General features: G+C 42.4%; 51 protein-coding genes (2 of these 51 running past the window's edge). 13 read left to right on the forward strand and 38 right to left on the reverse strand.

All coding sequences use genetic code 11. The features are described 5' to 3' along the window. The 18 genes from NSQ70_RS08985 to NSQ70_RS09070 form a co-directional block, all read right to left on the reverse strand. Window positions 1–1,042 carry the 5' portion of a HAMP domain-containing sensor histidine kinase gene (locus NSQ70_RS08985; protein WP_251210688.1) on the reverse strand. It extends 362 nt beyond the left edge of the window, so only the first 1,042 of its 1,404 coding nucleotides appear in the window; its start codon is at window positions 1,040–1,042; its stop codon lies beyond the left edge, outside the window. A 2-nt stretch (window positions 1,043–1,044) separates the two neighbouring features. Further along, the gene (locus NSQ70_RS08990) at window positions 1,045–1,752 is read right to left on the reverse strand and encodes a response regulator transcription factor (RefSeq protein ID WP_008343743.1); all 708 of its coding nucleotides are present in this window, start codon (window positions 1,750–1,752) and stop codon (window positions 1,045–1,047) included. A gap of 131 nt (window positions 1,753–1,883) precedes the next feature. After that, on the reverse strand, window positions 1,884–3,149 hold the full coding sequence (locus NSQ70_RS08995; RefSeq protein ID WP_024719061.1) for a glycoside hydrolase family 30 beta sandwich domain-containing protein: 1,266 nt from the start codon (window positions 3,147–3,149) through the stop codon (window positions 1,884–1,886). Window positions 3,150–3,190: 41 nt separating this feature from the next. Beyond that, entirely contained in the window at window positions 3,191–4,735 is a 1,545-nt protein-coding gene (locus NSQ70_RS09000) for a glycoside hydrolase family 43 protein (RefSeq protein ID WP_277518459.1), read from the reverse strand. 223 nt (window positions 4,736–4,958) lie between these two features. After that, a complete protein-coding gene (locus tag NSQ70_RS09005) occupies window positions 4,959–6,419 on the reverse strand; it encodes a CoA-acylating methylmalonate-semialdehyde dehydrogenase (RefSeq protein ID WP_342502569.1) in 1,461 nt (486 codons plus the stop codon). A 374-nt stretch (window positions 6,420–6,793) separates the two neighbouring features. After that, entirely contained in the window at window positions 6,794–8,125 is a 1,332-nt protein-coding gene (locus NSQ70_RS09010; protein ID WP_007499268.1) for an alpha-glucosidase/alpha-galactosidase, read from the reverse strand. 31 nt (window positions 8,126–8,156) lie between these two features. Then, window positions 8,157–8,987 carry a carbohydrate ABC transporter permease gene (locus NSQ70_RS09015; protein WP_045034788.1) on the reverse strand — a complete coding sequence of 277 codons (831 nt, stop codon included), beginning with the start codon at window positions 8,985–8,987 and terminating at the stop codon, window positions 8,157–8,159. Next, window positions 8,987–9,919, reverse strand: a complete 933-nt coding sequence (locus NSQ70_RS09020) for a sugar ABC transporter permease (protein WP_039167807.1) — start codon at window positions 9,917–9,919, stop codon at window positions 8,987–8,989. The genes NSQ70_RS09015 and NSQ70_RS09020 overlap by 1 nt, the downstream gene beginning before the upstream one ends. 30 nt (window positions 9,920–9,949) lie before the next feature. Continuing rightward, window positions 9,950–11,206, reverse strand: a complete 1,257-nt coding sequence (locus NSQ70_RS09025) for an ABC transporter substrate-binding protein (protein ID WP_159145718.1) — start codon at window positions 11,204–11,206, stop codon at window positions 9,950–9,952. A gap of 217 nt (window positions 11,207–11,423) precedes the next feature. After that, window positions 11,424–12,464 (reverse strand): LacI family DNA-binding transcriptional regulator, encoded by a 1,041-nt coding sequence (locus NSQ70_RS09030; RefSeq protein ID WP_041507192.1) that lies wholly within the window; start codon window positions 12,462–12,464, stop codon window positions 11,424–11,426. 184 nt (window positions 12,465–12,648) lie between these two features. Then, the gene (gene alsE / locus NSQ70_RS09035) at window positions 12,649–13,341 is read right to left on the reverse strand and encodes a D-allulose 6-phosphate 3-epimerase (protein ID WP_039167812.1); all 693 of its coding nucleotides are present in this window, start codon (window positions 13,339–13,341) and stop codon (window positions 12,649–12,651) included. A gap of 17 nt (window positions 13,342–13,358) precedes the next feature. Continuing rightward, window positions 13,359–14,621 carry a PTS ascorbate transporter subunit IIC gene (locus NSQ70_RS09040; RefSeq protein ID WP_342502570.1) on the reverse strand — a complete coding sequence of 421 codons (1,263 nt, stop codon included), beginning with the start codon at window positions 14,619–14,621 and terminating at the stop codon, window positions 13,359–13,361. Between the two features lie 26 nt (window positions 14,622–14,647). Then, on the reverse strand, window positions 14,648–14,914 hold the full coding sequence (locus NSQ70_RS09045) for a PTS sugar transporter subunit IIB (protein ID WP_017359544.1): 267 nt from the start codon (window positions 14,912–14,914) through the stop codon (window positions 14,648–14,650). Window positions 14,915–14,929: 15 nt separating this feature from the next. Continuing rightward, window positions 14,930–17,002 (reverse strand): BglG family transcription antiterminator, encoded by a 2,073-nt coding sequence (locus tag NSQ70_RS09050; RefSeq protein ID WP_338705093.1) that lies wholly within the window; start codon window positions 17,000–17,002, stop codon window positions 14,930–14,932. A 400-nt stretch (window positions 17,003–17,402) separates the two neighbouring features. Next, complete coding sequence (locus NSQ70_RS09055; RefSeq protein ID WP_160757623.1) at window positions 17,403–17,702, reverse strand: contact-dependent growth inhibition system immunity protein; 300 nt, start codon at window positions 17,700–17,702, stop codon at window positions 17,403–17,405. 160 nt (window positions 17,703–17,862) lie between these two features. Then, window positions 17,863–18,318: a hypothetical protein gene (locus NSQ70_RS09060; RefSeq protein ID WP_024719050.1), complete on the reverse strand. Its 456-nt coding sequence runs from the start codon at window positions 18,316–18,318 to the stop codon at window positions 17,863–17,865. Window positions 18,319–18,332: 14 nt separating this feature from the next. Then, window positions 18,333–19,928: a T7SS effector LXG polymorphic toxin gene (locus NSQ70_RS09065; RefSeq protein ID WP_342502588.1), complete on the reverse strand. Its 1,596-nt coding sequence runs from the start codon at window positions 19,926–19,928 to the stop codon at window positions 18,333–18,335. 168 nt (window positions 19,929–20,096) lie between these two features. Further along, window positions 20,097–20,516 carry a MarR family transcriptional regulator gene (locus NSQ70_RS09070; RefSeq protein ID WP_234879716.1) on the reverse strand — a complete coding sequence of 140 codons (420 nt, stop codon included), beginning with the start codon at window positions 20,514–20,516 and terminating at the stop codon, window positions 20,097–20,099. Between the two features lie 170 nt (window positions 20,517–20,686). On the opposite strand from NSQ70_RS09070, the gene NSQ70_RS09075 reads away from it, so the two are divergent. Next, window positions 20,687–22,210: an MDR family MFS transporter gene (locus NSQ70_RS09075; protein ID WP_251210681.1), complete on the forward strand. Its 1,524-nt coding sequence runs from the start codon at window positions 20,687–20,689 to the stop codon at window positions 22,208–22,210. A 41-nt stretch (window positions 22,211–22,251) separates the two neighbouring features. On the opposite strand, the gene NSQ70_RS09080 is transcribed toward NSQ70_RS09075, so the two are convergent. From NSQ70_RS09080 to NSQ70_RS09100, 5 genes are all read right to left on the reverse strand, one after another. Beyond that, entirely contained in the window at window positions 22,252–23,121 is an 870-nt protein-coding gene (locus tag NSQ70_RS09080; RefSeq protein WP_041092770.1) for a class II fructose-bisphosphate aldolase, read from the reverse strand. Between the two features lie 2 nt (window positions 23,122–23,123). Beyond that, a complete protein-coding gene (locus NSQ70_RS09085) occupies window positions 23,124–23,582 on the reverse strand; it encodes a fructose PTS transporter subunit IIA (protein ID WP_327862017.1) in 459 nt (152 codons plus the stop codon). Between the two features lie 15 nt (window positions 23,583–23,597). Next, a complete protein-coding gene (locus tag NSQ70_RS09090; RefSeq protein ID WP_024718281.1) occupies window positions 23,598–25,013 on the reverse strand; it encodes a PTS fructose transporter subunit IIBC in 1,416 nt (471 codons plus the stop codon). Between the two features lie 12 nt (window positions 25,014–25,025). Further along, complete coding sequence (gene pfkB / locus NSQ70_RS09095) at window positions 25,026–25,940, reverse strand: 1-phosphofructokinase (protein ID WP_342502571.1); 915 nt, start codon at window positions 25,938–25,940, stop codon at window positions 25,026–25,028. A 130-nt stretch (window positions 25,941–26,070) separates the two neighbouring features. Next, window positions 26,071–26,847 carry a MurR/RpiR family transcriptional regulator gene (locus tag NSQ70_RS09100; RefSeq protein ID WP_326242472.1) on the reverse strand — a complete coding sequence of 259 codons (777 nt, stop codon included), beginning with the start codon at window positions 26,845–26,847 and terminating at the stop codon, window positions 26,071–26,073. A 161-nt stretch (window positions 26,848–27,008) separates the two neighbouring features. Between NSQ70_RS09100 and NSQ70_RS09105 the strand changes: the two genes are divergently transcribed. Then, a complete protein-coding gene (locus tag NSQ70_RS09105; protein ID WP_041507183.1) occupies window positions 27,009–28,415 on the forward strand; it encodes a phospholipase D family protein in 1,407 nt (468 codons plus the stop codon). Window positions 28,416–28,427: 12 nt separating this feature from the next. Here the strand turns inward: NSQ70_RS09105 and NSQ70_RS09110 are convergent, their stop codons facing one another. From NSQ70_RS09110 to NSQ70_RS09120, 3 genes are read right to left on the reverse strand one after another with little or no spacing between them, the layout of a single operon-like run. Continuing rightward, on the reverse strand, window positions 28,428–28,913 hold the full coding sequence (locus NSQ70_RS09110; RefSeq protein ID WP_024718278.1) for a DMT family transporter: 486 nt from the start codon (window positions 28,911–28,913) through the stop codon (window positions 28,428–28,430). A 21-nt stretch (window positions 28,914–28,934) separates the two neighbouring features. Next, complete coding sequence (locus NSQ70_RS09115; protein ID WP_041092782.1) at window positions 28,935–29,621, reverse strand: Crp/Fnr family transcriptional regulator; 687 nt, start codon at window positions 29,619–29,621, stop codon at window positions 28,935–28,937. 13 nt (window positions 29,622–29,634) lie between these two features. Then, entirely contained in the window at window positions 29,635–30,060 is a 426-nt protein-coding gene (locus NSQ70_RS09120) for a DMT family transporter (RefSeq protein WP_008343684.1), read from the reverse strand. Window positions 30,061–30,272: 212 nt separating this feature from the next. On the opposite strand from NSQ70_RS09120, the gene NSQ70_RS09125 reads away from it, so the two are divergent. The 3 genes from NSQ70_RS09125 to cysI all read left to right on the forward strand — a co-directional run bounded on the left by NSQ70_RS09125 (window position 30,273) and on the right by cysI (window position 35,477). Continuing rightward, on the forward strand, window positions 30,273–31,700 hold the full coding sequence (locus tag NSQ70_RS09125; RefSeq protein WP_135008810.1) for an aldehyde dehydrogenase family protein: 1,428 nt from the start codon (window positions 30,273–30,275) through the stop codon (window positions 31,698–31,700). A gap of 213 nt (window positions 31,701–31,913) precedes the next feature. Beyond that, window positions 31,914–33,725 (forward strand): assimilatory sulfite reductase (NADPH) flavoprotein subunit, encoded by a 1,812-nt coding sequence (locus tag NSQ70_RS09130; protein WP_342502572.1) that lies wholly within the window; start codon window positions 31,914–31,916, stop codon window positions 33,723–33,725. Between the two features lie 33 nt (window positions 33,726–33,758). After that, window positions 33,759–35,477: an assimilatory sulfite reductase (NADPH) hemoprotein subunit gene (gene cysI / locus NSQ70_RS09135; RefSeq protein ID WP_039167852.1), complete on the forward strand. Its 1,719-nt coding sequence runs from the start codon at window positions 33,759–33,761 to the stop codon at window positions 35,475–35,477. A 29-nt stretch (window positions 35,478–35,506) separates the two neighbouring features. Here the strand turns inward: cysI and NSQ70_RS09140 are convergent, their stop codons facing one another. From NSQ70_RS09140 to NSQ70_RS09185, 10 genes are all read right to left on the reverse strand, one after another. Continuing rightward, on the reverse strand, window positions 35,507–37,441 hold the full coding sequence (locus NSQ70_RS09140) for an AMP-binding protein (protein WP_342502573.1): 1,935 nt from the start codon (window positions 37,439–37,441) through the stop codon (window positions 35,507–35,509). A gap of 14 nt (window positions 37,442–37,455) precedes the next feature. Beyond that, window positions 37,456–38,979 (reverse strand): acyl-CoA carboxylase subunit beta, encoded by a 1,524-nt coding sequence (locus NSQ70_RS09145; RefSeq protein ID WP_342502574.1) that lies wholly within the window; start codon window positions 38,977–38,979, stop codon window positions 37,456–37,458. 18 nt (window positions 38,980–38,997) lie between these two features. Beyond that, window positions 38,998–39,780, reverse strand: a complete 783-nt coding sequence (locus NSQ70_RS09150; RefSeq protein WP_045034775.1) for an enoyl-CoA hydratase — start codon at window positions 39,778–39,780, stop codon at window positions 38,998–39,000. Window positions 39,781–39,795: 15 nt separating this feature from the next. Next, complete coding sequence (locus tag NSQ70_RS09155; protein WP_058337175.1) at window positions 39,796–40,701, reverse strand: hydroxymethylglutaryl-CoA lyase; 906 nt, start codon at window positions 40,699–40,701, stop codon at window positions 39,796–39,798. Window positions 40,702–40,713: 12 nt separating this feature from the next. Continuing rightward, on the reverse strand, window positions 40,714–40,929 hold the full coding sequence (locus NSQ70_RS09160) for an acetyl-CoA carboxylase biotin carboxyl carrier protein subunit (RefSeq protein WP_017367387.1): 216 nt from the start codon (window positions 40,927–40,929) through the stop codon (window positions 40,714–40,716). After that, the gene (locus NSQ70_RS09165; protein WP_041507175.1) at window positions 40,926–42,275 is read right to left on the reverse strand and encodes an acetyl-CoA carboxylase biotin carboxylase subunit; all 1,350 of its coding nucleotides are present in this window, start codon (window positions 42,273–42,275) and stop codon (window positions 40,926–40,928) included. The genes NSQ70_RS09160 and NSQ70_RS09165 overlap by 4 nt, the downstream gene beginning before the upstream one ends. 8 nt (window positions 42,276–42,283) lie before the next feature. Continuing rightward, window positions 42,284–43,921: an AMP-binding protein gene (locus tag NSQ70_RS09170; RefSeq protein WP_342502575.1), complete on the reverse strand. Its 1,638-nt coding sequence runs from the start codon at window positions 43,919–43,921 to the stop codon at window positions 42,284–42,286. A 42-nt stretch (window positions 43,922–43,963) separates the two neighbouring features. Then, window positions 43,964–45,106 carry an acyl-CoA dehydrogenase family protein gene (locus tag NSQ70_RS09175; RefSeq protein ID WP_039167867.1) on the reverse strand — a complete coding sequence of 381 codons (1,143 nt, stop codon included), beginning with the start codon at window positions 45,104–45,106 and terminating at the stop codon, window positions 43,964–43,966. Between the two features lie 159 nt (window positions 45,107–45,265). Continuing rightward, window positions 45,266–46,801 (reverse strand): family 10 glycosylhydrolase, encoded by a 1,536-nt coding sequence (locus NSQ70_RS09180; RefSeq protein ID WP_342502576.1) that lies wholly within the window; start codon window positions 46,799–46,801, stop codon window positions 45,266–45,268. A gap of 24 nt (window positions 46,802–46,825) precedes the next feature. Then, window positions 46,826–47,713, reverse strand: coding sequence for a tyrosine-protein phosphatase (locus NSQ70_RS09185; RefSeq protein ID WP_039167874.1), 888 nt, complete (start codon window positions 47,711–47,713; stop codon window positions 46,826–46,828). A 90-nt stretch (window positions 47,714–47,803) separates the two neighbouring features. Here NSQ70_RS09185 and NSQ70_RS09190 point away from each other — a divergent pair, with 90 nt between their 5' ends. Further along, window positions 47,804–48,556: a DeoR/GlpR family DNA-binding transcription regulator gene (locus tag NSQ70_RS09190; protein WP_017359514.1), complete on the forward strand. Its 753-nt coding sequence runs from the start codon at window positions 47,804–47,806 to the stop codon at window positions 48,554–48,556. A 121-nt stretch (window positions 48,557–48,677) separates the two neighbouring features. Beyond that, a complete protein-coding gene (locus NSQ70_RS09195; RefSeq protein WP_342502577.1) occupies window positions 48,678–49,067 on the forward strand; it encodes a tautomerase family protein in 390 nt (129 codons plus the stop codon). Window positions 49,068–49,100: 33 nt separating this feature from the next. Here NSQ70_RS09195 and NSQ70_RS09200 read toward each other — a convergent pair whose 3' ends face one another. Continuing rightward, window positions 49,101–49,655: a branched-chain amino acid aminotransferase gene (locus NSQ70_RS09200; RefSeq protein WP_342502578.1), complete on the reverse strand. Its 555-nt coding sequence runs from the start codon at window positions 49,653–49,655 to the stop codon at window positions 49,101–49,103. A 125-nt stretch (window positions 49,656–49,780) separates the two neighbouring features. Between NSQ70_RS09200 and NSQ70_RS09205 the strand changes: the two genes are divergently transcribed. From NSQ70_RS09205 to NSQ70_RS09230, 6 genes are all read left to right on the forward strand, one after another. Further along, window positions 49,781–50,914 carry a sugar diacid recognition domain-containing protein gene (locus NSQ70_RS09205; protein WP_008346629.1) on the forward strand — a complete coding sequence of 378 codons (1,134 nt, stop codon included), beginning with the start codon at window positions 49,781–49,783 and terminating at the stop codon, window positions 50,912–50,914. Between the two features lie 77 nt (window positions 50,915–50,991). Continuing rightward, complete coding sequence (gene glcD / locus NSQ70_RS09210; RefSeq protein WP_058337182.1) at window positions 50,992–52,401, forward strand: glycolate oxidase subunit GlcD; 1,410 nt, start codon at window positions 50,992–50,994, stop codon at window positions 52,399–52,401. Then, on the forward strand, window positions 52,398–53,738 hold the full coding sequence (locus tag NSQ70_RS09215) for a (Fe-S)-binding protein (protein WP_058337183.1): 1,341 nt from the start codon (window positions 52,398–52,400) through the stop codon (window positions 53,736–53,738). Before glcD ends, NSQ70_RS09215 begins: the two co-directional genes overlap by 4 nt. A 78-nt stretch (window positions 53,739–53,816) precedes the next feature. Continuing rightward, window positions 53,817–55,304 (forward strand): spore germination protein, encoded by a 1,488-nt coding sequence (locus tag NSQ70_RS09220; RefSeq protein WP_342502579.1) that lies wholly within the window; start codon window positions 53,817–53,819, stop codon window positions 55,302–55,304. A 12-nt stretch (window positions 55,305–55,316) separates the two neighbouring features. Next, window positions 55,317–56,417, forward strand: coding sequence for a GerAB/ArcD/ProY family transporter (locus NSQ70_RS09225; protein WP_144626609.1), 1,101 nt, complete (start codon window positions 55,317–55,319; stop codon window positions 56,415–56,417). After that, window positions 56,414–57,514 carry a Ger(x)C family spore germination protein gene (locus NSQ70_RS09230; RefSeq protein WP_326116689.1) on the forward strand — a complete coding sequence of 367 codons (1,101 nt, stop codon included), beginning with the start codon at window positions 56,414–56,416 and terminating at the stop codon, window positions 57,512–57,514. The genes NSQ70_RS09225 and NSQ70_RS09230 overlap by 4 nt, the downstream gene beginning before the upstream one ends. Before the next feature lie 43 nt (window positions 57,515–57,557). Here the strand turns inward: NSQ70_RS09230 and NSQ70_RS09235 are convergent, their stop codons facing one another. Beyond that, window positions 57,558–57,671: the 3' portion of an excisionase family DNA-binding protein gene (locus NSQ70_RS09235; protein ID WP_008346618.1), read on the reverse strand. It continues 117 nt past the right edge of the window; only the last 114 of its 231 coding nucleotides appear in the window; the start codon falls outside the window, past its right edge — the gene reads right to left on this strand; the stop codon is at window positions 57,558–57,560.

The raw sequence follows: 57,671 nt of genomic DNA on the forward strand, positions 1-57,671 counted from the left end.
GCTCAATGGTCTGATCTGCATATCTCGAATCGTTGAGGATATCAATTAACGTTTCACGCAGCAATGGCACAATGTTCACAAGCTCTTTATGCAGCATCACGTCGTTATTTTTCAGCCTTGTTGTTAAATTGAGATCCTCCATCACATCTTTGATGTACAGTGATTTATTCTCAATGATGTCAGCGTAATGTCTGATATCTTGTTCTGAAAGAGGATAATTTGGATCTTTCATGATTTCTGCATAGCCTTGAATAGAGGATAATGGTGTTTTAATATCATGAGAAATATGACTGATCCACTCTTCCCGCATTTGCTCTAATTTGTCTTTTTCTTTTTGGCTTGAAGCGAGCTGCTCGGATAAGTGATTGACATTATAGAACACATCTTTATATATCCCCTTAGTTGGCAGATTTGTCGTATAATCTCCGTTTGCGAGCCGCTGGATGCCATAAATGGCACGGCCGAGCGGTTTGATGAGTTGCCGGCTGAATAAGTATCCAATGAATAAGGCAATGATGGCATCAATCGATAATAAAATCATCGTCCCGATATTGAATTGCGATATTAATTCTTTCGTATCAAAAGAAAATAAATATTTTCCGATGGAAGGGTCCTTAAATCCGATGAAGTAGCTGTATTCCTTACCCTTTCCATTTTTCCCGCCAGCATAGATCGTCGACATCAACTGCTTATCTTTATATTTATGTAAGTTTACAATTTCTATAGGTGTGTATTTGCTCTTTAAGCCTTTAGGTGCTAGTGCATGATAGACGTCTTGTCCATTTTCGTCTAATATTTGAATCCACGCATTTTGTTGTTTTAAGGCTTGCTGTCCTTCTTTACTCACAGTGATATTTTGATCAGACAAGGTGATGTATTGTTCAAATGTTCTTGTGAAGGTTTCCGGCGTATTTTCTTCGTTTTGCTGACTGCTTGCTTGTAGTACAAGCCATATCATGAATCCAAATAAGTTAATAAAGACCGTGATAATGGTCACGATAATGACAGAGACCATGTATCTGCCTGTTAATCGCCATTTCATCTTTACGCATCCTTTACAACAAATTTATAGCCAAGCCCTTTGACCGTCACGAGAAATTCTGGTGTAGATGGGGAATGTTCTATTTTTTCCCGCAGTCTTCGTATATGAACCATTACGGTATTATCAGAACCGAAGAAATCCTCTCCCCAAACCGTTTGATAAAGCGTTTCTTTACTGATTACGCGATTCGGATGCTGCAAGAAATAAGTCATCAACATAAGTTCTTTCGGAGTGAGCTCAATCGCCGCTCCGTTTTTCGTCAGTTCGGCTTGCTGCTCGTTTAACTCAAATGGGCCTTTTTTGATCACGGGCTCCGCTTGAGAAGGCTGTAAGTAGGATGACCGTCTTAGCTGGGCTTTTACACGGTAGGCGACTTCTTTTGGACTGAACGGCTTTGTAATATAATCATCACCGCCAATGGCAAGTCCTACAATTTTGTCTGATTCCTCTCCCTTTGCTGATAAAAAAATAATCGGAACATGCGAAACATCTCTGATTTGTTTGCAAATATCGTAGCCTTCTCCGTCTGGCAGCATAATATCCAATATGACGAGATCTGGTTGTTCTTGATGAAATTGCGTGAGCCCATCACGGGCAGTTGAAGCTGTTAACACCTGGTCAATGCCTTCTCTTGTTAATACGGTATGGATTAATTCTAAAATTTCTTTTTCGTCATCTATAATCAATACTTTGCTTTGAACCTTTGGCATGATGATCACTCTCCTGAAGTCATTGTTATTATTATACCCAAAGTGTTGACGTCGTGAAAAATCAACTTTCTATTTACACAGAAAAAAGCCAATTTTCTTTTTTAATGAGAAAATTGGCTTTTCGTGTTTCTTTAGCGTTTGACCACAAATGTTGTCACACTTTGAGCCGGGAGATGAGCCCAAAATTGATTTCCTGATATGTTTAAGTCAGTTCCAGGCTGAAGGTTGCTGCTGCCGCTCGTCACCCATCTAGACGCCTGAGAAACAGAGCCATTTTGCACGACGAAGTGTTGATTGACCCCTGCATTGTTTTTATTAATCGCGACAATGACGACCTGATTGTTTCCTTTGTAGGCTGAGACGAAAACATTCGGTTCAGGGCTTTTCGTTGCATCAATCCTGACGTACCCTGGTCGCACAAACTTGGAGAAATGCGCCATGTTGTATCCACGTTTGCTAATCATTCCATCTTCTTTCATAGGACCGTATGATCTCCGGATGTACCACCACACATACGCCTGAAAGTCCCCTTCCACCATTGAATGGTGAATATGCTCTGATACCCCTAATGCCTCAGGCCAGCGGTCCGCTGAATTGTTATCACTATTCGGATAGTAGACCTCTGTCATCCATAGCTCTTTCCCTGCCCCTTTTTGTTTGAAAAGAGGGTACGGAAGCTGGCTAATTTGGGTTCCGTATAGATGAGCGCCGAGAATGTCCATATTCCTAAGCGCCTGTGGATCGTTTAAGATAGGATCTGAGATATTCTTAAGGTATTGAAACGATTCTGGTGCAATCACACGTGCATTAATGGAGCCGGCATTTTCTCTCATGAATCGCAGGATTTCCTGAGGTGTCCACCATGTCCATTCGTGTGCATAATCGGGCTCGTTTTGAACAGAAATCGCATAAAGATTGACTCCGTTGTTTTTCATGTAAGTGACAAAATCATTCAGATGCTGAGCATATGCTGCGTATTGATTGTATTTAAGCCGCTTGGCAGGTGATCCATTCCGGTTGAATGTTTCAACCATACTGCTTGGAGGATTCCAAGGGGAAGCAATGACTAGAGCACCATGCTCGATCGCTCGTTTGGCCGTCGCGACTTCTCTGCTCCAATTGTTTCTGTTTTCGTCTACATAAATTCTAAGAATGGAAAACCCTAACTGATTTTGTCCATTGCCAAAGGCGGTTTCCCTTTGTGGTGCTGTCAAATCACCAATCCAAGCTGGATGGTTCATTCCGCCAAAACCACGAATCACTTGTCTTTCTGCGTTGAGGTTAATGTTTGCGTCAGCTGCTGATACTTCAGCTACTCCGGGGCCTATGAACATGACAGATAGCATGGTGAAACACACCAATAAAGCAAGCATTGGTTTTTTTATACATGACATCAAATTTCCCACTCCTCTATCAAACATTTAAGCACCTTTATTCGCTACCTTTGAGTAAACTGCCAAGAATCAAATTGGAATAGATTTCCCCCGCCTGTTCCGGTAAAGACAAAAAATACGTTGTGCACTCCGGATGCGCCGTTAATCGATGTTTCTATTTCCCGCCAGTTTTGTGTTCCACCGGTGGAAGGGACATTCAGTGTACCGACCAGTCTGCCGTTCGCGCTGCCAAGGCGTACTTCTATTTTCCCGCCTACTGTCGATGCGACATTGGCTTTAAATGTTCTAGCGCCATTTGAACCAAAGTCTACATTCCCTAAAGCGACCCAATCGCCATTTTGAATATTGGTGACATGCTGGTTATTCACTGGTCCTCCTGGTGCTGACGAGGCTTCTGTCAAAATGCGTCCATTCCAAGCGAATGTTTCAGCTTCAACACGTTGATATGGATTCAGATTAGATAGCTGTTTCACTCCTTCATAATTGGCTGCTACTTCTCGAAGGGAGCCATCTGCATTATGAACCAGCTTGTTAATATGTGGAGAGCGATAGCCTTTGCCGCTTCCGTATAATGCAGAGCTAACGGTTTGCGTATGATACACCACATACCACTCATTTTTAAAATTGAACACCGCATGATGGTTGTTACCGCCGCCACCAAAAAAAGCACCCGGATTTTTCAGAAAGTGTCCTTTATACGTGAAGGGTCCCATCGGACTTGAGCTCGTCATATAGCCGATTTCACCAGGTGGTTTATCAGCAGGATGTGAGCCGCCAAAATTGATGCAATAGGAATAGTAGTAGGTTCCGTTATACTTATGCATCCCTGAGTCTTCAAACATAAAAGGAGCATCAATGGTGGATGCGCTACTGGCCACACTTGTCATATCAGCACCTAGCTTCAAGACTCTTGCTGTTTTTGGATTTGCCCATTGTCCCTGCGTTGGATTGGAACCGCCTGGAACGCCTCCGCCGGCATATAGATAGCCAGTGCCGTCATCATCTACAAATACGGCCGGATCAAAAAGCCATACAACTCCGGACATGCCAGGTGTACTTGGCGTAACGAGTGGTTTTCCAATCGGATCAGTCCATGGGCCGATCGGGCTGTCTGCTGTAAGGACACCTATCCCTCCGCCGCTGTTAGCGAAATAAAGGAAAAATTTATCCTTTCCGTTGATCTTCTTTACCGCTGCTGATGGGGCCCATGATGCGCCTGCCCATTTGGCAATGCCTCTGCCGCCGTTTGCCCCATTTGCCCCCGCTACTGGAATCGCTCCGTGATCGGTCCAGTTGACCATATCCGCCGAAGAGATGACGAATACTCTATTCAGATTTGCAAATGAATTGTCCTTAATCGTTCCGTTGCTTTGATATTCATAGTCATCACTCGACATATAAAGGTACACTCTTCCGTTATAGGTAAGCGCAAACGGATCTGCTCCTAAGTGATGGTCAATGAGCGGGTTTGCATTTCCTACTTGCTTGGCAATAGGAGTGCTTGCCGCATTCGCTTCATATACCGGCAAACAACTCAGTACCAAAGTGAAAATCAATGAACAAACGCTGCACTTCATCCTCGTCCTCATCGTGTCATTTCCTCCTGTTTTCATCTTCCTGATATTGGGGTTTAGGCCCAATTTCAAATTATGTTGATGTTTCGTGATGAAGAATGAATACAAAGAATGATTTCTCCCTGTGAAACCCTGTAAAGAGTGCGATGAAAACCCTTACTTTTTAACTAGAAGACAACAAAAAAATGCAGTCTCCATTTTGGAGCTGCATTCTTCCTCAATGTTCAATAAATGTAGGCTACATATACCGAGCGGTCACCATTTTCTTTCTCGTGTAAAACTCTACTCCGTCTGTTCCATTGGCGTGTAAGTCTCCGTAGAAGGAATCTTTCCAGCCGGAAAATGGGAAGAAAGCCATTGGAGCAGGAACACCAATGTTAATGCCTAACATGCCGGCTTCGATGTTTTCACGAAATTCTCTTATGCTTGAAGCGCTGTCTGTGTATAGGCAGGCACCGTTTGCGAATTTTGATTGATTGGACAGGTCGATTGCTTCTGCGAGTGATGAGACACGGACAATGGATAAGACTGGGGCAAAAATCTCGTCCTGCCAGATTTTCATTTGATTTGTGACATGATCAAAGATCGTTGGTCCGACAAAATACCCTTCTCCATTTGTTTCGTTATCTTGTCTGCCATCACGAATCAGGCTTGCGCCTTCTTCAATTCCTGATTGGATATATTGAAGAGTTCGTTCTTTATGCTCTTTCCGAATGACTGGTCCGAGAAAGACATCTTCATTTATTCCGTTTCCGATGACAAGCTGGTTGGATTCATCGACCAATTGTTGAATCAAGTCGTCCGCCACGTCTTCTTCCACTGCGACAACGGCTGCTGCCATGCAGCGTTCACCTGCTGATCCAAAAGCAGCTCCAATGATTTGTTTTGTGGCTGATTCTAAATCAGCATCTTTCAAGACGATGGAGTGATTTTTTGCACCGGCAAGTGCTTGGACACGTTTACCATGTGATGTCCCTTTTTTATAGACGTATTCTGCGACTGGCTGAGAGCCGACAAACGAAATGGCTTTTACCTTTTCATGTTCAAGCAGACCGTTTACTATATCGTGAGCGCCATTGACAATGTTGAGCACACCTTTTGGAAGTCCCGCTTCTTCAAATAGTTCTGCTAACCGTGCAGCAAGGATTGGCGTCCGTTCTGAAGGCTTTAAAACAAATGTATTTCCGCAAGCGATGGCAAGCGGGAACATCCAGCATGGGACCATCATCGGAAAGTTAAACGGGGTAATGCCGCCGATGACGCCAATTGGGTAGCGGTACATGCCAGACTCTAGACCAGTCGCAATATCAGGCAGTTGTTTCCCCATCATTAAGGTTGGTGCACCAGCGGCAAATTCCACACATTCAATTCCTCGCTGCACCTCTCCTTTTGCTTCTGTTACACTTTTTCCGTTTTCCAGCGTGACGAGTTCAGCCAACTCATCCCATTTCTCAACGAGTAACTGTTGGTATTTAAATAAAATACGTGCCCGCCGGGGAACAGCTGTTTTAGACCAAGTGGTGAACGCTTCCTGTGCTGCTTGGACTGCATGTTCTACATCCGTTTTTGTTGAAAGCGGTACTTCTGCGATGACTTCGCCAGTAGCTGGATTATAAACAGCTTCCGTTTGGTTCGTTTCGGCGTCCACCCATTGTCCGCCAATATAATTTTTCAACGTTTGTACATCTGTTTTGGTCATGTTCCCTCTCTCCTCTTTGTTTGGATTGTGATGCAATCGTGTGTTGATTTATCGTCATTGTCTCATCTAAGGGGCCTTCATCTGTATACACTCTTTGTCAAATGAAACCACAGTTTTGCTTTACGTTCTGATAAAACATGTGAAGTCTATCGCTTTCAGCTCTTTTGGTTCCGCAGATCTGTCCCCCCTTTTAGGTCGTTTTATCTGTGTGTCATGTGCCATGATCATGTTAACTAATTGATGATGTATTTTTGGTTAACTGTTGGTTAACTTTAGAAAAATCATAATATTAAAAACGCTTTCAGTCAATGATCAGTTTGTTGATCTAAAAAAACCTGATGCCAAGTGCATCAGGCTAAGACTGTTTATGTTAGTTATTTAGAAGAAATTGCGTATTGACTCGGCTCTGTATAAGCCGGGAGCATCTCCCCGTGTGCTTCAATTAATTCATTACATAGTTTAATGGTGTCATCAATTGATAATTCAGCACTTGTATGCGGGTCTAATAATGCCGCTTGGTAAATGTGTTCTTTTTTGCCGCTGATTGCAGCTTCAATCGTCATGAGCTGTGAGCTGATATTGGTCCGGTTGAGTCCAGCCAATTGTTCAGGTATCTCTCCGATATAACATGGCATGATACCGCTCCGGTCTGCAACACATGGCACTTCCACACAGGCTTTTTCAGGAAGGTTGTGAATGAGTCCTCCTGTGTTCAGTACATTTCCACCAAATTTAAAGGGAACGTTCGTTTCAATCGCTTCAATGATACGTGAACCATATTCTTTAGAGCGCGTATGCGTGATTTGTGTGTTTCCCACAAGGTCATGTTTCATCGTATTCCAATTGTTGATTTGTTCCTCGCAGCGTCTTGGATATTCATCGAGCGGAATGTTAAACTGTCCAATCAGTTCTGGATAACGAGATTTGATAAAATACGGATGATATTCTGCATTGTGCTCTGAGGATTCGGTGACATAGTAGCCGAATTTATCCATTAGTTCAAAACGAACCATATCTGGATGCCGCGTTTTTTGTTTTTCTTTTGCTCTTGCTTTGATTTCTGGATACAAGTCTTGACCGTCCCGTTTCACTTCTAATAACCATGCCATGTGATTAATGCCGGCAATTTTTTCTTCAATGCCTTCATGGTCCATTTCAAGTGATTGAAATAAATCTTTCGTACACACCTGTACGCTATGGCAAAGACCAACCGTTTGAACCCGAGTATAACGTAGCATAGCGCCAGTCAGTGTGGCCATTGGATTCGTGTAATTTAATAATAAAGCGTGTGGACATACTTCTTCCATATCCTTTGCGAAGTCCAGCATCACGGGAATGGTTCGAAGTGAACGGAAAATACCGCCGATGCCAACCGTATCCGCAATCGTTTGTCTTAATCCATATTTTTTTGGAATCTCAAAATCAATAACAGTGCTTGGCTGATAGCCTCCTACCTGGATGGCATTGATGACATATTTCGCATTCTTTAAGGCTTCTTTCCGGTTGTGATACGACTGAATGGTCACATGTGCACCGTAGTTCTCTTTTAAGTGACGTAGCATCGTTTCTGATTCTTTCAGCCGGTTATGGTCGATATCATATAACGCAAATTCAAAGCCGGCAAGTGCGGGAACGAACAGACAATCTCCTAATATATTTTTAGCAAAAACGGTACTTCCTGCACCGATAAATGTAATTTTAGACATAGACGACACTCCTTTTTACATCAAGGTTGGATTACCCTTTAACAGAGCCTTGAGACAGCCCTGCGATAAAGTATTTTTGCAACAGTAAAAACATCGTGACCATTGGCAGCATCGCAATAAGAGCAGCGGCGCCAACTAGCTGGAGCTGGTGTTGATTTTGACCAAAGAAATTGGATAAGGCGACTGTCAGTGTATGCATCTCTTTATCTTGCAAGAAGAAGATGGCAAATTGATAGTCGTTCCAAATATACACACAGGCAATGATTAAAACAGAAGCGGTAATCGGCTTCAGCAGCGGAAAAACGACGGTGAAAAAGACTCTAAGTGTTCCCGCGCCATCAATACGAGCGGCTTCTTCAAGCTCCTTGGGAATCGTCGACCGGATAAAACCGGCATATAGAAAAATCGTCAGTGGCAAAAAAGCAGCAACATTGTTTAAAATAGCGATTTGATAAGTATTCATCATGCCAATTTGTACAACCATTTTGTATAGCGGGACAAGGGCGGTGAGCGGCGGTATGACCATAATGGCAATGAATAAGAGATACACCGCTTGATTCAGCTTTGTTCCTCTTCTTGCGAGTGGATAGGCGGCAAGTGATCCAAAGATGATGAGTAGGGCAGCCGAGCTGAACGTAATGATCACTGTATTCAAAAAGGACTGGCCAAGCTGAGCATCTGTCCATGCTATCAGAAAGTTTTCAAAATGAAGCGTTGATGGGAACAGCCATTTTGAGCTAAAATCTCCTATCCCCTTTAGAGAGGTCGTGACTAAAATATAAAATGGAATCAGGTGCAGCAATGTTATCAAAAGGGCGAGTAAGGAGTACCATCTTTTCTTTCGTTTATAGGCGTTATCCATCACACCTCGGTCTCCTTTCGTTTGAAATAAATGAGCGCTGCGACACTAACGACAAGGATGATGACAGCCATAAAGACACCTTGCGTCGCTGCATAGCCTGCATCCTGCCGTTTGAAATAAAGATCATACATAAAGGTCGACATCGATTGCGAGGAATCTCCGGGTCCTCCGCCAGTGAGCGCGACAATGACATCAAATAATTTAAGTCCACCGATGACATTGAGCACAACATTGATGGTGATAGATGGCATTAAAAGTGGTAATGTGATGCGCCAAAATTGCTGAAGACCTGAAGCTCCGTCGAGTTGTGCTGCTTCATAATAATCTTTAGGAATGCTTTGGAGTCCTGCTAAATAAATGATCATGGCAATCCCGACGAATTGATACGTATTCACAAACACAATGATCCAAGTGTTTAGCTGCGGATTACCAAGTGCATTCATTGGATCAAATCCAAAAAAGGTAACAACGTCGTTTAAAGCACCACCTTGGTACGCAAAGACAAAATACCAAATATAGCCCATAGCAATCGGGCTGATCATGACGGGTAAATAGATCACCGTTCTTGTGATGGCTCTCATTTTTAAACTTTGATTTAATAAGAGTGCATATCCAAGACCAATCATATTTTGTAAGATGGTGCTCCCGATGCCGTAAAGAAGGGTATTTTTCACAACAAGCCATGTGGTTGGATCTTGTAGTAGCCGTTTGTATTGATCCAGTCCGATCCACTTATACTGTTGTGAGAAACCGTTCCAATTTGTAAAAGAGAGCTGAATCCCGTTAAAAAAGGGATAAATGATAAAGGTACTGACAACGAGAACAGCAGGCAGATACATCCACCAAAGTGAAGAATTTTGGCTATTTTTCATCTTCTGTTTTGGAAAAGAGGTAAATGTCGCCGCCTGTTTTTCTTTTGTGATGTCACTCATTGGCTTCACTCCTGTTTCAGCATGAGCCTGCTATTGTTTTTTCAGACGCTTATATTCCTCTTCCATTTTCTTCGATAGTTGTTCCGGTGTGATGGAGCCTGCTAATAATTCTTGACCGGTCGTTGCCATGACAGCCCACATGCCGCTCGGTAAGTATTTCCGATCAAAATATGGTTCAATTTTAATATCTTCATATTGCTCGTAAAATGTAGAGTAATAGTTTTTGGCTTTGACTTCTTTTAAAGCCGTTTCAGAGGAAGTGCCCTCTGCGATTTTCTTTGCGTTTTCAGGCTTTGCTAAAAAGTCAATGAATTGTTTTGCTTCTTTTAGATGCTTTGAGTCTTTCCATGCCGCAACAGTAAAGCGTTCCCCGCCAATCCAGCTTTGCTCATCTCCTTCATGAATCGCTGGTACGGGCATGGTGCCTACTTTGATCGATTGATTGAGTTCAGTCGCCTCAGGTCCTAAAGATCCTCCCACAAAGGTGAAAGCGATTTTGTTTTGTGCCATCAGCTCAGGTGCTTGGGATAGTTTCGCAGTGAGTACATCTTTGTTTAAAAGGTCTTGATCTTTCAGCTCCTTCATAAACTGTGCAAGCGGTGTATAGTGAGACCAATCAAACGATCCATTTTCAAGGTCTTTTCCGTATTGATGTTTTTGATCGGTAATGAGTAAAGGCGTTGCCAGCTCATCAAAGACTTGGGCAATATTAGAATTATCGCCTCCTGGTATCCAGAGCGGCACAACGTCTCCTTTACTTTTTTCTTTGACAGTCTGTAAAGCACTTCTCAGTTCATCCAGTGTTTTAGGAACTTTTATGCCATATTCTTTTAATAGATTGGCATTAAAACTAAGTCCGTCTTTTGCTTGATTCAGCGGATAGGCATAGACTTTGCCATCTTTGTCTTTTAAAATTTGATCGAGTGAAGGATCAAGTTGTTTTACCCAGTCCATCTCCTTTAGATCAGCCACGTATTCGCTATATCGCAGCTTGGCCCAGCCGTGTGTATCAAATAGGTCTGGCATGTCGTTTGCGCCCATTTTGACGCGTATCATATCTTCATAGCTGTTGCCAGGGAAGTTGGCATCAATTCGGATGTTTTGATGTTCTTTTTCAAAGTCACGGATCACTTCTTCAAATGCCTTTCTCTCCCCGCTGTTGCTCATTGTAGAGAATAGAGTCAAGGTCACTTTTCCGTTTGCTTCAGACGCACCGTTATTTCCACAAGCAGACAAGATTATCGACAAAACTAGAGCTGCACACAGCATCAAATTTTTTTTATTCATCGTTTCCTCCTTTTGATCACTGAAAATTCAGACGATTATAGGTAGAATTCATGCAGTTGCGGAAACAAAAGAAGTCCATTATACTGGAATTCTATTCTTTTCAAAGAGATAAGAGAGCAATTGGGTAAACTGCATTGTTTTCAGCATGATCTGGCCATCATGCTCAGCAGCTCCCTTCCTGCTTTTTTGTCTCTTTTTTGTTTACTGAAATGCATATTCACCCCCTTTCATGGATTGGGCATGTGCTGCCTCTTTGCATGAGCTTTGTTGGCACGACGACTTTTAGAGGAAGCTTTCTTCCTTCTATCCGCTCAAGCAAAAGCTTTAGACCTACTTCCCCCATTTGTTCTGTATATACTTTAACCGTTGTGAGCGGCGGGCTTGAAAAGGAAGCGGCTTCGATATCATTAAACCCCACGATTGAGACATCTTGAGGTACACGAAGACCGGCTTCATGTAGCGCACGCATAGCGCCTATTGCCATAGAGTCACTTCCGATAAAAAAGGCTTCTGGAAGATTTCCTTTCTGAATGGCTTTTTGCATAAGCGAGTAGCCTTCTTGCATGGAATATTCGCCTATGTGGATGTCATTCATATGAAGAGTTCCCGCTTCTTGCATTCTTTTGATAAAAGTTGTTTGTCTTTCGTCCTCAATCACAGCATTTCCTTCGAAATAATGCTCCCTCTCTTTCCCTCCAATATAGCCTAGATGTGTGTAGCCGAGAGATTGCAGATGACGAATGGCACGATCTGCCGCTCTGACAAAATCCACATGTACACAATCATACAAATCTTCATCCGCATAATGATTGATAAAAACGATATGTTCCATTCGGTTTGTCATCTTTTCAACCGTATCAGGGCTGATTCGTCCAATGACAATCAAACCGTCAATATCCTTTAGTATCGCCCCTTTATCCATGTTTCTTAGGCGAAAGGTGTGGAGAGTAGACAGACCTTGTTTGGCATATTCTTTTTCAATTCCTTTTCGAATCGATGAAAAAAAGGGATCATTTAATTCTTCGTCAATGGATTGGGCGACAACGACACCGATGACTGGGGAGGCGGGTGGGCTTTTTACTTCTGCTTGATCGGCTTTTCTTGCTCTGACTGGGGTATAGTTTAATTTCTTGGCTATGTCGAGGATGTTTTGTCTTGTTGCGTGTGAAACGGCAAGCGTTTGGTCGCCATTTAACACACGGGATACAGTAGAGACGGATACTTTTGCATCATGAGCAATATCTTTGAGTGTAGTCATAGGCAAACTCCTCATCATTTTTGACTAAATGTTTACTAAAGATATTTGAAGAATAACACATAAATAAAGCGCTTTCAATTATAAATTTGTGCTTTTATGAAGTTTTTGAGTATGTTTTGATAAGGAGATAGTTTATTTAGTAAAATTTGCGTAAAAAAGAGGATGGGCTTCATCCTCTTTTTTACTAAGGTGATTTCATTGTGGCTGTTTCTTTTGCGAACAATTGCTTCATTATTTCCCATGCTTTATCTAATTCTTCGTGAAGTCCAAATAAACCTGAGGTGCCGATGATGTAAATTTCATTTCCTGCCTCAGCAAGCAACCGGAACGTGCTTTCATTACAAGAGCCGTCTACCTCAATTGAAAATGAGTATCCCCCCTTCTCTTTGATTTCTTTCACCTCTTTCATTTTCGGAAGCATTTCTTTGATAAAAGGCTGACCCGCAAACCCTGGATCAATTGTCATGATCGTCACCCGGTCTATTAAATGAATAAAAGCATCTAATGCTGCAACTGGTGTGGCGGGATTGAGAACAAAGCCGACCTCACACTTTCTTTCGTGGATATGCCGAATGATTCGAAAAACGTCTCTTTGCACCACTTCTGGATGTAAACAAATCATCGTTGCGCCTGCATCAATACATGCATCAATTAAAAATTCCTGAGGCTGTTCGGCCATTAGATGAACATCAATCGGAACGTCTGTCAGTTTCCGAAGTTGTTCAATGAAAAAGGGTGATAAGGTCATATTTTTTACATAATGACCATCCATGACGTCGACATGATAACGGTCTGCCCTTGTGTTCAGCAGCTGAATTTGTTCACGGAAGTGCGTTAAATCCATGCACATCAATGAAGGTGAGAAAATAGCTGTCATCCTGAAATGCCTCCTTTTTAAAGATGAAATATAAATTTGATCAATCCAATCAAGATTCCGATGATACCGAAGTCTGTATCGCCAAATGTTGTCCCTTCAAAGCCAAGAGTGCCTAACACAGGAAGTAAACAAGCTGGTAAAAATGAAAGGAGTATTCCATTCACAAAGGAACCGGCGACTGCACCTCTCACTCCCCCTGTTGCATTGCCATATACGCCCGCTGTCGCACCGCAGAAAAAGTGCGGCACAAGTCCAGGAACAATGACAGTTAAACCAAACAAAGGAAGAAGGAAAATAGACACGATGCCTCCAGCAAAACTGCATAAAAAACCGATGATCACCGCATTTGGAGCAAATGGGAAAACAGTTGGCGCATCAAGTGCCGGCTTTGCCCCTTTGACGAAACGATCGGCAATGCCTTTAAAAGCAGGCACAATTTCCCCGATTGCCATCCGTACACCTGCTAAAATAATGTACACCCCAGCAGCAAAGGTAATGGCCTGAATGAGAATGAAGACAGCAAAGTTCGTACCACCACTAATGTTTTCTATGAATGAAATTCCCGCAAACGGTGCAATCGCAAAGAAAAGCAAAGCCATCGTAATGGAGATGGCCACCGATGTATCTCTTAGAAAACCGAGTGATTTAGGCACTTGAATGGTTTCCGTTGATTTCTCTGGGCGCCCGACCCATTTGCCGATCATTCCCGCTGTAAAATAGCCGAACGTACTGAAATGACCGAGCGCCAGATCATCACTTCCAGTGACTTTCCTTGTAAACGGCTGAAGGATTGCGGGAGCAATGACCATCGCTGCACCTAATACGATTGAACCAGTGGTGATCAGCAGCGTTCCTTGCATGCCAGCTGTTGACAGAACGACTGCAAGCATAGCCGCCATATATAGCGTATGATGCCCAGTTAAAAAGACGTATTTAAAGGGTGTGAATTTTGCCAAAAGCAAATTGACCAACATGCCAAAAATCATAATGAGCGCTGTCTGTGTACCGAATTCCTTTTGGGCAATGGCCGCCATGGCATCTGTATTTGGGACAACCCCTTGAATGTGAAAGGCTGCTTCAAACATCTTCCTGAAAACCCCAAGTGAATCAGATACGACTGTGGCGCCCGCTCCTAATATTAAAAAACCCATTGTTGTCTTTAAGGTGCCTGATACAGTATCGGCAGCTGACTTTTTCTGCAAAAGTAAACCAGACAGGGCAAACAAACCGATGAGAATTGCGGGTGTGCCCAATATATCGTTCATGATCAGTTCTATCATGATGTGAATCCCCCTTTTTTCGTCGATTATATGTGTTTGCGAAGGACGTCTTTAATGGCTTCCTGGTCTAACAAGTTATTTAATCCAGCGACCTTTCTTGTGCCGTCATCCAGCTGATCGATAATGTCTGTTGCGCCGATATAGAGGTCTGCTTGTTCATTTTTGCTTGTACTGAGATCGGTGTGGTCCACTTCCGCTAAAAGTCCTAATTCTTCTAAAGCCTTTTTGACATTCATTTCAACAATAAAGCTGCTTCCTAAACCGTTTCCGCATACAACTAGAATTTTTTTCATTCTCTTTTTCCTCCTTTATACTTGTGAAAATTGATTGATTAGTTGTTGGATGGTTGCTAATTCCTCTGCTTCAATCAATTGTCTCACCCGTTTTTCTTCACTTAACAGCATCGTCAGCTGTTTGAGTGCTTTCAGGTGGGTCATACTGTCAATGGCAGCTAATACAATGATGAGCCGAACTTGCTTTTTTCCATCCTTTGAAAATAAAACGGGCTGATGACATGACATAAGTGACATGCTTAATTTGTTCACGCCATCCTCTGGCCTGGCATGCGGAATCGCCACTTGTGGCGCAATCACAATATAAGGGCCATTTTGATGAACAGACTGGATCATCGCTTTCACATAACTTTCCTGAATCGCTTGTTGATCAAGCAAAGGCTGCGCTGCTTTTGTAATGGCCTCCTGCCATGTGTCTGCTGTTTGCTGGAGCTGAATGGTTTCTTCTGTTAATAAATCGTTTAACACTGGTTTCCACCCTTTCTGGTGTGATACATATGTGGAATGAAGCAGCTCCTTCAAGTCATGAAGCAATGCTTTTTCATTTTGAACGATGGTATGCTGCTGAATGATATTGAATAAAGCATTCACATGTTGCTCATCAAGCTTAGGTTCTGAGCCTTCTCCATATTGAAGCAATGTTTTTTTCTCATAAGCAGTGAGAATAGGGTGAACGAGATGAACAGGTTTTCCTTTAAACGAAATAGGTGTCGTTGATACAACAAAGTCGACATCAATGGATGTTAATTCTTCATATGAACGTTTTGATAACAGTCCGCGTATGTCGATGTAGCCGATTAATTCAAGAAGCTGCGTTTTCAGCATGTGACTTGTGCCAATTCCTTCTCCACAAACAATGTAAACAGAACGTTTCGCAATCGACGAAATCCCTTCTCTTCTCATCCAGCCGCCAAAATGCATCGCCACATAGGCAATTTCATGATCGCTCATCTTTGAACAGGTCGCCTTCTCTAAATGGCAAGCAACCTTTTGCGTGATGTCAAACACCTCTGGCTGTGCATGTTTCATGGAATCTGTTAATTCATTGATGATATCAATGTGATAGATGAGCCTATAATAGGCCGGAATTAAATGCATGGTTAAGTTTTGTTCCAAGACTTCTACTTCCTGGAAGGAAATACACGCATAACGCTGAAAGTCAATGATCATTTGTCTCGCAATGGTTCGAATGAGATGTTCTTCTGGTTTTTGACTTGATGGAAGTTTTTGTTTTTTGGCACTGAGCCATAGCGTACTAAGAAAATAGATTTCATCATCATGAACCAAAAGACTGGTTTCTTTTTGAATTTGCGCCATGAAACGAATAGCAGCCAAGCATTCATCTGTTTCCTGCAGTGTCCGTTTTTCTTCTGTTGAAATGTGTACAGCACGTCCTAGCTTCATCCGTTTAAAGTAGAAAAAGAGATCCATAGACAGCTGATCCAGCATGTCATCTGCAAACTCAAGCTTCAGATCTTGTTCGGACTGTTGAAGGAGAGCATGTATTCTCTTATATGAGATAGGACCCTTTAACCAAACCGATGGAAATGTTTTTTCATTTTTTATCATGTTGCGAATGAAATGAATATAAGGTTTCAGCGCCAACCGAATTGTTCTTTCTTCTCCTGAAATTAAATAGCCACTGGCCGCCTGATAATGAAGTGTAAGCTGCTGTTTTGAAAGTGCTTCTTTTAGTTGTTTCATATCTTCAAGCAGTGTATTGCGGCTTACCTTCGTCATCTCTATAAAATCATCAATTTTTAGATGCTTCTCACTGCATGCAATGGATAGGAGCAAGATGGCACGTCTTTCTTTTACACATGGTTCATAGTCATGACCGACTAGAACTGTGTCAGCTTTTTCGATAATGACTTCTTTCTCGTGTTGATTTAAATAGTAGCCTCGTTGATCTTTTCGCTGGACGCCACTAAGCTGATGGGTTTCCAGCCAGCTATTCATTCGCTTGATTTCAGCGTAGACCGTTCGAGTAGAGACATTCAGTCGATTCTGTAAATCTTCAATTGATAGATAAGTGGTCGTGTGAAGCAGCATCGATAATAAAGTCGTGCCCCTCTTGGTTAAGTGCAGTTGGAATTCCTCCCTTCTTCCCTTTGGTTATAAGTCTAATCAACTCACATGCGTCAAAGAAGTCCAAATGTCTTCAGTAAATGCTGTGCAGCTTTTGGGTGCTGTTTTTTCGTCAAAAAAGCACACCCGTATGAGTGTGCTTTCAACCTTATAGACAAAGATTTCTTAGTCTTCTTTTATTATGAAAGGAATGAGGTCATGAATGTCCTGGTAAATCTTTTTGAATGCCTATATTTTAATATTTCTCAATGCCTTTCGCGTTCTTGATTCACCCATATATATACTGCATAAAACGGACATTCATCACAGGGCCAATATCCTTTGTTTCGGTTTTATTCGGTTTGATGCGCAACAAACACAAAAACCTTAAAAGGCATAAAGACAATCAAGATTCATTTTGTTACTTCATTTTCACTGCTTCTTTCATTTCCTCTATTACTTTATCAAACCACTGTAGAGGATTTAATGAGATCGCCGGAAAGTAGATTTCTGCATTATTTTCGATAAAGCTTTCTTTTTCCTGTATTGTTAAAGGACTATTCGAAAAATCCTGACAATCCTTTATAGTGGACAGCAGACATTCTTTGCTAGCTTCATGAATAAACTCATCTAACGCTTCTTCTGGTGACACGATATCCTGATGAAATGAACCACCTAAAAAATCTTCTAACTTATCTAAATAACTGTAACTCTTATTCATTGAATCACCTGTCATAATTAAAATTATCAGTTTAAATAGTCGAATTTAAAAACCTTCATCTCATAGAAAACAATGTAGTGGTGTTTGCTAACCTAATTAATGTCAAACTAGAGATTTCAGGTTGTGGCTCTGCTCTTTGATTAATTAATCTTGCTTACAATTAAATTGCGCAGTTTCCAATATGAAGTTCAAAGTGTTTTTCTTCTGAAAATATTTGAGCAATTTTACCTGTTATTTTATCTGCTACAATGATGCTATGATTCTCTGAAAATAGCCAAATTTCTTCAATTGCCTTATCGAAATCTAAAGCTTTTACATTTGCCCAAACAGGAAAAGGGTCATTTTCAATTAAAATAAACCATTCTTTTTTCTCTTTGAGAAAATCTAATGAATTTTTTAACCAAGTCATAATCGAGTCTTTGTCTGTATTTGTTAATATTTCGGAAGGTGTTGAATCTATTTGACGAAATTGTTTTAATACTGTTTCACATAATTTTAGCCATTGAGAAGCATCATCTTCAAAATCAATTACCTCAATATATGCTAATTGTTGTATTTTCTTTTTAGCATTCATCAAAGCAATTTTTTTCTGTATTTTTTCATTTTTATATACCATTTTTTCATTCCTCGTTATTCATTATAATAGATATGGTGATCACCATTTGGTCCATATATATTTGAATATCTTTCTTTTTTAAAATCATAATTAAATGGATCGGCACCCTCTTTTGGTTTCCCTGCATGAGTGTGTAATTTTCCATCATTAGTATGTTGTACTATAACTCTTTTTCCTTTTGGGGTATCAAATTCATAGTACCGACCATGGTGAGTATGGTTAGAACTGTACTCATAATTACGATGTTCTTGCCCTTTCTTAAAAACATTATCTCCTACTTGCCATTGACGAGTAGGTTGTTGAGATCTAGGTATCCCCCCTAAATCCTTAGCGTGTCGCAAAGCCCTTTTTCGATTAAATCCTTCTGGACTTTGAGAACTTAACCCTATCTTCCCATGAAACCCTTTTGCCCCAAACGGTAAAAGCATCCCCAGAGCCGCATTCATACTCGCTTCCTGCTGTTCTTTCGAGACTTTGTTTCCAAACATGTCTCGACCTGTAATTGCTTCGCTGAAGCCGTTTGTGGCGGTGAGGCCATATAAACCTTTTTGAGATGTTTTCAGGGCGTCAAAGGATTTTTGTGACGTCTTGTAAATGTCCACTGCCCTGACTGCGGCTGACGTGGCTTGAGTTGTTTTATAGACGGCTTTTCCGCCTTTGAAAATCCGGCCTGCCCAGCCGACAATCGGGATGTAGCCTGCTGCTGCCATGCCGCCTGCGGCGACTCGCTGGCCTGCGGTGAGTTCTTCACCTGTGATCGGATCGACACCTGTTGCGGCACGTTTTGCATCGTTCACGCCTGTCAGCTCATTAACGATATTCCCACCGTAATCAAGGGCTTTTTCATACCAAGGACGGTTGGCTAGCGCTTCTTGTTCCTTTGCGATCTTGCGGGCTTCTTCTTGATCTTTTTTGATTTTTAGATATTCAGAAGTTTGCTTCTCAATATCGCTTTTTGCCTTGTAGATTTCGCTATTTTGATACGCTTTCTTGTCAAAATTCATAGGCGAAATGGATTTTCCGTCATTTGTGGCATTCATCATTTCTGCGTACAATGCCATTGTAGCCTTCTCCTCAGTCTCTGACAAAGCATATTCATCTTTTAGATTTTGATCAAGTTCTATTAAATCTTTAACCGTTTTCTTCCGTTCATCTTCCGCATCTGCAATCTTTTCGTCAAAGGTTTTACTATCAAATACCTCCAGAGAAATGAGGTCATCAATATCTTGAAAAATCGTTTTGAGTGCCTTTTTTTGATCCTTCACGATGCTTTTGGCATTCTTGATTCCCATATGTACAGCGTTGTCTAAAAAGTGTTCTTCTACAAAGGTGTCGCCGCCAAAATTTGTATCATCAAGTGTCCCAGAAACACCTTCATGAAAGGCTTTTTGTTTATCAATGAAGCTAATAAACATGTCCACATTTCCGGCGAGTTCTTTGTAGAAGCTTTTAATGTTATCGGCACCTTTTCCAGTGAAGTCGTCACCGAGGTTGGCAACACCTTGTAATGCCTTTTTTAAATCTATCATTTGTTCGCGGAGTTCCTGATAGTGTTTTGCCCTTGTATCTATGGCACTGGTTAGTGCTTTTGCATCAAGTATCTTGCCCAGAAGAAGTCACTCCCTCCTATTCATTGACAAGGTCAATTTTACCAACACGAAGTTTGTCATTAAATAGGAATAAAGATACAAAAACAGTACTTAATATGTAAATGATCAGAAGCATATCCTCGCTATTTTATTTTTCAAAGAAAAGCACCCCCTTAACATTGTGCTCTCTTAAGACTTAGACTTAAGCAATTGTAGCTCTTGGTCCATAATATCTGCTGCTTCGTTAATAAATTGAATGATCAAGTCTAAATCTTCTCGTTTGTATTCGTTTGTGAGCTGTTTAGTTGATACCGATAAAGATAGAAAGAGTTCCTTCACCTGTGATTTCCCAGCCGTTAATGGAACAATGATGACCCTTCGCTTGTCTTTTGGGTCCTTCTCCCTTTTGACGTAGCCTGCTTTTTCTAACCGGTCAATGAGAGCGGTTACCGCACCTGAGCTAAGACCGGTTTTTTCACTTAATTCACCTGCTGTGAGTGGTCCAAGTTCGTTTAACAAATCTGCTGATTTGAGATCTGTTGGGAAAAGGCCGAGCGATTGAGCGGCTGCTTGGTGAAATAGGACTGTTCGTGTAGCAAGGCGTCTCATCGTATGAATGATCTGGTCCGCTCGATCTTCTGCCTCGTTCTTTGTTGACAACTTGTTCTCCTCCCTTTAAAATCAATTTATCTTGATCATCAAGATAAATGTTCTCTTACTTTATAATTAACTTGATCATAGCAAAAAAGTGAAGAGAACGTAAGCAGGAGGTAAATGAAATGAATAACGTGGATCATAAAGGCAAGGCATCCACTCGCTTTGTTGTCATCGGTTTGCTGTTAGGGATTTTTATGGCAGCGATGGACAACACCATTGTCGCAACAGCAATGGGAAGCATCGTCGCCGATTTGGGCAGTTTTGATAAATTTGCTTGGGTGACTGCTTCTTATATGGTGGCAGTGATGGCCGGTATGCCGATTTATGGAAAGCTTTCAGATATGTATGGTCGAAAGCGTTTTTTTCTGTTTGGACTTATTTTCTTTTTAATTGGATCTGCGCTGTGCGGCATCGCACAAACGATGGATCAGCTTATTATTTACCGTGCGATTCAAGGACTTGGAGGCGGTGCTCTTCTTCCGATCGCTTTCACGATTATCTTTGATATCTTCCCGCCAGAAAAGCGCGGGAAAATGTCCGGTATGTTTGGTGCAGTTTTTGGTCTATCCAGTGTATTAGGACCGCTGTTAGGAGCAATTATTACGGATTCGATCGGCTGGCATTGGGTGTTTTATATTAACGTACCAATCGGTATTGTCAGTGTGTTCTTGATCGCCAAATTTTATCAAGAATCGCTCGAGCATCGCAAGCAGAAAATTGACTGGTCAGGTGCCATTACACTTATCGTTGCGGTTGTCAGTTTAATGTTCGCCCTTGAGCTTGGCGGTAAATCGTATGCGTGGGATTCTGTTCAAATCTTGACACTATTTGCTGTGTTTGTTGTCTTTGGCACCATCTTCTTCATTGTTGAACGGAAGGCAGAAGAACCGATTATTTCATTTTGGATGTTTAAAAATCGTTTGTTTGCGACATCTCAAATTTTGGCGTTTTTATATGGCGGGACGTTTATTATTCTAGCTGTCTTTATTCCTATCTTCGTCCAGGCAGTGTACGGTGAATCTGCAACAAGTGCCGGGTTCATTTTAACACCGATGATGATTGGTTCCGTGATTGGCAGTATGATTGGCGGAACGATGCAGACGAAAGTACCTTTTAGACGATTAATGACCATCTCTGTGATTTCATTTTTTGCTGGGATGCTGCTGCTTGCCAATATGTCGCCTGATACAGCAAGATTGTGGCTTACGCTCTTTATGATGATTTCAGGTTTTGGCGTTGGATTTAGCTTCTCCCTTCTGCCATCTGCTTCAATGAATGATCTCTCTCCGCGCTACCGCGGCAGTGCTAATTCTACCAATTCGTTCATGAGATCACTTGGGATGACTTTAGGCGTGACGATTTTTGGAACGATTCAAACCAATGTCCTGACAAATCGTTTAGCAGATGCTTTTAGCGGAATGAAAGGATCTTCTTCTCAAGTTGGTGATCCACAAGCCATTTTCCAAGAGGGGGCACGCTCACAAATTCCGCCTGATATTTTAAATAAAGTGATTGATGCGATGTCACAAAGTATTACGTATGTATTTATGATTGCTTTATTCCCGATTGCACTTGCGGCGATTACGGTCGTATTTATGGGAAATGCACGAGTACGTACATCAAATGAAATGAAAGAAAGCGAATAATGTGAAAAAAGCAGAGCGATGCGGCTCTGCTTTTTTTCATCTTATTGATATAAAAGTTGGGCTTTTCCTTCACTGCCAACGATCTTTATTTTAGATGTGACCATGTCTTTGGCTGCTTGTTTTGCTTTTTGTAAATACATACGCGGATCTAAGCTTTCAGGTTCGTTTGAGAAATGATCACGAATCGCTTCAGAGTATGCATTTTTCAGTTCAGTGGACACATTGACCTTTGCCATACCGAGTGCGACACATCTTTTGACATCCTCATCTGGTACAGCTGAACCACCATGAAGGACAAGCGGCACATCGACAAGCGCTGCAATTTGTTCAATGCGGTCAAAGTCGATATCCGGCACCCCTTTATAGATGCCGTGGGCCGTGCCGATCGCAGGTGCTAAAGTAGGTACACCAGTTTCTTCTACAAATTGACGGCATTCTGATGGAATGGCTTTTTGAGCATCTTTTTCATCCACGACAATATCATCTTCTACCCCGCCTACCTTGCCTAACTCGGCTTCTACATTCACACCTACTTTTAAGGCAAGGTCCACCACTTCTTTTGTGCGGCGTACATTTTCTTCATATGAATGCATGGAAGCATCGATCATCACGGATGTATATCCCGCTCGTATACAAGTAAGAATCACATCAAAATCAGTGCAATGATCGAGATGAAGGCCGATTGGTATTTGGTATTGATCAGCTGCCGCCTTTACTGTATCTGCAATGGCTTTTGCGCCAAGCGATTGGACCGTGCCAACCGTTGTTTGCAAAATGACAGGTGATTTTAATTCAGCTGCCGTTTCGAGTACCCAGTAAATACTATCAAAGGAATGTACATTGAATGCGACAATTCCGTATTTTTCTTTTTTTGCTGCTTCAAGCATAGGTGTTGTGGAAAGTAAAGGCATGGTCAAACATCCTCTCTCGTCAAAATATCTGTTTTTAATACAGCGAGCATTTCTTCATTTGTTCTTGTTTCGAGCAGTTTTTGCCGTTTCGTTTCATCCATTAATCCGCGTGAAAGAGCAGAAAGTGCTTGTAAGTGAGTGGTTCCTGCTTCACTGTTTGGAATGAGTAAGGATAAGAAGAAAAAGCAAGGCTTCCCATCAAAAGCGTCCCATTCGATTCCGGTTTCTGTACGAACGATGACGAGTGCCGGTTTTGTGATGGTGTCTGACTGTGTATGCGGAATGGCAAATCCATCTTGAAAGCCGGTTGTACTAAGAGCTTCTCTTTCAGCTAGTCCTTTTTTGACAGCCTCAGGAGATGTACAAATCCCTGCTTTAGAGGCAATGTCAGCTATGGCTGCGAAAACGCCAGCCTGTGAAGAAGCTGTTTCATGTAGATTCATATAAATATGTTCCATCATTTCTCTTCCTCCCTATTAAACTGCGGGTTTGTCTATTTTCTTGCGGTAAAGTCCGTATAGAATCGCACCTACAAGTGATCCGATGAGTATGGATAGTACCCACTGGAATGCGCCTGTGACGACTGGAAGGACAAGGAATCCGCCATGCGGAGCTGGAACCTGTACGCCAAACAGATACGTCAATATAGCAGAGATGGCGGAACCAAACATGATAATTGGCAGGACAACGACTGGGTTTTTTGCTGCAAATGGAATGGCTCCTTCGGTAATATGAGTCGCTCCGAGAATATAGTTGATCATCCCAGCATTTCGTTCTTGTGGTGTAAAATGTTTTCGGAAAATCGTTGTGGCAATCGCAATGATAAGCGGCGGTGTGATACATGCTGCTGACACCCCTGCCATGAAGTAAAGGTTACCTTCTGCGAGTAAAGCCGTTCCTGTGACATAGGCTGCTTTGTTAAAAGGTCCTCCCATATCAAATCCACACATGGCTCCAACAATTAAACCTAAAAGCAATGGATTTGTGGATTGAACTGATGAGAGAAAATCCATTAATGAATTATTTAGCCCTGTGATTGGAACTAATAGCGGGGTCATGACAGCCCCAATTAAGAAAATACCAATGACAGGATAGATGAAAATTGATTTTAATCCGTCAAGTGATGCTGGTAATTTTTGAAGCAGGAATTGAAGAAGTACGATGATATACCCTGCTGCAAAACCTGCGATAATACCACCTAAGAATCCAGCACCTCCATCGTTTGCAAGCAAGCCACCGATAAATCCGACAACCATCCCTGGGCGCTTGGCGATTGAATCAGCGATAAATGCTGCTAAAATAGGTACCATTAAGCTAAAACCGAGTCCGCCAATGTTTTTCAAGTAGGCAGCAAACGGATGATACGTTTCATGCTGAGGATCAGCTGAGTAAATACCGAATAGAAAAGATAAAGCAATTAAGACCCCGCCTCCAACAACAAATGGAAGCATATGTGATACACCGTTCATTAAATGTTTGTAGATGGTGTGTATCCACTTATTCGCTGACTTTTGTTGAGCTGATGAAGGCGCAGATGTTGTTTCTGTTCCAGAAGCTCTTCCTTTCACTTGATGAACGGGGGCTTCTCCATTGATAATGCCTTGAATCAGTTCGTTTGGTGTGCGAATCCCCTTGGCTACAGGCACTTCAATCAGTGGTTTGCCGTGAAAGCGATCTGTATTCACATCTTTGTCAGCAGCGACAATGACCCCATCGGCCTCCAAAATGTCTTGATCCGTTAAAGCGTTTTCAATTCCTACTTGACCATGCGTTTCAACTTTGATGTCGACCCCTAATTGCTCAGCTGCGATTTTTAATGCTTCAGCTGCCATAAATGTGTGCGCAATGCCTGTTGGACAGCCAGTGGCAGCGACAATTTTCTTGCGGCTCATGTGAACTCCCCCTTATATGCTCTGAATGTGTATTTGCTCAATTAATGAATCAATGTCATGTAAATCACTTAACCCTTTTGAAAAGGCGGTAGATGCCCCTGTTGCAATGCCGTAGCGTAAGCATTCTTCATGAGGTTGTCCTTCCAGCTGTTTACTTAGGAATGCAGCGAGCATGGCATCACCAGAACAAGCCGTGTTTACGACCGTTCCTATTGGTGCATTTCCTTTTAATACGGCTTCGTTTGTAAGGAATAGTGCACCTTCTCCTCCTCGGGAAATGAGTACTTGCTCTGCACCCATCTCGATCAGCTTTCGTCCTGATTCAACGAGTTCTGTTTCTGATAAACGGTGGGTTTTTCCAAAAAATGCGGCTATCTCTTCTTCATTTGGTTTTAGTAAATATGGTTTGTATTGAAGTGTTTCTAAAACCGCTTTAGAGCTTGTGTCTAAAATAAATTTCACGTGGTTTTGATGACAAATAGCGGCTATCTCTGAGAAAATGCTAGCAGGAACGCCTTTAGGCAGACTGCCTGACATAATGAAGATGCTTCCTTTTGGAATGGTCGAGATTTTTTCGCGAAACGCATCAAGCGCTTTTGCCTCAATAGCAGGTCCTTGATTCACAAGCTTGTATTCTTCCGTTGTGTTAATAAATACATTAATGCGTGTAATCCCATCCACTGGGATAAAATCAGTTTGAATGGAGAGATCTTTTAACGATTGTTCAATATATGAACCTGAAAACCCAGCAATAAATCCTAATGCAGTGCTGGTGAAGCCATATTTCTTTAGCATAATGGACACATTAACACCTTTTCCATTCGGCTGATAATCCTCATCTTCCGTGCGGTTGACTGTATCTGCCCGCATTTCTTTTAATGCAATATATAGGTCAATAGCAGGATTTAAGGTGCAGGTATAAATCAATTGGTTTCACCTTCTTTCTTTTCTCTAAAGAAAGTATCTCATACGATTCAGTGAAAATGTTTTCAGATTGTGTAAAGGTTTTCACGGTAAAAAGCCTCCCATCATGAAGTGTGGAAGGCTTTTTGAGTATTTATTTCATCCGAATCACATAGGCGTCTAGTAAAATACGGGCAATGACATGAAGCGACAGGCGGGACCTGACTTCATAATCTGGGAAGAATGATTGTTCCCCTTTATATCCGACGAGTGTCATATCTGATATTTTACTTAATGTAGAATCAATTCTAGTTGTGACCGTAATGGTCGTGACCTGCTTCATACTGAGGTTTTGGCAGGCTTCTACTAGTTCCGACGTTTCTCCATTTAACGAAACAAAGATGGCAAGCTCGTTTTTATCAATGTCACGCGATTTGAGCCGAATGATATTCGGGTCGTCATGAACTTCACATGTTTTTCCGATGAGCTGCAATTTGATGGTCATCTCTTTGGCGATCATCTCTGAAAAGCCTCTGCCAAAAATATAAATTTTGTCTGCATCATGGATCTTTTGAACCGCATCCTCAATTTGCCCAATACTTTGCAGTTGAATCGTCTTTAAGACCTCTTCTTCATTTTTTCGAATGGCTAGTTTGATGTCTTCGTCAATATTTTTTAGTTGATCACTATCATCTGACATTTTCTTTTCTTGTTTCAATCGATATTTAAAGGATGTATAGCCGTTGTATCCGATTTTCTTCATCAGTCTGACAATGGTCGCCGTCGACACGTTGGCTCTTTCACTTAATGTGACGATGGATAAGGTGGAGATATCCTCTAAATGCTGGTGAATATAATGCAGTAGATAACGTTCTGTTTCACTTAACGTTTGGTACACATCACTTGGTATATTAAATAATGGTTCATTCAATGCGATTCCCCCTTACTCATTTCATACTATAATTAAATGCCCTATGAAAACAAGGTGATTCTTTTATCCTGTATTTTTCATTGGGAAAGCTGGATGAGTGAAATTTTGTTTTTAACATAAACTAAGAAAAAGAACGGTTTGTGTGAAAGGAGTTGATCACTGTGCTTCAATTCTTGTTTTTTCTGATCCTTTTATATGTGGTGTATGTATTTTTGACCGCATTTGTCTTGTTTTATTTACCGTTTCAAAAAACATGTAAAGAACATTGCATCTATAAAGCCTCTTCTATCTCAGGAGACGACCAAGGCATAAATCAAGTCATGCTGCTTGATGACGGATTTGAATCAGGTCAAGTGAGAGTTCAAATGATTCGAGAGGCTGAAAAGAACATTCGTTTGAGTTATTATTCCATTCAAAAAGGAAAAACCGCCGAATGGGTGCTTGGTGCTTTAATTGAAGCGGCTGATCGAGGAGTAAAAGTTCAGCTGTTGTTAGATGGCATTTGCCATAGCCTGCGTGGACCGCTAAAGCATTTGCGTTATGCTGTGGCGAATCATCCGAATATGGCCATTCGTTTTTATGAGCCTTTTCGTTTGTTCAAGCCATGGACGTGGCATAACCGCCTTCACGATAAGCTTCTTTTGGCAGATGGCAGGGTCGCTGTCATGGGCGGCAGAAATATTGGTGATAAATACTTTGCAGATCAGCCGCCGAAAGACTTTGCGTATGACCGAGATGTGCTGCTGTACAACGCCAAAAAAGGAAAAGTATTAGATGAAATGGAACAGTATTTCGTTTATTTGTGGAATCATGATTTTACGAAAAGAACGAAAGATGTATTTTCCAAGGCAAAAGCGAAAAAAGGAAAAAAGCTAAGAAAACAGCTGCTTCGATCTTATCAGGAAGCCATTCGTACAAAAGAACCCTTTGTCACGTCCACATATGATTGGGCAAAAGACGCCATTCGTGCAAAACAGATTGCATTTTTCACAAATCCAGTGGAACGCTTAAATAAACGTCCGCTCGTCTTGAAAAAGTTAAACGATCTCGCACAGCGGTCAAAGCGTTCGGTTCTTATCCAGACGCCTTATGTCATACCGACACGGCCAATGAAAGACGGACTCACGCCATTACCAAGTGATATTCAAACGACGATCGTGACGAATTCTCTTACAGCGACACCAAACCCTTTAGCATTTGCAGGATATTTAAGCACGAAAAAGGAATTGATGAAAACAGGTGTTCATTTGTATGAATATCAAGGTCCGTATTCAATTCACGCCAAATCAATGGTCATTGATGATAACTTAAGTATTATTGGAACATATAATCTAGATGCAAGATCCAGCTTTTTAAATACTGAATCGATTTTGGTGATTGATAGTGCACCATTTGCGTTATCTCTGACGGAAGCAATCGAACGAAAAATCGCTTATAGTGTTCTCGTAGCGAAAGATCGAACAGAATATAAAGCAAGCGACTATGGACAGAAAAAAAAGCCTTTCATGAAAAGGCTCCTTTTAACTGGTTTATCTACCATAACGGTTTTATGGCGGCGGTTGATTTAAATAAAAGGGCAGCTACTTTTGTGGCAGCCCTTTTTCTCTTGACTGCTCCTCTTCTACTGGTTCAAGCTTGGTTAACTTAAATACGAGGATTCCTGCCACAATGACAAGTACACCTAATAATTTTGTAAAAGAAAATGTTACTTTTTCTAACCCAAGCCAGCCAAGCGAATCAAATAGAAGCGCACAACCTAGCTGGGAGGTGAGAACAATCGAGATTCCATAAGTGGGACCGAGACGTTTGATGCTCTGAACAAGACAGATGACAACGCCTACCCCGATGGCTCCGCTTATCCAGTACCAGGCTTCCATATGCCTTAATTGAAACATGCCGGTCCCTTCTAACAAAAGACCCATCAAAAGTGAAGCGATAAAGCCCATTCCTAGAACTAGCGTCGTTGTTGACCAAGAGCCTGTATGCTCATTGACTTTACTATTAAAAATGGTTTGTAAGCTGACAAGTGCCCCAGCAGTGACAGCTAATATTATTCCTATGATCATATATAAGTCCCTTCGTTTCTTCTATTCATAAATGTTGTGTTCTGCTATTTCTAAAAGCCCTTTTTGATCACAAATCGTAATCTTTCCTCTTCGCCTTTCAATCAGCCCTTTTTCTTGGAACTGCTGAATGACCCGGTTAATATGGCGGTAGCTTGTTCCAATTAAGCTCGCTGCATCCGTGAGGCGAAGCGTGCGTGCGTGCGCGTCATCATCACCTGTTAAAACAGACAATAAATAGCTTGCAAGCCTGACCTCTACAGGGTATAAAAGGTGGAAGCTTAAATCATTTGATTTTGTATAAAATTTGTTTGTGATGCCCTTGAGCAAAAAGGTTAAAACTCGAGGATCGTCCTTTGCATGCCGCATGAGGGCTTGATGAGAAATCCTGAGCATATGTACTTCTGTAACGGCTTCAACTGTATTGACCATATCTGTCTGCTGAACGTATTCAATATCTCCAATCGCTTCAAGAGGGTTTTTAAAGCAAAGAATAAATGTTTTTCCTTCTTTTGTGGTGGTGAAAATCTTTAATTTACCTTTCACCAGCAAGTACATATACTCCCTTTTATCCCCTTTTGAACAAATCAGCTCACCTTGCTGATAGCGCCACAAGCTCACATGTGAGATGAGTTTTTGATGAAAGACATTCTGTAACTGATGCGTCTTCATATAAGAGGAAAAAAGAGATTCATCATGCAGCTCCTCCATCTGATGCCCTCCTTTATAGTTTTAAGATGATGACGCCTGCAATCATTAAAAAGATGCCTGCATAATGGGGCCATTTCATTTTTTTCTTCTGAACACCAAACCATCCTTTTGCATCGATGGCAAAGGTAAACGCAAGCTGTGCGATAAGTAAAGCAGCGATGGTGAGTGTCACACCAATGATTTGAATGGCAGTGACCTCATTAAAGATAATAATGGCTGCAAATGCACCTCCAATTAAATAAAGAGGCTGCACTTTTTTGTATTCCTTAAAGTGGCCATCCCGTACGATGAGTAAAATGACGAGAGAGATGATAAACCCTGTCAGCTGCGTGATCGTTGCCGCCTGCCACGTCCCGATATCTTGACTAATTCTGGCGTTGGCTACGCCTTGCAGTGTAATACAAGCGCCTCCTAATAATGCAAAAATAACACCTTTCATTCGTTCAAAAGCTCCTTCTTTTTTCAGTCTAGTTTCATTAAATGATAGATGCCCTCATGTTGAAAAGGACATATGTCCCACTTTGCGTATTATATCAGAAACTTTTTCTCATGCAGTTTCTCCGTTTTAGATTTTTCACAGTGGGTACAGTTTTATATGAGCTGAAAACAGAATATTGGATTCAATCACATACAAAAAGGAGACATGTCAGAATGAGAAATCAAGAGAAACACTTTATTAATGGAGAATGGGTCGCATCAACAGGAAACGAAACGACGGAGGTCATTAACCCTGCGACAGAGGAAGTCATTGGCACCATTAGTTTAGGAACGAAAGAAGATTTAGATCAAGCTGTCAAAGCAGCTCGAGCCGCCTTCCCTTCTTTCTCAAAAACATCTCGAAATGAACGAGTAGAAATGTTGGAAAACATTGTGCGCGGGTACGAAAAACGCAAGGATGAACTTGTAGAAGTGATGACAAAAGAGCTTGGTGCACCGCTGAAAGTATCCGAAGAAGTTCATTACAAAATGGGTTATGAACATTTTTCTAAAGCAGCGGAAGCACTGAAATCTTATACATTTACCGAAGACCGCGGTGGACATACGATTATAAAAGAGGCGATTGGTGTCAGCGGATTGATTACACCGTGGAACTTCCCGACGAATCAGACATCTCTTAAAATTGCGGGTGCCATTGCGGCAGGCTCAACAGTTGTCTTAAAACCAGCGGAAATTACCCCTTTTGCTGCGATGATTCTTGCAGACATTATTGATGAAGCAGGTGTACCGAAAGGAGTCTTCAACTTAGTAAACGGAACGGGTGACGTGATTGGTGACGGCATTAGCTCACATCCTGATATTGACTTCGTTTCATTTACAGGATCAGGTGCCGTCGGCTCTAAAATTATGGAAAACGCAGCGGACAATGTGAAGAAAGTAGCACTTGAGCTTGGCGGAAAATCCCCTCTTATCGTCTTAGACGATGCAGATGTGGACGAAGCAGCAGAAACAGCCATTCATCATATTGCGATGAATACAGGTCAAGTGTGTTCTGCAGCTACACGTGTGCTAATTCCAGAATCAATGAAAGACAAGTTTGAAAAAGCGCTGCTGAACGCCCTGCCGAAGTTTACAGTTGGTGATCCGAGAGAAGATCACGCTACTGGCCCGCTTGTTTCTAAAAAGCAGTGGGATACGGTGCAATCTTATATTGAAAAAGGAATCGAAGAAGGTGCTACCCTTCTTGCTGGGGGAACTGGAAAGCCAGACGGAATCGATAAAGGATATTTCGCCAAGCATACCATTTTCACCAATGTGAAAAATGATATGACCATTGCGCAAGAAGAAATCTTTGGGCCAGTCATGAGTGTGATCACGTATCAAGACCTCGATCATGCCCTTGAGATCGCCAACGATACAGTGTATGGTCTTGCCGGCTATGTTGTTGGTCAAGATGAAAAAACATTAAAATATGTCGCTGAACATATTCGTGCCGGTCAAATCACCATTAACAATGCAGAAACAGATTACTTTGCCCCATTTGGAGGCTTTAAGCAATCAGGTATCGGAAGAGAATGGGGAGACTTCGGTATCGAGGAATATTTAGAAGTGAAAGCTGTGATGGGGCTTCCAACGGCGTAAGTCAGGCGAAAAAGAGGAAAACGGTGATCCGTTTTCCTTTTTTTGTGCCCTCTCCCCTATTCATCCGTGTTTTGTCATTAGAAATCTTAATCATGACAATCAATATTATATATTTTACTTAATGGCAAACTTTCGGTAAAGTTCAAATTGAACCTATATATATAATTCCTATCGAATTAATCTATGTTTATATTCCTTGTGAGGTGGATATTGTTGCAACTTCATGTATTGAACAGTCCGTTTAGCCAGGAGCAGGCAGAGTTACTCAATCAGCTGCTTCCGACTTTAACAGATCAGCAAAAAATTTGGCTTACTGGTTATTTATCAGCGCAGGCAGCGCTTGGCGGCTCAGAAGCTGTCACTCCGGCGCCTTCTGCCGCAGCACCTGTACAGCCTGTGAGCAAAGATGTGACCGTGCTTTATGGGTCGCAAACAGGCAATTCCGAAGGGTTAGCAAAAAAGACAGCCCAGCATCTTGAAGAGAAAGGCTTTCAAGTGACGCTCTCTTCTATGTCCGATTTTAAACCGAATAATCTGAAAAAAATAAACAATTTACTGGTCATTGTCAGCACACATGGCGAAGGAGATCCGCCGGATAATGCCCTTTCGTTCCATGAATATGTTCACGGCAGACGTGCGCCAAAGCTCGATCATTTAAGCTTTTCTGTCCTTTCATTAGGTGACAGTTCATACGAATTCTTCTGTCAGACAGGAAAAGAATTTGATGAACGCTTCGAAGAACTTGGCGGTACTCGCCTGTTTGACCGAGTGGATTGTGACCTTGATTATGATGAGCCGTTTTCAGAATGGCTTCAAGGTGTTGCCTCTTCTTTGAGTGAAGGTGAAGCTGTATCACTGCCGCGAGAATCAGCGGGAGCCAACAGTACGGCCGTTTCTGAATATTCAAGAACGAATCCTTTTTATGCTGAAGTTCTTGAAAATATCAACTTAAATGGGCGTGGATCTAATAAAGAAACACGTCACTTAGAGCTTTCGCTTGAAGGTTCAGGTCTCGTGTATGAGCCAGGTGACAGCCTTGGCATTTACCCGACAAATGATCCTGCGCTTGTCGACGAACTGATTCAAACATGCGGGTGGAATGCAGAAGAATCCGTCACCGTTCATAAAAATGGAGACACTCTTCCTTTAAAAGACGCACTCACCTCGCATTTTGAGATCACGGTTTTAACAAAACCACTTCTTCAAAAGATCGCTGAACTGACAAAAAGCGAATCCTTGCATGCCCTTTTAGAAGAAGGAAACGAAGAAAAACTGAAAGAATATATCGCAGGCCGGGACTTAGTAGATGCGGCTCGTGATTTCGGTCCTTTTGAAGGAACCGCCGCAGATTTCACGTCCATTTTAAGAAAAATCCCTGCACGCCTTTATTCCATTGCAAGCAGTCTCAAAGCAAATGACGAAGAGGTTCATTTGACGATAGGGGCTGTCAGATATGATGCGCACGGCAGAGAACGCCAAGGTGTCTGTTCGATTCTATGTGCAGAGCGCCTGCAGCCAGGTGATACGTTACCTGTTTATATTCAGCACAACCAAAACTTTAAGCTTCCTCAAGATCCAGATGCACCGATCATTATGGTAGGACCAGGCACAGGCATCGCCCCTTTCCGTTCATTTATGCAGGAACGTGAGGAACTGGGTGCAAACGGAAAGTCATGGTTATTCTTCGGTGATCAGCATTTTGTGACGGATTTCTTATACCAAACGGAATGGCAAAAGTGGTTAAAGGATGGCGTCTTAACGAAAATGGACGTGGCTTTTTCAAGAGATACTGAGGAAAAAGTATATGTCCAGCACCAAATGAAGAAACAAAGCAAAGAATTATTTGAATGGCTTGAGCAAGGTGCTTACGTGTATATTTGCGGAGATGAAAAGCATATGGCGCATGATGTCCACAATACCCTTCTATCCATCATTCAAGAAGAAGGTGCGATGAGCAAAGAAAAAGCAGAAAGCTATCTTGCCAACTTACAGCAGCAAAAACGCTATCAGCGTGACGTTTATTGATTTGATGCTTGAAAGAAAGGAGCTTTTACTTACATGGTGAAGACAGCATTAACAGCGCCGGATGGACCTCCGAGCGACGTAGAGGAAATCAAAGAAAAAAGTGATTATTTACGGGGTACGTTAAAAGAAGTGATGCTTGATCCGATTTCAGCGGGAATTCCGGATGATGACAACCGTCTGATGAAGCATCACGGCAGCTACTTACAAGATGATCGTGATCTGAGAAATGAACGACAAAAACAAAAGCTTGAGCCTGCCTATCAATTTATGTTGCGTGTCCGTCTGCCTGGCGGAATCGCCACATCTAAGCAGTGGCTTGTGATGGATGAGCTTGCTCACAAATACGGAAACGGTACGTTAAAGCTGACGACTCGTGAAACCTTTCAGCTTCACGGTATTTTAAAATGGAATATGAAAAAAACCATTCAAGACATTCATTCTACTATGCTTGATACAATTGCTGCTTGCGGCGACGTGAACCGGAATGTCATGTGTACATCAAACCCCTATCAATCAGAAGTGCACCATGATGTATACGAGCTGGCGAAAAAATTAAGTGATGACCTGCTCCCACAAACAAGAGCCTATCATGAGATTTGGCTTGATGAGGAAAAGGTTGCGGCAACGCCAGATACGGAAGTTGAACCGATGTATGGTCCGCTTTATTTGCCAAGGAAATTCAAAATTGGTGTGGCGGTCCCTCCTGCTAATGACATTGATGTTTTTTCGCAGGATCTAGGCTTCATTGCCATTATCGAAAACGATCAACTGGTCGGTTTTAATGTCGCAATTGGCGGCGGAATGGGTATGACGCATGGTGATACAGCGACTTATCCGCAGCTTGCAAAGGTCATCGGCTTTTGTACACCTGAACAGGTCGTAGAAATTGCCAAACAAGTCATCACCATTCAGCGTGACTACGGAAACCGTTCCGTGCGAAAAAATGCCCGCTTTAAATATACGGTGGATCGCCTTGGTCTTGAGAATGTAAAAGAAGAGCTTGAGCGCCGTCTTGGGTTTACTCTTTTAGAGGCAAAGGATTATCACTTTGATCATAACGGTGACCGTTATGGCTGGGTAAAAGGCATTAATGGCAGATGGCATTATACGATGTTTGTAGAAGGCGGACGCATCACAGATTATGATGATTATCCGCTGATGACAGGCATCCGCGAAATCGCCAAGGTTCATACAGGTGACTTCCGTTTAACAGCCAATCAGAATTTAATCATTGGGAATGTGACAACTCATAAAAAGAAACAAATCGAACAGCTCATTCAGAAGTTTGGTTTATCAGACGGCCAGCAGCATTCTGCCCTGCGCCGCAGCTCAATGGCTTGTGTATCTTTGCCAACTTGTGGTTTAGCGATGGCTGAAGCAGAGCGCTACCTTCCACGATTGATTGATAAAATCGAAGACATCGTTGAAGAAAACGGATTAAGTGATAAAGAAATCACCATTCGAATGACTGGTTGTCCAAATGGCTGTGCTCGTCATGCGCTTGGAGAGATTGGATTTATCGGAAAATCACCTGGTAAGTATAATATGTATCTTGGTGCCGCATTTGATGGCAGCAGATTAAGTAAATTATACCGTGAAAATGTGGGTGAGGAAGACATTCTAAAAGAACTTGGCTCTATTCTCCCCCGCTACGCAAAAGAACGAGAAGAAAATGAACATTTCGGCGATTTTGTCATTCGGGCAGGGATTGTGAAAGAGACAACAGATGGAACGAATTTTCATGTGCAATAAAAAAGAGACAGGAACCATCCTGTCTTTTTTTATTTTTTCTGTTTCTTATTTAAGTATTCGGTCAGACTCTTATACACATCTGGATTGTCTAATGAAGATAGATCGGGTGAAGGCTGCTTTTCATACGCCCCTTTAAGTAAACGCCGTACGATTTTTCCATTCCTTGTTTTCGGCAAAGCTGAAATGAGATGAACTTCTTTTGGTGTGAGCGCTTTTCCGGCATGTGAACCAACATGGGCTGAAAGCTCTTGGATAAGGGCAGCTTCTTCAAAAGCATGCGGACTGGTCACGATGAAACAGACGAGCGCCTCCCCTTTCACCTCATCCTTTACCCCGATCACAGCGGCTTCATGCACGGCAGGATGCCAGGTAAGGATGGATTCAATTTCAGCTGGCCCGATGCGTTTCCCTGCTGTATTAATGACATCATCCGATCTGCCGGTGATGTGGAATTCTCCGTCCTCTGTTTGCATGACCCAATCTCCGTGTGTCCATACACCATCAAATCGTTTGAAATACGTATCTTCATAACGCTCCGGTTCGTTCCAAAAACCACATGTCATGCCGACCCATGGCTTTTTCACCACAAGCTCCCCTACTTCATTCATCACGCTTTGCCCAGCTTCATTGTATACATCTGCCGCCATTCCTAAGATCGCCGCATTAAAGAGAATCGGTTTGATGGGGCGAAGCAGCGTACTGCCTACAATGCCACCAGAAACCTCGGTTCCTCCTGAATAATTTAAGATTGGAATGTTCTTTTGACCAATGGTGTGAAATAACCATTGCCACGGAGCTTCATTCCATGGTTCCCCTGTAGAAATAATGGCTTTGACATGCGATAGTTCGACCCCATCAATCGTTTGCTGCATCGCAGAACGAACAAATGTAGGGGAAAGTCCAAAATGAGTGACTTTCTTCTCGTGGATGAATGACCAGAGCTGCTGCTCATCTGGATAATCGGGAGCGCCGTCATATAAAACGATGGCAGCTCCATTGATCAAGCCGCCAAAGACGAGGAATGGCCCCATCATCCAGCCCATATCAGTCAGCCAAAACAGCCGGTCTCCTTTTGCCACATCCATACATAGCCCGGCATCAAAAGCTGCCTTTATCGGAAAGCCTGCGTGTGTATGAACGGCTCCCTTTGGTGTGCCGGTTGTGCCTGACGTATACAAGATCATCAGCGGGTCTTCATTTGTGACATAGGTCGCGCCGGTGAACGGCTGTTCTTTTAGCAAATCATTCAGTAGGACATCGTCCTGATAACCGGTATGAGAGGAAGTGTGCACAATCACTTTTTGCACAGTTGTGGTTTTATTGATGGCATCCGCCACACATTCCCGCATGTTGATCGTTTTCCCTCGCCGCATCATTTCATTCGCTGTGACGACAATGGATGCGCCTGACGCACGAATGCGTACAGCGAGTGGCTCGCTTCCATAGCCTGAGAAGACTGGGCTGAAAATAACACCAATCTTTGCAAAGGCAAGCATGACGGCGACCGTTTCTGGAAGCATTGGCATATAGATGATGGCTACATCCCCTTTTTGAAGTCCTTCTTTCAAAAAGCCAGCTGCAAGACGGCTCACTTTCTCTTGAAGTTCGAGAAATGACCATTTCTTTTCTTCACCGGCTTCATTGCTCCAAATGATGGCGGGCTGATGCCTCGTCTCTTCTTTTTCAGCCCATTTGTCCACAGCCGTTTCGGTGATGTTTAGTGTGCCGCCCTGATACCATTTCGGCCACATCAATGAGTGGTGACCTAATGCCGCTTCATATGGTTTTTTCCACTGAATGCCGACCGTCTTTTCCGCTTCTCTCCAAAACCAGTCTGTGCGATCAATACTGGCTTGATAGAATGAGTCATACGTAGAAAAACCAAGAGATTTCATCCACTGATGCAAACGTGTTTTTTGGCTCTGCTTTTCTTCCGGTATCCATTCTGGTTTCTGGTTGATCATGAGGTCTGCCCCCTTTAGACCGGATAGACCGGATGTTTTCGTTTCGTAAATGTCATGTCTTTCGATGAATAGGCTACTAATCTATGACAAAGTTCCGATCTGAGACGGTCAAATGGGATGACGCCATCGACAATCATTTCAGAGACAAGCTCATAGATATTCATATCTTCCTGGTATTCCTTCCGTTTCTCTTGTATAAATGAAGCCCTCTCTTCGGGCGGGAGTTCTGCAATTTTATTTGCATAGACGGCATTTACAGCGGCTTCTGGACCCATCACAGCGATTTGCGCCGATGGAAGAGCGAGACAGCAGTCTGGCTCAAAAGCAGGGCCTGCCATTGCATATAGTCCTGCTCCGTATGCTTTACGGACGATGACGGACATTTTCGGAACGGTCGCCTCTGACATAGCGGAGATCATTTTTGCCCCATGACGAATAATGCCGGCTTGTTCCACTTTTGTTCCAATCATAAATCCTGGTATGTCCGCAAGAAAGAGCAGCGGGATATGAAAGGCATCACAGAGCTGAATAAACTTGGCGGCTTTATCAGCTGAGTCGTGGAATAATACGCCGCCTTTTACTCTTGGCTGATTGGCAATGAGACCGACAGGCTGACCGTTCATTCTGCCAAAGCCGGTAATTAACTCTGCGGCAAACAGCTTTTTGATTTCAAAAAATGACTCTTCATCAATCAGTAAATCGATGAGTTGATACATATCAAATGGGGTATTCTGGCCTTTAGGGATTAAGTCTTGGATGGTGGTTTCAGATGGTTTAGGTGCTTTTGCTGCTGTCGTTTTTGGTTTTTCTGTATAGTTGGCAGGCATATAGGTTAAATAATCACGTGCAATTTGAATAGCCTCTTCCTCTGTTTTGGCTAATATATCTCCGCATCCAGAAATGCTGCAATGCATTTTCGCACCGCCCATTTCCTCAAGTGATACTTTTTCACCGATCACCATTTCAGCCATTCGCGGCGAGCCTAAATACATAGAGGCATTTCCTTCGACCATGACGACAATGTCACAAAAAGCAGGGATATACGCACCACCGGCTGCAGATGGACCGAAGAGTAAACAAATTTGCGGGATACGTCCAGACAGCTTGACTTGGTTATAAAAAATGCGCCCTGCTCCTCTTCTGCCTGGGAACATTGCGATTTGATCGGTGATTCTTGCACCCGCTGAATCGACTAGATACAGCATCGGACAATTGAGCTTCTCGGCCGTTTCTTGAATTCGAATGATTTTTTCTACTGTTTTGACGCCCCACGATCCTGCTTTAACCGTAGAGTCGTTTGCCATGACACAAACAGTCTGCCCATTCATACGCCCGGTTCCGGTGACGACACCATCTGCTGGTAAATGTTCATCTTTGCACTCTGCAAACATGGCATCTTCAATGAAAGAATCCTCATCTAATAACAAATGGAGCCGATCACGGACAAATAATTTTCCTTTTTCTTTGTTTTTTTGATGGTAGCGTTCTGCCCCGCCCTTTTCAATTCGTTGTTTTTTTAATTCATATTCTTCGATCATAAACATTCCCCTTTCTTGCTATTTCCCTCTGTAATAAGGCGTTCGTTTTTCTTGAAAAGCCTTGAGACCTTCTAGTCGATCTTCTGTATGAATAAGCCGCAGATAAGCTTCGTATTCTTTCGTCAGCCCTGTTTGTAAATCGTGATCAAGGCTGGATTGAATGGCTTGTTTTGCTTCTTTTAAAGCGATCGGCCCATTTTTGGTGATTTGTTTTGCGAGTGTGATGGCATCATTCATCAGTGAATCGGCTGTAGAGATACGTTCAATCAGCCCAATTTGAACGGCTTCTTCTGCTCGTAAAGAAGTGCCTGTGAAGATCATTTCTTTCGCTTTCCCGGGTCCGATCAGGCGCGAAAGTCTTTGTGTGCCCCCTGCTCCCGGCAGGATAGCTAGTCCTGTTTCCGGCAGGCCGAGCGCTGCACCCGCTCTTGCGATGCGGAGATCACAGGCGAGCGCGAGCTCAAGACCTCCGCCAAGTGCGTGTCCGTTTATCACGGCAATGACAGGAACAGGCAAAGATTCAATGTCTGTAAAGGTTTGCTGAATGGTCAGAACGGCTTCTTTGGCTTCTTGTTCTGTCATCAATCGCCGTTCTTTTAAGTCTGCTCCTGCGCAAAAAACTTTAGCGCCAGCTCCTGTCATGAGCAAACAGCGGATGTTTGCATCATGTTTGATTTCTTGAATCGTTTGGTTGATTTCCTCTAGCATAGCAGCGGAGAGAGCATTGGCTTGCGCTGGTCTATTTAATGTCATGATGCCAATATGATCATCTTGTATTGAAAAATTGATCAATGAAGTCATGTGATTCACCCTTTATCAAGTAGTGTGAGACTGAAAAGCGCGTAAACAGTGACTTGGCAGGGTTCGATCCACTTTTGCTTCAATCCATTCAGCCGCTTTAATCAAGCGAGGAAGGTCGACATTTGTTTCGATCCCGAGTTTGTGAAGCATGTGCACCACGTCTTCTGTCGCCACGTTTCCGCTGGAGCCAGGTGCATAAGGACAGCCGCCAAGCCCCCCGCTAGAGGCATCAAATATGGTGATGCCGGCTTTTAATGCTGTATAAATATTGGCAAGCCCCATTCCTTTCGTATCATGAAAATGAAGTGCGATTTTATCAGCAGGAAAGCGTTCAAGTAAAAGGTCTAACCGTCTTTCTACTTGCAGCGGATGGGCTTCCCCAATGGTATCCCCAAGTGATATTTCATCAATGCCGAAGGACAGCAGCTGTTCCGTTAATCGCAGCACTTGGTCCATCGGCACTTGTTTTTCATAAGGACATCCAAACACGGTTGAAATATAGGCCCGCGTTTGCCGTCCTTCTGCTTTTAAATCGGCTGTCATTTGTTTGATCACAGGCAATGTTTCCTGTATAGATCGATTCATATTCTTTTTGTTATGTGTCTCACTCGATGAGATAAACATAGCCCCTACCTCAAGGTTTGCTTCAAAAAAATGAGCTAATCCCTTTTCATTTGGGATGAGTGCGGCATAGGTGATATCCTCTTTTTTGTTTAATGATTGGGCTAATTCTTTGGCGTCTTTTAAGGCTGGAACCCATTTCGGATGAACAAATGAGGTGACTTCAATATAAGGAAGATGGGCTTCTTCGAGTAAATGGATCCATGTTCGCTTCTTCATTGTGTCCAGCCAAACGGATTCATTTTGTAGTCCATCGCGCGGGCCGACCTCTCTAATGAGCACATTTTTTGGTAATGCCATGCGGCTTTCCCCCTATTCTGTCAGCTCCAAAAGTACCTCTCCCTCGTCAACAAATTCCCCCTCCGCCTTATACACTTTACTGATCACACCTGCTTCTTCTGCAACAATGGGAATCTCCATTTTCATCGATTCTAAGATGGCGACTTCCTGTCCTTTTTGCACATCATCACCCTGTTTCACAAGAAGCTTCCATAAGTTTCCGGCCATTTGTATCGTGACAGTTTTCATGAACGGTTTTCCTCCCTTTTTTTCATCAGATAATCGGTTGTGATGCGGCCATGTAAAAAGGCAGTTGATTCGGCCATTTCCTTTAAAAGCGGTACATTGGTTTTGATCCCTTCTATTTCATATGCTTGTAATGCTGCTTTTAATCGTTCTATGGCGAGTTTTCGAGTATCACCGTACACAATCATTTTCGCAATCATTGGATCGTAAAATGGGGTAATGACACTTCCGCTCGTGACGCTTGACTCATGACGGATATATGGGGCATCAGGTGTAGAAAGCCGAGTGATCGTGCCTGGCGAAGGGTAAAATGTCACAGGGTCTTCAGCGTATATTCTAACTTCAATCGCGTGCCCAATTTGATGAATATCCTCTTGGCTGAAGGACAGGGGCTCTAATGCGGCAATTTTTAGCTGCTCCTCGACAAGGTCAATCCCGGTAATTTCTTCTGTGACAGGGTGTTCTACTTGCAATCTCGTATTCATTTCTAAGAAATAAAATTGCTGGTTTTGATCGACTAAACATTCAATTGTGCCCGCATTTTCATACCCAATTGCTTTGGCAGCTTTGACGGCCATCTGTCCCATTTGCTGTCTCACCGTTTCTTCAAGACAGACGGCTGGTGCCTCTTCAACAATTTTCTGATGTCTTCTTTGGAGTGAACAATCTCTTTCAAATAAGTGAACGCCGTGACCGAACGAATCAAAAAGAACTTGAATTTCGATGTGCCGTGCGTGTTCAATCACCTTTTCCATGTATAAAGTTCCGTCTTGAAAGAAACTTTGTGCTCTTTTTTGATTTCCTTCAAACGCTCGATGCAGTTCTTCGTCGTTGCGGACGAGCTGCATACCAATCCCGCCGCCACCGCTCGATGCTTTTAGCATAATGGGATAGCCGAGTGTCTGTGCTTTATGAACACCTTCGTCTGCATCATGGAGTGGGGCTGAAACACCAGGAACGATTGGGATGCCCGCTTGTTCCATCGTTTTTCTCGCTTCAATTTTATTTCCCATCTGCTGAATGACTTGTGCAGATGGTCCAATAAAGGCAATGCCTTCGCTCCGGCAGCGTTCAGCAAATGCCGCATTTTCTGATAAAAGACCATACCCTGGGTGGATAGCATCAGCATTCGTTTGTTTGGCAACCTTAATGATCGCTTCCATGTTTAAATAGCTTTCAGAAACTTTAGCACCGCCGATATAATAGGCGCTGTCTGCTTCTTGCACATGAAGTGCATGCTGATCAGCCTCTGAATAAACGGCAACGGTTTTGATTCCGAGCCGTTTACATGTCCGAATCACTCTACGGGCAATTTCGCCTCGATTGGCGATCAATACTTGTTCAAACATCGCTGCTTTCACTCCTTTATTAGATCAAGCGCCTGCTTTTTCAAGCGGAATTTCTGAATTTTGCCTGAGGCGGTCATTGGGTACTCATCTGTAATGAAAAAGTATTTCGGGATTTTGTAGCGTGCCATTTGCGACTGACAATAGCTCGTTAATGTCTCAATTGAGACCGACTTCCCTTGTTTTAGCCGAATGAATGCGGCTGCTTCCTCGCCGTATGTCTCGTCAGGAATACCAACAACCTGTGCGTCAAGAATGGCAGGGTGAGTGTATAGGACATCCTCAATCTCTTTTGGGTAAACATTCTCTCCGCCTCTGATGATCATATCTTTGAGCCGGCCTGTGATTTTCACATAACCGTCATGATCCATCTCAGCTAAATCCCCTGTATGAAGCCATCCGTCCTCATCAATGACTTCATTTGTTGCTTCTTCGTTTTTATAATAGCCCTTCATGACATGGTAACCTCTTGTACAAAGCTCCCCTTGCTGTCCTCTTGGCACTTCTTCTGACGTTCCTGGTAAGGCAATTTTGACTTCAATTTGAGGAAGCGCACGTCCGACCGTTTGAACGCGTCTTTCAAACGAATCATCGGTTCTTGTTTGGGTAATGACGGGTGAACTTTCGGTTTGACCATAGGCAATCGTGAGCTCTCTCAGTCCCATTTTTTCAATGACTGCTTTCATGACGTGGGATGGGCAGAGTGAACCGGCCATAATCCCCGTTCGTAATGTGGACAGGTCATAAGAGTGGAAATTTGGATGATCGAGCTCTGCGATGAACATGGTTGGTACACCGTGAAGAACGGTGCATTTTTCTTTTTCTACTGTTTGAAGGACTCGTTCTGGATGGAATGATTCAAGTGGAATGATCGTTCCCCCTTTTGTGAGACAAGCAAGTACACCAAGAACAGAGCCGAAGCAATGAAAAAACGGCACTGGGATACACATACGGTCCTGCTCTGTTAATTTCATACAATCTGCGATCTGACTCGCATTACAGACGATGTTTGTGTGGCTGAGCATGACGCCCTTTGGATAGCCGGTTGTGCCTGAAGTGTACTGCATATTAATAACGTCATCAGGCGTGAGCTCATTCATTCGCTTCTCCCATTCAAACTCTTCGGTTCTTTTGGCTGCCACTTGAAGACGATCCCAGCTGAGCATGCCGTTTGGTAGATGCTGACCGATATAGATACATCTTTTTAAATAAGGAAATTGTGTGGAAGTGATCTCCTCTTGATGAGCGGTTTGAAGTTCTGGAATCAGCTCTTCAAGCATGTTGACATAGGACGTTTCTTTAAAGCCGTCTACAATAAACAACATTTTGCTGTCAGAATGCTTGAGTAAATAGGCGAGTTCCTGTGATTGAAAATTGGTATTCACAGTGACAAGAACAGCACCAATGGAGGCGCAGGCAAATTGAAGAATGAGCCATTCAGGTATATTTGGTGCCATAATGGCGATGTGATCTCCCTTTTGAACCCCTAATGCCATGAGACCTTTACCTGTTTCCTTGACCTCTTGATAAAACGCTTCGTACGAATAACGCAAAGAACGTTCTGGGTAAACAATGGCTTCATGTGATGGATGCTGTTCTTTTTTTTCTCTTAATAGGGAGCCAATCGTTTGCGGGTGAATCGACATCATTGCTTTCCTCCCTCATTTTTAGTAAGCGTTTTCATTAAGGTATTACGCTAACAACTGTCTTGCGATCACGAGCCGCTGAATTTCAGAGGTCCCTTCTCCGATTTCCATGAGCTTGGCATCTCTCACAAGTCGTTCAACACCGCATTCTTTCATATAGCCTGTTCCGCCATGAATTTGGACCGCATCAAGACTTGCTTTTGTCGCCATTTCTGAAGCAAACAGTTTGGCATAGGCCGCTTCTTTTGTAAATGGTTTGCCTTGATCTTTCAGCCAAGCGGCTTTCCAGACCATTTGTCTTGCAAGCTCTATTTGCATCGCCATATCCGCCAGCTTAAACTGAATGGCCTGGAAGGATGAGAGCGTCTTTCCAAATTGCTTTCTTTCTTTTGCATAGGAAAGTGAAGCATCAAGTGCAGCTTGTGCAATTCCGACAGATAAGGCTGCAATGGAAATTCGTCCGCCGTCCAATGTATATAAAAATTGCTTGAATCCTTTCGACTTATCTCCTAATATGTGATGAGCCGGTACACGCACTTCGTCTAAAATGATCTCAGCCGTATCTGAACCGCGAACCCCCATTTTGTCATATGGGTTTGTAATTGAAAGTCCCTTTTGCCCTTTCTCTACAATAAAAGCGGAGATGATCGGACGTCCGTTTTCATCATGATCCGTCACAGCGGTGACAATAATCGTTCTGGCATAATTGGCATTGGTGATCCAGCACTTTTCCCCACTGATGACATATTCTTGTCCGTCTTTAATGGCTTTTGTTTTTGTTCCTTTTGCATCTGATCCGGCGTTTGGTTCTGTTAATCCGAAGGAGCCAAGCGCTGTTCCAGAGGCTAATGGAACAAGATGGTCCATCTTTTGCTCCTCCGTGCCAAAGTAATAAAGTGGACTTGCGCCTAAGGAAACCGCTGCGGCATAACTTAGACCTGTACTGGCACACTGTTTTCCAATTTCCTCGACTGCCAGTGCATACGAGATCGTATCTCCTCCAGAACCTCCATATTTTTCTGGAAAGGGTATACCCATAAAACCGAGCTCCCCCATTTTTTGAAATGTGTTCACCGGAAATGCTGCCTGTTCATCAACTGTTTGGGCGTGTGGTGCAATTTCTGTTTTTGCAAATTCTTTGACCATCTGACGGATCATTTGCTGCTCTTTCGTTAATTCAAAATCCATTTTGCTTCCCCCTTTGGCGCTTTTCTATCATATTTATTATTGAAATAGCTGCTTCATGCCAAGCTTGATTGAATTCAGAAAATTAAAATAAAAATAGTAGAAAAATAGAGAAAGCAAAAAAGCATAAATGGAGGAAACCCCTCATTTATGCTGTCTTTGTTATTTTACTGTTTTTGTAGAAGGTTTGCTTTCATGATGAAGGCGATTGAGTGCCGTCACTTTATAGGTATAGCTCTTCTTTTGATTTGCTAAAATGTCTTTCGTTTGTGTGAAGGAACCTGTTTCTTTTCTGACCGTTTGCGCAAATTCGTATGTCCCTTTATTCGACAATCGATAGACTGCATAATAGGATGCACTAGAGCGCGGATCATTTTGTATCTGTAAAACTGCACCATCCTCTGTCTTTTTCACCGATTGAATGATTGGTTTTTTAGGCGCTTTTTGATGAAGCCATGGCATCTCTGGTATGAGAGCCGGTTTGCTATAGGTTTCTTCTATTAATCGTTTCTTTACATTCAAGGGATTCCGATTGATATCTTTCAGACTAAAATGCATGCTTCCTTGTACGAGCTGTGACTGCCTGTTCAGCTCGATCTGGCGAAAATACTCCTCGGGATCAGACCAAGCAGGATCACTGTTTTGATTGATTTTATACGTCGCTTGGCCAATGTACAAGTGAACAGGTTGCCCCTTCACTTCATTTGACCACCATTTCGTCAGCACATCATAGGCAGCGGGCTGAAAGCCGATACTCCAATAAATTTGTGGGGTGATATAATCAATATGGTGCTGCTGTATCCACTCTCTTGTATCAGCATACAAATCATCATAATTGGTCATCCCGGCTGTTGTGTTTGAACCGGTTGGGTCATCTTTTATGTTGCGCCATACACCAAATGGGCTAATACCAAATTTCACATACGGCTTTTCTTTCTTAATGGTGTTATTGATCTGCTTCACTAGCTCGTTCACATTATCTCTTCGCCAATCTTCTATATGAGTGAACTTCTGCCCGTAAGTTTCATACGTTTCTTGATCTGGAAATGGCACACCAGCGATTTTATTCGGGTAAAAATAATCATCCATATGCACTGCATCAATATCGTAGTTTTTCACTACTTCCTCTATCCCGTCAACAATGAAGTCCTGAGCATCAGGAATGCCTGGATTAAAGTAAAGCTGATTTCCGTAGGCGATGGTCCACTCAGGATGTGCTTTTGCAGGATGATCGGCTGATAACCGGTTGAGATCGGTATGATTCATGGTGATTCGATAAGGGTTAAACCAAGCATGAAATTCAAGACCGCGTTTATGTGCTTCTTCTATCATAAATTCAAGCGGGTCATATCCAGGGTCTTTCCCTTGTGTACCAGTCAAATATTCAGACCATGGCCCGAATTTCGATGGATAAAAGGCATCTGCTGTTGGTTTAATTTGCATGATGACGGCGTTCATATTCATCGCTTTGATATCGTCTAACAGTTGAATGAACTCTTGTTTCTGCTCATCTGCGGACAGTCCTTTCTTTGAAGGCCAATCTAAGTTATAAACTGATGCGACCCACACTGCACGCATCTCTCTTGTGCTCTCAAGCTTCCCTTTTGGCATCGAACGAGCTAGACTACTAGACGGAATCAATAAGAAGACACCCATGAAAACTAGTGTCAGAACCGTCATACTGATCTTTTTCAGCATGTTTTGCATCACCTCATATTAAGTTTATTCTGCGTTTTGTGATGGAATGCCAGCAGATGGTGTAAGCAAGATGTTTTTTACTTTAAGCAGCTGAGCTTTAGGGACGTCGCAGGCTTCTACTAAATACCGCTCTGCACTTCCGTATGTATCCATCATCTCATTCAGTACATCTTCAAGATAATCTTGCTGCACACCGAGCAGGGGTTGAATTTGTTCTTTTGACACCCGATATAAACTCATCATGCGAACAAATCGTTCTTGTCTTTTCACTAGCATTTTCACGCCTTCATTGGAACGCATGTATTCACTTAAAACGGTATGCACCGGCACACCCGCTGCTAATTGAATAAGAGCAGATAAAAAGCCTGTACGGTCCTTTCCACTTGTACAGTGAAGCATAAGCGGATAATTTTTTTCATCGGACAGTAATGTAAACAATTGCTGAATCTCTTTTTTTCGCTCATAGAGCATGCTTTGATATACTTCTTTCATGATCGGTGTAAAGGATAGAGATTTTCCTTCTGCTATCAGCATACGAAACATGGTCCATTTGCTAGGCATCATGCTGTCAGGCTGCATAGGGATATGAACAATTTTGTCATGTTCCATGATCTTTGGCGGGTGTGATTTTCGTTCTGAGCTTGTACGTAGGTCACAAATCGTTTGAATTCCAAGTGTTGAGAACGTCAATATGTCTTGCTTCGTGAGACGTGATAAATCGGCAGAGCGATAAATCATTCCTTGTTTGATGACCATCTGATCCGTTGTTTGGAGTCCCCCTACTTCTCTAAAATTTGCAAGCTTTGAAAATTGTATGTTGTGTTGATTCATAGAAGTGAAAATCCTTTCTATCCTCTTTTCTCTATCATACGCTTTTATGAAAAATGAGAAAAGATAAGAGAAAAAGATCATTCGATTCTCCCATGTTGATCAGTGACATCTTTTACGTGGAATTATTGTTATAATAGAATCAGCATATTCGTATTGATTGGAGATTGTAGCATGATAAAAACAAAACGTATTCAGCAAATAAAAGAGTATGTATTTGACCGGGAATCTGCCTCTCTTGATGAGCTTGTGACGCATTTTGGCGTCTCAAAAAACACCATACGCCGAGATGTACAAGCATTGGTAGAATCCGGCGTGCTAAAGAAAGTGTACGGCGGCGTCGCTGTGAATCACTCAACATTGGTAGTGTATCAAGAGCGAAAGACTCGTCAGCTGAGTAAAAAACAATTGATCGGACAGGCTGCCGCCGCTTTTGTTGAACATGGTGATATGATTTTTGTTGATTCTGGTACAACGACACTGGAGATGCTTCCCTATTTGAAGGAGAAACGGATTACCGTTGTGACAAATAACGTGGATTTCATTACACAGGCTATGCCTTATGAACACCTCACCATCTTTTCAACCGGCGGTATGCTAGAACGAAAAACAAATTCTTTCGTTGGTTATCAAAGTGTTGAGCGTCTAAAAGCATACAATGTCAATAAAGCATTTATTGCATCAACGGGTTTATCCATTGATCATGGCGTCACGAATTCCTCCCCGCTTGAGACAGATATTAAAAAAACGCTCGTTGAAAAAAACGCCAAAACCTTTTTATTAGTCGATGATAGTAAGTTTGACCATTATGCCTTGACCACGTTTTGTGACTTAAAAGACATAGACATCGTCGTGACGAATGAACAACCAAATGAAGATTACCTTCAATATGGAAAAGAGCATGATGTGAAGTTTGTCACGCCTTAGTCCAGAGCAAAAAAGCCAAGCGCCAATGTTTTGGCTTTTTTCTTATGCGCAAAAGAGTGAAACGGCGAAGTGTTGGTTACATTATGATTGTACATTTAACACATGTTTGGAGGTTGACCTGATGCCGTTGTTACGCTTTGACGTGATAGAAGGCCGTTCAAAAGAGGAATTAAAAAAACTGCTGGACACTTGCCATGAAGCAATGGTTGATGCCTTTGGGGTACCTGAACGAGATCGCTATCAAATTGTTCATCAGCACCGCCCTGAAGAAATGATCATTGAAGACACTGGGCTTGGTTATCCGAGAACAAAGGATCTTGTTGTCATTAGTGTTGTCAGTAAAAAGCGGACGAAAGAACAAAAGGAACAGCTTTATGCACAAATCGCAGAACGTATAGAAAAAGAATGCGGAGTTGCCAAGACGGATGTGATGATTTCCATCGTGGAAAATGGAGACGCCGATTGGAGCTTCGGGATGGGTGAGGCTCAATTCATAAGAGGATGGCTCTAAAAAACGGCTCAGGAATGTGAGCCGTTTTTTGATTCATTCATTTTCAAGCTGCATGAGCAAGTTGAATAAATAGCGGTACACTGCTGAGATCACACCAATTAAAGGCGTATCTTCTTTGATGTCTTCTAGTTCAAGAAGCGGAATGTTGATATCAAATAACCCGTCTTGTCCATTAAATTGAAGCTGAGCACCATTTAATGTTGAGAGCATCTCTTTTAGTAATCCAGTATCTTTTTTAGGAGGCTTCAATCCGAATAACACGGTATACGTCTGAAATACTTCATCCCATTCTATGGCAAGTCCGTCGGCTCTCACCACATCAAACCATTTCGACTCGATATAAATGAATTCTTTTTGTTGTTTTTTTACGTATGTAAGAGGTGTATTTAAAAAGGAAGCATTTTCTGTTTGAATCATTTCCTCCGATTCCTTGTCTACACGTTCTATATAAACATCAGCAAAGCGTGCTTCTTCTGTCATTTTTGCCCCTTCTAGCGGCCAATTTTGACTTGCGGCTTTGTTATATTCAAAGTCGGTGAGCGCCTGCCCTTCTTTCAATAAATCTTGTAAGCGATTTTGCAGTGACATGACTGTATCTCCTTTCATCTACTTCATATGCGTTTTTTATTTTAGCATAACACATGAAAAGAAAGATATGCCTGAGCATATGATGGTATGATAGTGGAAAAAGAAACATCTCGGAGGGGACCGTTTTGCTCACAATGACACTGGCAGAAAAAATCGTAGATGAGGTCAAAAAGGTACTGACGGAAGAAATCATCATCACACAAACAAACGGTACCATTATTGCTGCAACAGATCCAGCACGCATTGGTCAATTTCATGAAGGAGCATATGTCACATCCTTAGAAGGGCAGAAACGAATTCTCACAAAGGATGATGTGCTGCAGATGAAAGGCGTCAAAGCCGGTATCAATCTGCCTATTTATTTCAAACAAGAAGTCATTGGGGTCATTGGAATGACAGGTGATCCAAGGCATGTCTCCCCTTTTGGCGACATTTTACGGAAAATGACGGAGCTGCTCATTCAAGAGCATGAATTCTTTCAAGAAACGGAAACAGATGAACGGCAGCTTGAAGCATTTGTATTCGACTGGCTTCATCTGCCAGAGACAGCGGCTGGTATGACCGAGAAGGCGCAGCGGCTTGGCTTTGATGTCAACAAGCAGCGTGTCGCTATTCTCATTGATTGTCAAGACGAATCGTTTATGAAGCAGGATCAATACAAACTGATGAAGGACAAATTGCAACTCACCAATCAGGAGATCATTGTTCGCTGGGGGCATGCACGTTTTTTGCTCATGCTACAAGCCACACCAGATGGTCGTGATACATGGCACAAGCGCTTGTTCCATATTCATGCTGCGCTCACAGCGTTGTCACCATCGAGGATTTTAATGGGGGCAGGAAAACCAGCAGCTTCTCATGTCATGAAGCAGTCCTTTCATCAAGCTTTTCGCGCTTTAAAATTGGCGCATGCTGAAACACCCATTGTGTTTGATGAAGATTTGACGCTTGAACTTTTTATGGAGGAAATCAGTCAGGAAACAAAAGATGCGTTTCTTGATCGAACGATTGCGTCTCTTTTCCCCTATCCTGAACTAGTGAAAACATTGCGGGTGCTCATCGCTTCGGATTACTCATTGAAACATACAGCAGAAGCTATGCATGTCCATATTAATACACTTCATTACAGATTAAAACGGATCCAGGATTTAACGACACTTGATCCAAAGCGTATGCAAGATGCGATGCTTTTTTATTTGGCCTTGCTGCTTTTAGATCATGATACAAAAAATACGATAAAACAGCCTGATATTTTGTAGAATCGTCTATAGTCATGTGACGGTTCTTTTTTTATACTGGTAGAAACGAGACGTTAAATGAGCGGGAGTGATTGCATATGCTAGATTCAGAATTTTCAAATCAATTAAAAGAGATTGTCGGTGCGCCCAATGTCCAAGACAGCAAGGCGGATCGTCTTGCCTACTCTTATGATGCGACACCAAATTTTCAACAGATGCCAGATGCCATCGTGACACCTGGCACAGCAGAAGAAGTGCAGCAAATTGTGAAACTGTGCGCCTCTTACATGGTGCCGATCGTCCCAAGAGGCTCAGGGACGAATCTGTGCGCAGGAACATGCCCTACTCAGGGCGGATTGGTGATTCTCTTTACTAGAATGAATCAATTATTAGAAATAGACGAAGAAAATTTAACCGCAACGGTGCAGCCTGGCTTAATTACGCAGGAATTGATTCATCAAGTAGAGGAAAAAGGTCTCTTCTACCCGCCTGATCCAAGCTCTATGAAAATTTCCACATTAGGCGGCAATATTAACGAAAATTCAGGGGGACTGCGGGGGTTAAAGTATGGAGTGACAAGAGATTATGTCCTTGGGCTTGAAGTGGTTTTGCCAAATGGTGACATCATCAAAACAGGCGGAAAGCTTGCAAAAGATGTCGCTGGGTATGATATGACTCGATTGTTCGTTGGTTCAGAAGGAACACTCGGGATTGTCACAGAAGCGGTGCTAAAGCTCCTGCCGCTTCCAGAAACGAAACAAACAATGCTTTGTTTATACGAAAGCCTTGAAGAAGCTGCGACTTCTGTATCGGCCATCATTGCTGAGCGTATCATTCCTGCTACATTAGAATTTATGGATCAGCCGACCCTTGAAGTCGTTGAAGATTTTGCAAACATCGGCCTGCCCACCGACGTTCAAGCTGTGTTATTAATTGAACAGGACGGCAACCCTGAAGCTGTTTCTCGTGATATCCAAAAAATCGCAGAAGTCTGTGAGCAGCACGGGGCTAAAAGCGTCAAGATTGCACATTCAGAAGAAGAGGCAAGTGCGCTCTTAACAGCGAGACGCTCTGCTTTATCTGCCCTCGCTCGATTAAGTCCTACAACGATTTTAGAAGATGCTACCGTTCCCCGGTCTGAAATTGCCAATATGGTTCGTGCAATCGAAGACATTGCACGAAAGTACGAGGTGAACATTTGTACGTTTGGTCATGCAGGTGATGGCAACTTACACCCCACTTGTGCGACAGATGCAAGAAATGAAGAAGAAATGAAACGTGTAGAAGCTGCCTTTCAGGCCATTTTTGAAAAAGCCGTTGCACTTGGCGGCACCATTACAGGCGAACATGGCGTGGGTCTTATGAAAGCGCCCTATTTGGAGCTGAAGGTCAAAAAAGAAGGAATCGCTGCCATGAAGGCGATTAAACAGGCACTTGACCCAGCAAATATCATGAACCCAGATAAAGTGTTTGGAAAAGCCTCAAGAAAGCGAGTGGTGGTCTCATGAGTTCTTCTTCTAAGCAAAAAGAGATCCAGCAGCAGTTTCAGGAGCAAATGGATGAAAAGGAGCTGCTTAATTGCATGCGCTGCGGCTTCTGCCTCCCTTCCTGCCCTACCTATATTGAATCTGGACAACAAGAAACGCACTCTCCTCGGGGCCGAATTGCGTTAATGAAAGCTGTAAGAGATGGCGTCATTGAGCCAGATGAAGATGTTGAACATTCCCTTAATCTTTGTCTTGGCTGCCGTGCATGTGAACCAGTCTGCCCTTCTGGCGTCAAGTATGGACAGTTGCTAGAAGATGCCAGAGACATTATTCAACAACATAAAAAACAATCATTTCCTGTCAAATTGATGAGACGTGTTGTGTTTAAAGGTCTCTTTCCGTCACAAAGTCGTATGCGACAAGCTGCTAGTTTCCTTCGATTTTATCAAACATCTGGTCTGCAAACAGCCGCCAGGAAGACCCGCATACTGAAGGTGCTTCCCTCCCATTTACAGTTGATGGAACAGGCACTTCCAAAGGTACCGCCTCAAAAGAAAAAACGTTTGAATGAATATAAAGCCATTGGTCAGGCAAAAAAACGGGTGGCGTTTTTTACTGGCTGTTTAATGGATACAGTTTTCTCAAACACAAACAAAGCGACCATTCATCTCTTGCAGCTGGCAGGCTGCGATGTGATCGTTCCTCCTATACAAACGTGCTGCGGCGCGCTACATGGTCATAGCGGAGAAAAAGACCAAGCAAAACAGTTAGCCAAGCGTAATATTGAAGCATTCGAGGAAACAGATGCCGATGCGATTGTCATGAACGCGGGCGGCTGCGGTGCCTTTTTAAGTGATTACGATCATTTGCTTCAGGATGACCCAGATTTTCAAAAACGAAGTAAAGCTTTCTCACAGAAAATAACAGATATATCAAGTATCCTTGTAGAGCTGGAGTTTCACCGCCGCGTGCCACTGGTTTTGCCAGCGCAAGTGATCACCTATCAAGACTCCTGTCATTTACGAAATGGGATGAATGTACAACAGGCGCCGAGGGTGCTCATGAAAGCCATTCAAGGGGTAACGTTTAAAGAAATGAAAGATGCCGGCCGCTGCTGCGGATCTGCAGGAATCTACAATATCTTGCATCCAGACATGTCGATGCAAATTTTAGATCATAAAATGACGGAAGCGAGCAACACAGCTGCAGCTGCCATTGTGACGTCGAATCCAGGCTGTCAATTACAAATGGCAGCAGGCGTCAAAAAGGCAGGACATATGCCTAGCATGAGAGCGATTCATCTGGCTGACTTTTTATTAGAAGCCGTTCAATATGGAAAAAAAGCGTCCAGCTCATGAAGCTGAACGCTTTTTTTATGCATATCTTCAGACGATTGGTTGGATAATAGAGGAAAATCGCGGAAGGAGATGGTTCAAGTGCTGAAGAAAAACAAATCAAAACAGAAAGACCCGAATTCAGTATTTGAGGCACTATCGCGTTCCTCTGATTTTATCAATGAATTATCAAGTTCCGGAGGTTTCCTTTATAGAATTTCTTTTTTTCGTCCTTTAATTAATGGCAATCTCCTTCATGAACAAATCTTGCCTTTTATTCAGCAATTGCATCTGACACCCAACCTTGAAGAGCTGAAAGAACACATCCCAATCGAACAAGCTGTGATTACGAGGGACCTTCAAAAAGTGGAAGAAGCTCTTCATCGAGGCAGTATTGCTGTTCGAATTGAGACAGACTGGGGCAAAGCGCTCCTTTTGCCGATTGAAGAAAAGAAAGGCAGACAAGTGAGCCAACCTGAGATTGAATTCGGGATTATCAGTGCGCAGGAAGCCTTTGTGGAAGGGCTGGATACAAACTTAAACTTGCTCAGACGCAGGCTGCCCACTCCTGACCTTAAAGTAGTTGAACACACAGTTGGTACCCTTTCTCAAACGAAAGTAGCCGTTGTATACATAGAGGATATCGCCAACCCGCAGAACATTGAAACCGTTCTTCAGCGGATTCAAGATGTTGACTATGACCAAATTCTAGATTCTAATTATCTTGCGCAAATGCTTTATGATGTGTCCAATACAATCTTTCCATTGTTTTTAAATACAGAACGGCCAGACAGGGTTTCCTCAGGTCTAACGGAAGGAAAAATAGCCATTATGGTTGACGGTTCGCCTCATACCCTGCTTGCACCTACAATTTTACTCGAGTATTTTTCTACAATGGAAGACTATAACATGTCTTGGATCGCAGCATCCTCCTTTCGGCTGTTACGCATTTTTGCTGTAATTTTTTCTATTTTTGCAACCCCTTTGTATGTAGCTGTTTTAACGTTTCACTATGAACTGATTCCTAAGGACTTATTAGAAACGATTGTCGCATCACGCTATCTCGTTCCCTTTCCGCCTATTATTGAAGCATTATTTTTAGAGATATCGATTGAGCTGCTTAGGGAAGCCGGGTCTCGCCTTCCTGCAAAAGTCGGACAGACGCTCGGGATTGTTGGAGGTATTGTGATCGGACAGGCTGCGGTTGCAGCGGGATTAACAAGTAATATCCTGCTCATTATAGTTGCATTATCAGCTCTTGCCTCTTTTGTCACTCCTATATATAAAATGGGGTCGGCCATTCGCCTCTTACGTTTCCCATTCCTTTTGGCTGCACAAGTGTGGGGAGCGCTAGGGATTTCGCTAATGGGGGCTTTTCTTCTTACACATTTAATGAAATTAACGTCTATAGGACAACCTTACTTAGAGCCAATCTTTCCACTTCGATTGGCCGATTTAAAAGGTAGTTTGATTCGTCCCCAGCTCCGCTTTTTGAAAAAACGTCCAGAAAATTTACGGCCGCAAAATGAAACGATACACCGCGAAAAGCCAAAGCAAGGCCGTAAGGGGAAAAATGATTTTTATGAATAAGGAAGTGAAGGCATGAGCTCTTCTTCTGTGAAAGAAAAATTTCAAGTGTCCCCTTTTTTTGTGTTTTTTCTGATCAATGCCAATCAAGTTGGTGTTGGTATTTTAAATTTCCAGACGAATCTTGTCCGGACGATTAATAATGATGGGTGGATCGCCATTTTAATTGCTGGTGCAAGCGTCAATTTGATGATTTTCCTCATTTACTTTTTGTTTAAAAAAGCACCTACTGACGAATTTAGTGACATTACGCAATCTGTGTTTGGTAAATGGCTCGGACAATTCATCAACATTCTCTACATTTTGTATTTTTCTTCATTGTCTTTGATTGTGCTTGTTCATTATATGGATGTGATCCATGTTTGGCTGTTTAAAGAAATTCCTGGTCTTTTATTTGCATCAGTGCTGCTCATCCTCGTCTATTACATTCACACAGGCGGATTTAGAACAATCGCTGGTTGGGCATTCTTTAGCATTGTCCTAACGTACTGGATGACCTTTATCTGCTTTTATGTCATGAAATATAGTCACATCCGCTTTATGTTCCCAATGTTTGATCATTCATTTTCACAACTCATGATGGGGGTCAAAGATGCCTCTTTATCCATGTTTGGTTTTGGAACATTGCTTGTCTATTATCCCTTTATTAAAAAAGCACAAACGTCGCAAAAATTTGCACATATGGGAGTGTTGCTAACGACATGCCTGAATTTGCTTGTATTTCTCGTCTCTATAGCGTACTACTCAAGTGCTCAGCTCGAACTAACGAAATGGCCGACATTGACATTAACCAGCATTGTCAAACTTCCGTTTATCCAGCGCTTTGAATTTATTGAAGTGTCGCTATGGCTTTTGCTTATCGTTCCAAATATCGCTATTCCATTATGGGCAGCCAGCAGAATGGCAAAACAAGTGTTTCACACGAGCCAGCGCACCACGTTAATAGTTCTCAGCCTTCTCATTCTCGTCATGTTTTCATTTTTTATTAGAGCTACCTCATTTGAGACATTTAATAAATGGGTGGAATATAGCGGATACATCCTCGTCTATGGATTGATTGGATGTATGATCATTGGGCTGCTGCTGAAAAAAAGGTGGGTGAAAAAACGAACATGAAACATTCTATTCTGATATGTATCATGTTATTGAGTCTTTTCTTAACGAGCTGTGCACAGCCTCGTCTCTTAGATGAATTAAGTATCTCGCAGGCGGCGGGATTTGACTTATTGGAAGATGGAGAAATGAAGGGCTTCTTTGTTTTCCCTGTTTTTAAAAGCGAAGAACAAGGAAGCTATCAAATTGTAAGTGCTAAGTCAAATACCATTAGTAATATTCAATTTCTTGTTTCGGAAAAATCGCCTTTCCCCGTTGTCATGGGACAAGTACTCGTGATTTTAATAAGTGAAAAGCTGGCGAAAGAAGTGGGTATGATTGATTTGATGAATTACATCTATCGTGATCCGATCATTGGGTCACGACAAGTATTTGCCATAGTAGACGGAGAAGTTGAAGATTTATTGCATACAAAAATGAATCAAACCAACTTAAATATCGGTGTATATCTTTCAGATTTACTGGCTCAAAACATGCGAAACGGCAATCAACCTGTGACCAATCAGCATATTTTTATGAATCAGATGATGGCAAAAGGCGTGGATGCCTACCTCCCTTACATTAAAAATACAAGCAACTCTATTAAAGTGTCAGGTGTCGCTCTTTTCGATCAAGAAAAAATGGTTGGGCATATTCCAGGGGAAGATACGTTTACGTTTAAAGCGATGATTGAAAATCATAAAAATGGGATTTATGAGTTTCGATTTAATGATAAAAAGAAAACCCATGTTGTTATTGAAAATATCAAATCACATGTGTCTTATCACATTAAACCAACTGAAAACCTTGCAAAAAAGCCTCATATCACCATTGATATCAAGCTGAAAGGTGAGTTAAAAGAATTCATGAAATCAAAAAAAATCGATACGCCTTCTATCTTGCAGCATGTTGAAAAAGAAGTGGAGAAGCGTGTGGCCCAGCAAGGGCAAGACCTTGTTCAATCCTTTAAAAAGCAAAAAATTGATCCACTTGGACTTGGTTTGAGATATCGCTCTAAAGATAAAGCCATGACACCGGAGAAATGGCAAAAACTCTACCCTGATGCAGATGTCCAAGTGAATTGTCATATGAACATTGTCCAAACGGGTGTCAGCCAATAAAAAAGACTGTATGAAAAGGTTCTCCCTTCTCGTACAGTCTTTTTTAATCTTCATCTTTTACGTCCGGGTCCTCAGGGATTGGTTCATTTAAGATGTCTTGAATGAGCTCTTTATATTGTTCTAGCTGTTTCATATGGGTTTGAAACTGCCCTTGATA

This window comes from Bacillus sp. FSL R5-0397 (assembly GCF_038593395.1).
GTDB classification, from domain to species: Bacteria; Bacillota; Bacilli; order Bacillales; family Bacillaceae; genus Bacillus; species Bacillus altitudinis.

Bases quoted from the DNA above. Each gene is read 5' to 3' on its own strand.
- NSQ70_RS08990 (WP_008343743.1), bottom strand. From the start codon at position 1,752: ATGCCAAAGGTTCAAAGCAAAGTATTGATTATAGATGACGAAAAAGAA.
- NSQ70_RS09000 (WP_277518459.1), bottom strand. From the start codon at position 4,735: ATGAGGACGAGGATGAAGTGCAGCGTTTGTTCATTGATTTTCACTTTG.
- NSQ70_RS09005 (WP_342502569.1), bottom strand. From the start codon at position 6,419: ATGACCAAAACAGATGTACAAACGTTGAAAAATTATATTGGCGGACAA.
- NSQ70_RS09010 (WP_007499268.1), bottom strand. From the start codon at position 8,125: ATGTCTAAAATTACATTTATCGGTGCAGGAAGTACCGTTTTTGCTAAA.
- NSQ70_RS09015 (WP_045034788.1), bottom strand. From the start codon at position 8,987: ATGGATAACGCCTATAAACGAAAGAAAAGATGGTACTCCTTACTCGCC.
- NSQ70_RS09020 (WP_039167807.1), bottom strand. From the start codon at position 9,919: ATGAGTGACATCACAAAAGAAAAACAGGCGGCGACATTTACCTCTTTT.
- NSQ70_RS09025 (WP_159145718.1), bottom strand. From the start codon at position 11,206: ATGAATAAAAAAAATTTGATGCTGTGTGCAGCTCTAGTTTTGTCGATA.
- NSQ70_RS09030 (WP_041507192.1), bottom strand. From the start codon at position 12,464: ATGACTACACTCAAAGATATTGCTCATGATGCAAAAGTATCCGTCTCT.
- alsE (WP_039167812.1), bottom strand. From the start codon at position 13,341: ATGACAGCTATTTTCTCACCTTCATTGATGTGCATGGATTTAACGCAC.
- NSQ70_RS09040 (WP_342502570.1), bottom strand. From the start codon at position 14,621: ATGATAGAACTGATCATGAACGATATATTGGGCACACCCGCAATTCTC.
- NSQ70_RS09045 (WP_017359544.1), bottom strand. From the start codon at position 14,914: ATGAAAAAAATTCTAGTTGTATGCGGAAACGGTTTAGGAAGCAGCTTT.
- NSQ70_RS09055 (WP_160757623.1), bottom strand. From the start codon at position 17,702: ATGAATAAGAGTTACAGTTATTTAGATAAGTTAGAAGATTTTTTAGGT.
- NSQ70_RS09060 (WP_024719050.1), bottom strand. From the start codon at position 18,318: ATGGTATATAAAAATGAAAAAATACAGAAAAAAATTGCTTTGATGAAT.
- NSQ70_RS09070 (WP_234879716.1), bottom strand. From the start codon at position 20,516: ATGAGACGCCTTGCTACACGAACAGTCCTATTTCACCAAGCAGCCGCT.
- NSQ70_RS09075 (WP_251210681.1), top strand. From the start codon at position 20,687: ATGAATAACGTGGATCATAAAGGCAAGGCATCCACTCGCTTTGTTGTC.
- NSQ70_RS09080 (WP_041092770.1), bottom strand. From the start codon at position 23,121: ATGCCTTTACTTTCCACAACACCTATGCTTGAAGCAGCAAAAAAAGAA.
- NSQ70_RS09085 (WP_327862017.1), bottom strand. From the start codon at position 23,582: ATGATGGAACATATTTATATGAATCTACATGAAACAGCTTCTTCACAG.
- NSQ70_RS09090 (WP_024718281.1), bottom strand. From the start codon at position 25,013: ATGAGCCGCAAGAAAATTGTCGCTGCCACTGGCTGTCCAACAGGCATT.
- NSQ70_RS09110 (WP_024718278.1), bottom strand. From the start codon at position 28,913: ATGATCATAGGAATAATATTAGCTGTCACTGCTGGGGCACTTGTCAGC.
- NSQ70_RS09115 (WP_041092782.1), bottom strand. From the start codon at position 29,621: ATGGAGGAGCTGCATGATGAATCTCTTTTTTCCTCTTATATGAAGACG.
- NSQ70_RS09120 (WP_008343684.1), bottom strand. From the start codon at position 30,060: ATGAAAGGTGTTATTTTTGCATTATTAGGAGGCGCTTGTATTACACTG.
- NSQ70_RS09125 (WP_135008810.1), top strand. From the start codon at position 30,273: ATGAGAAATCAAGAGAAACACTTTATTAATGGAGAATGGGTCGCATCA.
- cysI (WP_039167852.1), top strand. From the start codon at position 33,759: ATGGTGAAGACAGCATTAACAGCGCCGGATGGACCTCCGAGCGACGTA.
- NSQ70_RS09140 (WP_342502573.1), bottom strand. From the start codon at position 37,441: ATGATCAACCAGAAACCAGAATGGATACCGGAAGAAAAGCAGAGCCAA.
- NSQ70_RS09145 (WP_342502574.1), bottom strand. From the start codon at position 38,979: ATGATCGAAGAATATGAATTAAAAAAACAACGAATTGAAAAGGGCGGG.
- NSQ70_RS09150 (WP_045034775.1), bottom strand. From the start codon at position 39,780: ATGACTTCATTGATCAATTTTTCAATACAAGATGATCATATTGGCATC.
- NSQ70_RS09155 (WP_058337175.1), bottom strand. From the start codon at position 40,701: ATGGCATTACCAAAAAATGTGCTCATTAGAGAGGTCGGCCCGCGCGAT.
- NSQ70_RS09160 (WP_017367387.1), bottom strand. From the start codon at position 40,929: ATGAAAACTGTCACGATACAAATGGCCGGAAACTTATGGAAGCTTCTT.
- NSQ70_RS09165 (WP_041507175.1), bottom strand. From the start codon at position 42,275: ATGTTTGAACAAGTATTGATCGCCAATCGAGGCGAAATTGCCCGTAGA.
- NSQ70_RS09170 (WP_342502575.1), bottom strand. From the start codon at position 43,921: ATGATGTCGATTCACCCGCAAACGATTGGCTCCCTATTAAGAGAAAAA.
- NSQ70_RS09175 (WP_039167867.1), bottom strand. From the start codon at position 45,106: ATGGATTTTGAATTAACGAAAGAGCAGCAAATGATCCGTCAGATGGTC.
- NSQ70_RS09180 (WP_342502576.1), bottom strand. From the start codon at position 46,801: ATGCTGAAAAAGATCAGTATGACGGTTCTGACACTAGTTTTCATGGGT.
- NSQ70_RS09185 (WP_039167874.1), bottom strand. From the start codon at position 47,713: ATGATCTTTTTCTCTTATCTTTTCTCATTTTTCATAAAAGCGTATGAT.
- NSQ70_RS09190 (WP_017359514.1), top strand. From the start codon at position 47,804: ATGATAAAAACAAAACGTATTCAGCAAATAAAAGAGTATGTATTTGAC.
- NSQ70_RS09195 (WP_342502577.1), top strand. From the start codon at position 48,678: ATGCCGTTGTTACGCTTTGACGTGATAGAAGGCCGTTCAAAAGAGGAA.
- NSQ70_RS09200 (WP_342502578.1), bottom strand. From the start codon at position 49,655: ATGTCACTGCAAAATCGCTTACAAGATTTATTGAAAGAAGGGCAGGCG.
- glcD (WP_058337182.1), top strand. From the start codon at position 50,992: ATGCTAGATTCAGAATTTTCAAATCAATTAAAAGAGATTGTCGGTGCG.
- NSQ70_RS09215 (WP_058337183.1), top strand. From the start codon at position 52,398: ATGAGTTCTTCTTCTAAGCAAAAAGAGATCCAGCAGCAGTTTCAGGAG.
- NSQ70_RS09225 (WP_144626609.1), top strand. From the start codon at position 55,317: ATGAGCTCTTCTTCTGTGAAAGAAAAATTTCAAGTGTCCCCTTTTTTT.
- NSQ70_RS09230 (WP_326116689.1), top strand. From the start codon at position 56,414: ATGAAACATTCTATTCTGATATGTATCATGTTATTGAGTCTTTTCTTA.